The organism is Chryseobacterium sp. SIMBA_038 (assembly GCF_046535115.1).
Lineage (GTDB): Bacteria > Bacteroidota > Bacteroidia > Flavobacteriales > Weeksellaceae > Chryseobacterium.
The window spans coordinates 1-57671 of sequence record NZ_JAWRXH010000006.1 but is presented as its reverse complement, the minus strand read 5'-3'; the positions used below and the strand labels follow the sequence as shown (position 1 = coordinate 57671).

Below are 57671 nucleotides of genomic sequence, written 5' to 3'. Positions count from 1 at the left end.
AAGCCCTGAATCCTATTACCTAACAATAAAATTTATCAATCCTGTAGCGATACAGGATTTTCTTTTGAAAAACTAATAATAAATTGATATAATTTAACTGACAATCAAAAATATTATCTAATAAATAATTATATTTGGAAAACGAAAAATCAATTTTATAAAAATGAGAAGAAACATTACTATCTTTTTTGCTTTATTATCTATAACTTTTACCTTTGGTCAGGGTAAATTTGGTAAATATCTTAACTCAAAAAAACTTGCTTTAACATACAAAAGCGTAAAGGATAATGAAAAGGATGATTATTATCAACAATTCTATTGGCTTGCAAAAGCTGAACAGCTAAAAACGTATCCACACCTTAAGGATGTTAAGCCTAAAGTGTTGTATGAGTTTGTGAAAAAAGTAAATCCTCAAAATCCAACAAAAAAACTGGATGCAAGAGGTAAAGAACTAAGAGCAACAGCAGAATTATCTTTAAATCAATATTTTAAAAATAAAAATTTCGAGAACAACAATGTCTTAATGTTAAACTTAGAGACGTATGTTGATCCTTCTCAGGGAGAATACTTCACAAAAGTAGATCCTGAAAAAATCAAGGAATTGGTACCTAAAGAATTATTTGCATTCAACTCTTTGAACAAAAAAACTCAAGAAGAGAAAACCTATTATCTTTGGATCAATAAGAAAAAAGATGATTTCAATATTGTAGATATCATTCCTGAAGAGAAAGAAAACAAAGCTTTCTACGCAAGAGTGAAGCAATATCTTCCAAGCTACAAATTCTCTAAATATGTACCTTCAGTTAAAAAAGGAACTAAAACAGATAAAACAGATGTAGATTTTTACTACATCATGCCTTTTGAACAGAATACTGATAACATTGAATACAAAACAACGGATTTCAAAACTTACGAACTAAGCCAGTACAGAAAAGCTGGTGACGAGTGGAAAGGAGTAGAAAAGCCTAGAAAATAAATCAAAAAGTCTTGTGAAATATCGCAAGACTTTTTTGTTGAAATCAATTCTAAATTTGCCATTCCCAAGGAATCTAGACTTAGTTTATTATTTTACATAAAATCTTTGTTTAAAAACCTCATTAAGGAATAAATATTGCTTTAAAAAAGAACAATTCTTTGAACTAAAACAAATCTGGAAAGTTTTCATTTTCAGTAAAAATCATATGTCAGAAGTAAGTGAACAACCCAAAACATCCATAAAAAAAATCCTTCCACTGATTCTTGCCACTGCGATTTTCATGCAGATGCTGGATTCCACAATTTTGAATACTTCCCTGCCTTCCATCGCAAAAGACCTGCAGGAATCTCCTCTTAACATGCAGAACGCAATCATTAGTTACGTTCTTACGTTAGCGGTTTTTATGCCGGCAAGCGGTTTTTTGGCCGATCGTTTTGGGACGAGAAAAGTTTTTATTTTTTCATTAGTACTTTTTAGTTTGGGTTCGTTTTTTTGTGCTATTTCTCAAAATCTTACGCATTTGGTGATTGCCCGAGTAATTCAGGGTGTTGGAGGAAGTTTAATGACTCCCGTCGGAAAATTAGCTTTAATTAAAACTTTCGATAAAAATGAATTATTAAAAGCCATGAATTTCGCCATCATTCCTGCACTAATTGGCCCTGTTTTAGGTCCGTTGGTTGGAGGTTACATGGTAGATTATCTTTCATGGCACTGGATTTTCTTAATTAACATCCCGTTCGGTATCATCGGAATTATTTTAGGCGTCAAATACATGCCCAACTACAAATCTGAGTCTCCCGATTTCGATTTAAAGGGCTTTTTAATCTTTGCAGCAGCCTCTCTCCTACTTTCCATTTCATTAGAACTTTTTGGAGATCTCCAAAATACAACGCCCGTTTTAGTCGTGTTTATTTTAGGATTTTTATTCATGTATTATTACTACAGACATGCAAAAAGAGGTGGAAATCCTATTTTTCCGTTAAATCTTTTTCAGGTAAGAACATTTCGTGTAGGTGTTGTGGGGAACTTGGCGACGCGAGTAGGAATTAGTGCAATACCACTATTATTACCGCTAATGATTCAGATTGCGTACAAACAATCTGCGGTAACTTCCGGCTGGATTATCGCACCGATGGCTTTAACTGCCATGTTTGGAAAATCTTATGTCATTAAAATTTTAGATACTTTCGGTTATCGAAAAACATTGATGGTCAATACTTTCATCATCGGAACATTAATTTGCTTATTGGCCATTCCGAATATTCACACTTCTTTATATTGGTTTGTACCGATTATTGCGGTTTTGGGATTTTTCAATTCGATTCAATTTACCTCAATGAACACCATTTCCATTGCAGATTTGCGAAATTTCCAAACAAGCAGCGGAAACTCATTAATATCCGTCAATCAACAACTTGCGATTGGTTTTGGGATCGCATTTGGTTTAATTGTCTTAAAATTATTTGAAAATACAGATTTAATCGAAGGAGAAATTCACAACGCTTTTCGATATACATTTCTCACTGTCGGAATTTTAACCATCATTTCCGGACTTGTTTTCAGAAGACTTCATGTCTCTGACGGAAAAAACATGAAATCAAAAGAAGATTAAAATTATACATATTTTTTGAAGCTGTTTCCCGCTTTCCGCTACAATCTTTTTTTTCAAAAAAGGATTTTCGCTGCAATCGGGGCTAGGGTATTTGCCCAGTATTTGACATTTCGAGTAACCGCAAAGTTTGTCATCCCACAGGGACCTAGACTCGAATCTTTCCACACAATAAACCTCACAGGTTTTGAAAACCTGTGAGGTTTGTCATAATACAAAAAAATGATATTTCAACATCTCCCATTTTCGCATCTCTTAACTTCAGAACAAGCCAACTACTTATCACACATCAATGCATCTGATTTTCAACTTTAATAACTTTGCTAATATAAAATCAACAGTATTATGGCAACTAAAAAAGTAGAAATCGTAGTATCTCCAAAACCTGCACATTTTGTGGGTGACGGTTTTAGGGTGCATAATTTTATTCCGAGCGTACAAGGATTAGATATGAAAAGAATGGATCCTTTCATTATGCTCGATTATAACTCAAAATTTCATTTTAACGGAACAGAAACACCAAGAGGAGTCGGTGTACATCCTCACAGAGGTTTTGAAACCGTAACCATAGCCTATCAAGGCAGAGTTGAACATCACGACAGCGCAGGAGGCGGAGGAATTATCGGTGAAGGAGATGTACAATGGATGACCGCTGCAAAAGGTGTTCTCCACAAAGAATATCATGAAACAGAATGGGCAAAAACAGGCGGAATTTTCCAAATGGTTCAGCTTTGGGTAAATCTTCCTTCAGTATACAAAATGAGTTGTCCAAAATATCAGGCAATCAAAAATTCCGATATGGAAAAAGTTGATCTTGGCGACAACGGATTCATAGAAATTATTGCCGGAGAATATAACAATCATAAAGGACCTGCATTTACTTACAGTCCGGTTCACATGATGAATGCAAAATTAAGAACAGGAGGAAAAGCAGATTTCAATTTTCCTGCAAACTTTAATACCGCAGCTTTGGTTGTTAAAGGAAGCATTATTGTAAACGGAGAAGAAAAAGCGCCATCAGATCATTTGGTATTATTCCAAAATGAAGGCGAAAATTTCACCATTGGAGCATCTGAAGATTCAATTGTATTAATCATCAGCGGAATGCCTTTAGACGAACCTATTTATCCACATGGCCCGTTTGTAATGAATTCAAAAGAAGAAATTATGCAGGCTTTTGAGGATTACAATTTGGGGAGATTTGGGTACTTGGCGGATTAAGTAAGATTTAAACTTTACTTAAACTTCAGTAATTTTTTTTTTTTACTAACTTTATAAATTGTGTTATTAAAAACAACGCACTAATTTCGTCATTGCGAGAAACGAAGTGCCGAAGCAATCTCATTTTCACAAATATTTAGATTGCCACGTCGCAAAGCTCCTCGCAATGACACGAAAAACAAACCTTAAAAACAACTTTAGCCATGTCAAACATCGGACTTATTATAGAAGAAAAATCAGCAGATATAGGAAACTTTTTAGTGGGAAGATTATTGCCTTTCCGTGAAAAAAGAGCAGTTGGGCCTTTCGTTTTCATCGATCACATGGGACCTTCTGAATTGAAAGATTATCAAAATCTTGATGTTCCGCCACATCCACATATCGGACTTTCAACCTTAACTTATCTTTTGGAAGGATCAATTTTCCACAGAGACAGCATCGGAAGCGCTCTTGAAATTAAACCAGGCGCAGTAAACTGGATGACTGCAGGAAAAGGTGTTGTACACTCAGAAAGAACACCGGAATATTTAAGACATACCGATAAAAAACTTCACGGATTTCAAATCTGGGTAGGACTTCCGAAACATTTAGAACAAAGTGAACCGACTTTTCATCATATTGAAGCGAATGAAATTCCGGTTTGGGAAGAAGGTGACATTCAATATAAATTAATTGCAGGAGAAGCTTTTGGAAGAACATCTCCGGTTCCTGTTCACAGCAAATTATTTTTTATTGAAATTAAAACTAAAACGGCTCAAAAAATCAGCATAGGAAAAGATCTTTACGGAGAAGCTGCGATGTACGTTTTGGACGGAACAGTTACTACAGACGGAAATTCTTACGGTTCAAAGCAATTAATGATCGCAAAAGAAACCAAACTTTGTGAGTTCGAGATGAGCGAAAACGGAACTGTTTATCTTTTCGGCGGAGAACCTTTTGACGAAGAGCGTTTTATATTCTGGAATTTTGTAAATTCAGACAAAGAATTAATCGATCAAGCAAAAGTAAATTGGAACGACCAAAATCACGATGCTTTTCCTTTAGTTCCTGGTGACGAGCATGAATTTGTGCCGCTTCCTAAAGCTATTTTAAACAGAAAATAAACTTTAAAATCTCAGAATTTTCATCCGTAAATCCTAAATAAATGAATAGAATAATCCTTATATTCTTAATAATTACATCCTTTTTAAGTAATGCCCAGACCGTAAATGAGCCTAAAAACAATCCTGAAGAATGGTCAAAACCTTATGAACCGTTCAGAATTGCAGGCAATTTGTATTATGTAGGAACTTACGATTTGGCATCTTACCTGATTGTTACCGATAAAGGAAATATTCTTATCAACACAGGATTAGCGGGCTCACTTCCAATGATCAAGGATAACATTAAAAAACTTGGTTTTAATTATAAAGACATCAAAATTCTGACTTTGACACAGGCTCATTTTGACCACATGGGAGCAATGGCTGACATCAAAAAAGAAACAGGCGCTAAATTGTATGTGGATAAAAAAGATGCAGAAGAATTAAAAAGTGGCGGAAAATCAGATTATGAATTGGGAAAATATGGCGTGACATTTAAACCTGTAACCCCAGATTATCTTTTGAAAAATAATGCTAAAATAAAACTCGGGAATACGACCCTGACTTTACTTCATCATCCGGGACATACAAAAGGATCATGTAGTTTTTTATTCGAAACCAAAGATAAAAATCAAACGTATAAAGTTTTAATTGCCAATTTGCCTTCGATCATTATTGATGACAAAAAATTCTCTGACGTAAAAACGTATCAAACGATTCAGAAAGATTATGGTGATACATTTAAAGCGATGAAAAATGTGAATTTTGACATTTGGGTAGCTTCCCATGGAAGTCAGTTTGGTTTGCACACAAAACGAAAAGAAGGAGATACTTACAATCCTAAACTCTTTGCAGATAAAGAAGTCTATTTTCAAAAACTTGAAAAATTAGAAGCAGATTATCAGGAAAAAGTAAAACAAGATTCACCACAAAAATAACAGAAAGTATTAAATAATGAAAATATTAGCATTTGCAGGAAGCACCTCTTCCACTTCGATCAACAGAGAATTAGTAAAATTTGTTTTGAAAGATTTTCAGGATGAAGAAATTAATTTAATTGATCTTAATAATTTCACGATGCCTACTTTTTCTGTTGATCTGGAAAAGAAAGGTTTTCCGGATGAAGCGCACAACTTTTTAAAGCAAATAGAAGAATGCGACGTGATTATTTGTTCGCTTGCTGAACATAACAGGTCTTACAGTGCAGCTTTTAAAAATGTTTTCGACTGGGCTTCAAGGATTAACGTTAAAGTTTTTCAGAATAAACCAATGCTTTTGATGTCAACTTCTCCGGGAGGTTACGGTGGCGGAAATGTGATGAATACAGCAAAAACGTTCTTTCCAAACTTTGGAGCTGATATTAAAGATACTTTTTCTCTTTCTAAATTTTACGAAAACTTCGATTTGGAAAGCGGTGTCATCAATCCGGAAATGCTTAAAGAATTAAAGGAAAAAATTGAGAATTTTAAAATTCAGGTTAAAAACTAATGACAAAAGGAAGATTAGAGGCTTTCAGTGACGGCGTTTTAGCTGTTATTATTACAATTATGGTGCTTGAATTAAAAGTACCGGAAGGAAATAATTGGGAAAGTTTGAAACCTCTTATTCCAAAGTTTTTGGCTTATATTTTTAGTTTTATTTATATCGGAATCTATTGGAACAACCATCATCATTTGTTTCAGGCTGTAAAAAAAGTGAACGGAAGTATTCTTTGGGCCAATCTTCATTTGTTGTTCTGGCTTTCATTAATGCCCGTAGCAACAGAGTGGATCGGGGAAACCCATTTTGCAAAAAATCCAGTAACAGTTTATGGCATAGGATTGATAATGGCCGGGATTGCGTATACCATTCTGGAAAATTTAATTATAAAAAATGAAGGTGAAAACTCGAAGATAAAAGAAGCAATACATTCTAAATTTAAAGAGTACATGTCGATTATTTTTTACATTTCAGGGATCGTGACTTCGTTTTTTTATCCTTATATTGCAATAGGTTTTTATTACGCCTCTGCTTTGCTATGGCTCGTTCCCGACAAAAGAATTGAAAGATCATTAAAAGAAGATTAGTATGGAAACACACGAATACATCAATGGAGAAATCACTGTTATCTGGCAACCTCAAAAATGTATCCATTCAACAGTTTGCGTGAAAACTCTTCCAAAAGTTTATAATCCAAAAGAAAGACCCTGGATAAAAGTTGAAAATGCAACTCCTCAGGAACTTAAAAATCAAATAGACCTGTGCCCATCCGGAGCATTAAGTTATAAATTCAAGACACAACAATAATGGGAGTAACCGTAAAAGCAGTTTTAGGAAAAGAAAAATATTATACCGAAGTAACAGCTGGTGAAAACCAACTGATCACGGACGAACCTGTAGATAAAGGCGGACAGAATAAAGGTTTTAATCCTTTTGAAATCCTAGCAACATCATTAGCAAGCTGTACCGCAGCTACATTAAAAATGTACATCGACCGAAAAGAATGGGACGTTGAAAAAATAAATGTAGAAGTAGAACTTGAAAATTTTCCTTTGACAAAACTTTGTGTTTTCAAAAGAAATATCAGCTTTGAAGGCACAAATCTTGACGAAGAACAGATGAAAAGACTTCATTTGATAGCGGATGCGTGTCCTGTACACAAAATATTAACTCACGATATAGAAATTCAAACCAAATTTTCATAATATGATAGAAGTAAAACAAACCAACGACGAAAAACACGGAAGTTTTGAGGCTTTCATAGACGGAATCTCAGCAGGAAAAATGACTTACACTTGGGCGGGTGAAGAAAGATTCATCATCGATCACACCGAGGTAGGCGAAGAACACAACGGAAAAGGCGTTGGTAAAGAAATGCTTTTGGCTGCGGTAGAATTCGCAAGGCAAAATGGCAAGAAGATCATTCCGCTTTGTCCGTTTGCTAAGGCTAGTTTCCAGAAAAGTGAAGAACTTCAGGATGTTTTAGTTAATTAGTTTTAAATTAAACACAGAAAATAAATCAACCTTTCCGTTATCAATACTGAGAGGTTTTTTTTCTTTTTTAACACACCATAAAAAAACTATATTTGTAAAATTTTAATCGAATAAAATATGTCTCCACTTATATTATTGTCCATCATTATCATTTATTTCGCCCTACTCCTTTGGGTAGCTTATAAAACAGGAAAAGGCAGTGATAATGAGAGTTTCTTCATCGGAAACCGTAAAAGTAATTGGATGCTTGTTGCCTTTGGAATGATCGGAACTTCACTTTCAGGAGTGACTTTCGTGAGCGTTCCAGGCGCCGTTGGAAAAGACAGTTTTTCTTATTTACAGATCACTTTAGGTTATCTTATTGGATATATTGTGGTTGCTTATGTCTTACTTCCTTTATATTATCGGTTAAAATTAACTTCCATTTATGGTTATCTTCAGCAAAGAATGGGACAACTTTCCTATAAGTCGGGAGCGTGGATTTTCATTGTTTCGAGATTGGTTGGTGCAACAGCGAGATTGTATTTGGTTGTTAATATTCTTCAAATCACTATTTTAGATAGTTTAGGAGTTCCTTTTATTGTGACGACCTTAATTATTTTAATCATGATTATCCTTTATACGTATGAAGGAGGTGTGAAAACCATTGTCTGGACAGATACTTTACAAACTTCTTGCATGCTTTTAGGATTGATCATCTGTACTGTTTATATGTTGAATCATTTAGATCTAAGTGTTGGACAGAGTTTAACAGCAATGAGCGACAAAGGCTACACGAAGATATTTGAATTCGATATTAATTCTCCCGGATTTTTCATTAAACAAATTCTTGCCGGAGCATTTATTACCATCACTATGACCGGAATTGATCAGGAAATGATGCAGAAAAGCCTTTCTGTAACGAAGCTGAAAGATTCTCAGAAGAATATGGTAACGCTTGGTTTTATTTTGTTGGGAGTAATTTCACTATTTCTTTATATGGGCGGACTTTTATATCTTTTTGGACAAAGCGAAGGCGGCCACATCACTGAAATCATTAAAGATGGAATTCCTAAAAAAGAATTTTTATTGAATGGAAAAGATATTTTCGGAGATAAAATTTTCCCTGAAGTGGCTTTAAATCATATGCCAGGATTTATTTCAATTATATTTATTATCGCTTTAATTTCAGCTTTATTTCCAAGTGCAGATGGTGCTATGACGGCGCTTACCTCATCAATTTGTATTGATATTGTCGGAATGAAAGACAAGCCTTGGGATACTAAAAAGAAAGAAAAATTCAGGAAAAATGTACACTTGATCGTTGCTTCTTCTTTCTTAGTTATGGTTGTTATCTTTAAAATTATTAATGATAATTCCATGATTGGTTTAATTCTTAAATTGGCAGGATTCACTTACGGACCTCTTCTAGGACTTTTTGCTTTCGGAATTTTCACTAAATATAAAGTAGTTGATAAATTGGTTCCTTACGTTTGTATTGCAGCACCGATTATCTCTTATTTTATCGATAAATATCAGGCTACTCTTTTCGGAGATTTCAAAATAGGATTGGAGTTGTTGATTATTAATGGACTGTTGACTTTCTTTGGGCTTTGGTTGATTAGAAAGAAATAAATTTTAAGTTTTGGCTAAAGCCAATTGAATAGATTTTTGATTTGAACGGGCTAAAGCCCGCCCCTACTGATGAAAAAATTACGTTGTTGAGATTAGAAGATTTAAAAAAATCAATAGCAAAGATTCTGTTACAATATTAAGTTAAAAAAAGATTAATAATATTTTAATAAAACGGTCAACATCCATCATCAAAGGCTGTTAAAGCAATAAAATATTTAAATAATTCAAAATCCGAGTTTTAGGCTCGGATTTTTACATTTTTGTAAGCCATTAAAAAATTGTAAATTCGCGTGTAAATAAATCAGATATAATGAGTAAAAGTATCGAAGAGTTGAAATCTCTTACTACACAAATCAGGAGAGACATTTTAAGAATGGTTCATGCTGTAAATTCAGGTCATCCGGGCGGAAGTTTAGGTTGTACAGAATTTTTCACAGCGCTTTACGGAAAGGTAATGAACTATAGCCTTCCTTTCACAATGGAGGGGAAAAATCAAGATCATTTTTATCTTTCAAACGGACACATTTCACCGGTATTCTATTCTACTTTGGCAAGATTCGGATTTTTCCCAGTTGAAGAACTGAGTACTTTCAGAAAATTAGATTCTAGATTGCAAGGACACCCAACTACTCATGAGGGTCTTCCGGGAATCAGAGTCGCTTCCGGATCTCTTGGTCAGGGACTTTCTGTAGCTTTAGGTGTAGCTCAAGGTAAAAAATTAGACGGAGACAGCTCTTTAGTATATACTTTACATGGAGATGGAGAATTGCAGGAAGGTCAAAACTGGGAAGCTTTGATGTATGCTTCTGCTAAAAAAGTGGATAACATTATTTCTACCATTGATTATAACGGACAACAAATCGACGGAAGTACAGACAACGTACTTTCATTAGGAAATCTTCATGCAAAATTGGAGGCTTTCGGATGGATCGTTTTGGAAGAGAAAAACGGTAATGATCTTGAAGCAGTAATTGCCATCCTAGAGAGAGCAAAAACTGAGACAGGAAAAGAAAAACCAGTTGTAATCATTCTTCATACGGAGATGGGTAACGGTGTAGACTTCATGATGGGATCTCATGCTTGGCATGGAAAAGCTCCTAATGATGATCAATTGGCTACAGCAATGAAAGAATTATACTTAGAAGCTCCGGCAGATTATTAATTATAAGTAATTGATAATAAGTAATCTTTAATTAATAATTAGAACAAAATGAAACCGCAAGGTTACATGATTCTATAAAAAATAGAAATCCTCATGAAATATACATATACAGAAAAAAAAGATACACGTTCAGGATTTGGAGCTGGATTAGCTGAACTTGCTGACACACACCCTAATGTAGTAGCACTTTGTGCAGATCTTATCGGTTCTTTGAAAATGGAGAAATTCATTGAAAAAGCACCAGAAAGATTCTTTCAGATCGGTATTGCTGAAGCGAACATGATCGGTATTGCTGCAGGTCTTAGCATTACAGGAAAAATTCCTTTTACGGGAACTTTTGCTAACTTCTCTACTTCAAGAGTGTATGACCAAATCCGTCAGTCGGTAGCTTATTCTGATAAAAATGTAAAAATATGTGCTTCTCACGCAGGTCTTACTTTGGGTGAAGATGGTGCTACTCACCAAGTGTTGGAAGACATCGGGATGATGAAAATGCTTCCGGGAATGACAGTAATCAATACTTGTGATTACAATCAAACTAAGGCGGCAACTTTAGCTATTGCTGATTTTGAAGGTCCTGTTTATCTAAGATTCGGAAGACCGGTAGTTCCAGTTTTCATTCCGGAAGATATGCCTTTCGAGATCGGAAAAGGAATTATGCTTCAGGAAGGAACTGATGTAACGATTGTTGCAACAGGTCACTTGGTTTGGGAATCTCTTGTAGCTGCAGATGAGCTTGAAAAAGAAGGTATTTCTTGTGAGGTGATCAACATCCACACCATTAAACCTTTGGACGAAGAAATCATCTTAAAATCAGTTGAAAAAACAGGAAAGATTGTTACTGCTGAAGAGCATAACTATATTGGTGGTTTAGGAGAATCAATTGCCGGAATGTTGGCTAGAAAAAGACCAACCAGACAGGAATTTGTTGCTGTAAATGATACTTTCGGAGAATCTGCAACACCTGCTGAATTAATGAAAAAATATAAAATCGATGCTACAGCCGTGAAAGAAGCTGTGAAAAGAATTTTAGAGAAATAATTTTTCTTTTAAGAATAAATGAAAGCATCCAGTTTTGGGTGCTTTTTTTGTTTATTTGCATTTTAATTTTAGCATGAAAAAAGCAAGTTTTCGCGACAGGGAAATAGTAGTTGATATTTTATGTCAGGCTTTTGTTGATGTGTTGATTCCAAATTCGATTAATTATGTTGTGAAAAATTCAGGCAACAGGCAAAAAAGAATTAAGGCATTAATGGAATATCAGTTTGACATGTCAATTTTATATGGAACTATATTTTTAAGCGAAAACAATAAAGGCTGCATCTTATATCTTGACAATGCTAAATTCAGCCTTAAAAGAATTATTCTTGAGCTTAAATTAGTACTCACCTGCATTGGTATCGAAAACACATTTAAGGTCTTAAAAAGAGAAAAATTGCTGAAAAACTTTCATCCTAAAGAAAATTTTGTGCATTTATGGTTAATGGCAATTGTTCCGGAAAGTCAGGGAACAGGGATTGGAACTCAGCTTTTAAAAGAATCATTAGAGTATTACAAAAACAAACTGATTTATGTTGAAACAACAACACCTGAAAACAGAACTTTTTATACCCAAAATGATTTTGTGATTTTTCACGAAACGTTCAAGCTGGATTATCCGCTTTATTTTTTGACTAAAGTCTAGTTTTTTTTTCGGCAAACCTGCTTAAGCTTTTTATTTTCTCCTACATATTTTCAAAGTTTTTCATTCTGAAAGAATCTCGACATCGTATTAGAAAATAGAATGGAAAAATTCTTGCCCAGATTCTTTCAGAATGACAAACTTTATGGTTATTTCCAAATGTTTAAATAAACGACTGTAACTCTAGCCCCGATTGTAACGACATCCTTTTTTGTTGCGGCCGGAGCGAAGCGGAGGCCGTAATAAAAAAGATACAGTGGAAAGCGGGAAACAGCTTCAAATAATAAAATAAATTAGCTGTTCGACGTAGTCAAATAGCTTCAAATAAAATTATTTAAAAAACTTCCACTTCGGGATAATCGCCAGCATTCCAAATCCTGTGAAAAGGAAAAGATTGGTAACATCTGTGTATAAAAACGTTGATAAATAATAGTTGTGCATAAAGAAATGCAGAACCAGTAGCACGGGGAATACAAAGATTCCTATTTTTCTATAAAAGAACATCAGCACCAGACTTATCATCATTAATGCATCAATCGAAAAGATCACGTAAAAATACCATCTTGGGATATTAAGAAACTCATGCTGCAGGTATTCATCTACATCAATTCCCAATCCCATTACCGTAAATAACATCAAAGCGGCAAATGCCAAAATAAAGCCCCATCCTTTCTTCGGATCCTCGTCAAAGTAACTGTATTCTTCCATAGGTACAAAAATAAAGAACTTATGAGAGATTTCATAAGTTCTTTTATAGTAATTCGTTTAAAATTTGATTAAATAGAAATAGCGTTGATCAATCTATTTTTATCGCTTAAGAATTCTTCCATAGAGATCATACTCTCAGTTCTCATAACATCCTGGATGTCATCGATCTGATAAATGATTCTCTTAGCATCGTCCGTATTCTTAGCTCTTACTTTACAGAAAATATTATATTTTCCTGAAATTACGCTCGCTTCGATTACGTTTGGAATGCTTGTAAGCTCTTTCAATACCTCTTGTGTGCGGTTTGATTTCGTTAAAAGAATTCCGATAAAAGCTGTAAAATGATAGTCTAACTTACCATAATCGATATTAAGGGATGATCCCAAAATAATACCTGCATCCTCCATTTTTTTCACTCTTACGTGAATTGTACCCGCAGAAACATCCATTTGCTTAGCAATTTCAGTAAAGGGCATTCTTGTGTTTTCTACTAAGAAGTCAAGAATCTTCTTGTCTATTTCGTCCAGTTGATAGTTCATATTAGTTAAATTACAATTTCCTTAAAAATTCTATGTATTCTTTGCAAATTTAGGAAAAATAATTTAACCATGAAAATTATATCAAACATTAACAATAATTAACATGTATGATAAAAATCATTAAAATATTCTGATTATTTGCCCCCTGTTTTTACAGAATCTGTTTTTATTTCAGTTTTCGACTCGGTCTGTTTTTTATCTTTTTTCTTCTTTTTGAACAAAGAATTGAAGCTGCGACTCCATACAACACCCCCTCCATAGGCTTGATTAGCAGAACCGTTAGTTCCTGCTCCAACACCCATTCCAATATTACTTGGCTTGGAATATCCCCTTAAAATTAAGCTTCCGTCGTTCTTTTTAGACACATCATATTCAATAGATCCTTCACCGGAAAGGTAATTTGCTTCCGTACTTTCGGTTTTTGTTAAAGGAATTCCCAGCCCGGTTTTTACTTTGATTCTAGGCGAAAGCGCAAAGCTAACCCCTGCATTTGCCCGGTCTCCCGTATTGGAATTCTGGTCTCCTTTTACATAATTAAGGTCGATCTGGAATTCATTACTCATTGCATTAAGAACCGAACCTAATTGCTTTAAAAGCAAGTTATATCCGGACGATTCTGCAACTCCGGCAACATCCACATCTACTCCACCTGTATTTGAAACGTTAAAACTATTTAACAAAAGAACCGAACCAAACTGTAAAACCTTCTCTCCTTCCTGACTCATTTTGGCAGCCAGCGTTTCTTTCACCTGACTCGAAACGTCCAATGCCGAAACATTCAGATCAATTTTAGGATCAATAAGAGACTGCGTAATATTAGCCTGAAGTAAAATACTGATCGGCTGTATATTTCCCATATTTAAATATTCCCCTGCATTGGAAACCATTCTAACGTAATTGGCTTTAATATCTAGAGCAGGCTTCATCGCGTCACCATCCCAACGGATGCTACTTCCGTTTGCAATTTGGAAAGTCTTGTTAAGAATCGCTTTAGAAACAAAGGTTCCGTTATCTACTTTATAGGTTCCGTTCATTGCAATATTTCCCTGTCGGCTCATTTGGAACCTCAAATTATCAGCAATACCTTTTACGGTAATATTTCCCACATCATCGCCAATCAATACGTTTACCGTGGTACCTTTATCAACATCAAGATCGAAATCGATATTCATATTGGCTCCGGATTTTTTCTTTTCTTCAAGTGTGATTAATCCGTCTTTTCCCTCTTTCAGGAATCTTAGCATTTTAAATTCTTCAACATTTGAAGTAGAACTTGAATTGAATGTGAATGTACTTCCATTCAAAGCTTTCATATTTGGTGTTGAAATACTTAATCCCGAAACCGGTCCGTCAACATAGAGATCGCCCTGTCCGTAAATTCTTCCCCAGAACAGATCATAATCTTTTTGTGTGGTGTTCAGCATTAATAAATTATCGGCTCTCATTACAAGGTTGACCCCCATTGAAGAAAGCGTTTCAAACTGAATCGCTCCGGAAATCGTCCCTTGTGAATTTGATCTTCCGTCGTGAACACTTATATTGTTAAGTACCGCCAATCCTTTAGATAAAGGAATCACCGTATCATCAAATGAATAATCTACCCCCGTGAATAAAAGTTTTAAACCAAAACTTTTCATAGCAATATCTCCACTGTAATCGAGGTTGTTTAATTTTCCGCTGATTTTAAGATCTCCAGTTGCTTTACCTCTTAAATTTCCAAAAACTGACTGTACAAACTGCTGAGCAAAAGACACATCAAATTCGCGCATTTCTGCTGTTAAATCAATCGTTGGCGAAGAAGTATTATTGTTAACAGTTCCTGTAAGATTTAAATTATTTCCACCAAGCACTCCGGCCGACGTTACTTTTATATCTACATCATACACATTCAATGAAAAACCATTTGTCGCTGAAATGGTAAGATCTCCCATATCATTTCCATTCATCATGATATCGTCAACCGTAAGATCTACCAAAGGCTGAAGCGTACTTTTATCCATTTTGATTTTTACACTTCCGTTGGCAAGACCTTTAATATTCATTGAATTACCACCGGACTGCATTTCCAGAAGCTTTTCGATCGCAAAATCTTCAATATCTGCATCTACATAAAAATCTTTAGCAGATTTAAACTGAGCTTCTTTGATAAACAGTGAACTTTTATCCGAATAAATCTTTAAATTTCTAATATCAAAATCAGACGTTGCTTTACGATACGTAATCGAGTGATCGAGTTCCGGACTTGTATCTATCGCCCAAGTAACTTCATTAAATTTAACTTCTGTAGGTTCAAATTTAAATACAAAATCTCCACCAGCATTCGTAGACTGATTAACATTAATAGCATACTCTTTCAACTGATCACTAAGCTCATCTTCCGGACTTCCGTGCTTGAATTTTGTTGCTAAATGAAGAATACTGTTATTTTCATTTCTACCGCTTAACGTGACATCTTTTAATATGTTTTTGTTGTATTCTACCCTGTTTATTTTTGCGTAGATCTGCTCGTCAAGATTAGCTGTATTAATTCTCACCATGACGCTGTCGACCATTGCGCTATCTCTGGTAATATTATCTCTATCATTGATTTTATAGGCAGGATTTGCTTCCGCTAAAGCTTTATCGGCTTCTGTAATCTCAACCTTTTTGGTCATGATATATTTCAGGGAAGCAGCATCAAGATTTAAGATTAAATTATTTGAATTTCCATCATATTGCCCATCAACTACAGCTCCCTGAGGAAGCTTAAGATCTGGCATAAAATAGCTCACCAAACCTTGCTGAACATTAAAGTTCATGGCAAAATTCTGTCCTCTGTATAATTTTCTCGGTGGAGGACCTACTAATATTCTTCCGATACCATTTTCGACCATTCCTACGAGATCGGCTAAATTATATTTTCCAGAAATCTTCCCATTCACAGCTCCCGGAGCATCAACATCGATGACACGACCGCCCGCTTCCAAGAACGTTTTTATTTTAGCATTTGGAATGACATATTTTTGAGTCGCTGTCGCAAAATTGATGTTACTGGCTTCAACATCCAGATTCAGATCACTAATAGAAGTCATTGCCATTTTACCGACAACTTTTCCGCTTACGATCTGACTTCCCGGTTTATCCGTGAAATAATTCATATTTAAATGATCAACATCAGCATCTACATTCATAGAAATCTTTGGAGTACTGAAATCTATTAACCCTTTTATGGTTGCTTTTGCCTGTTCATCATTAATTGTGATAAGTCCGTTATATTTTTTGTGATCCAACAAACCGTCTAAATAAAGATTGTTAATTTCTTTATTCATGATTTCGATTTTCGTGATCTGCGATTTTGTAGTCAAACGCATCGTATTAACATCGAAACTCTGTCCGTTGATATCAAATTTTCCTGAAATTAATCCAACCAATTTGTTTTTAGTAATGACGGAAGTGTTCAAATCATTCACCTCAACATATCCCGAATATTTTGGAACAGGCGTGCTGTATCCTGTAAGAGAAAATTTGGTAATTTTCGCCTGTCCGATTCCTGTCATTAGATTTCCGGTCGGCACATAAACCTGTTCCGGAGTAACTCTTGCCGCTCCGTTATATTTCAATTTCCCAAAATCATCAGCGAAATTCTTCATTTTTTTAGAAATAAATGAAGGCATCATTGCTTTCAGGTCTTTGTATGTAAAATCTGTTGAAAGATTATTGGTTTCAATTAAAAAATTACCTTTCAGTAAATTATTAACCTTCATCGTCTGAGTGGCAATATTTACATCAGGATTTCTGATCAGGAAATTTTCAAGGTGAAATTTATTCAATGGTCCTGTCATTTTTCCGGAAACATTGAATGGTTTAAAATTATCCCAATTCGTTACAAAATAACTGATATCATAACCGCTCAACTGACTTCCCTGTTTAAGATTCATATCCCAACGTACTTTGTCGGCAAAATCAGCCCACGAACCTTTATGAAGATTAAACTTAATATCTCCCTGCAAAAGTGTGTGATCTGTATTTAATGTTAAATCTTTAAGCAAAAGAAAATCCTGTGACATCGAAAGTTCCGTAGAAAAAGTATCTACAAAATGAGATTTCCCCCATCTTGTTGTGACGAAGGACATGTTATTGATCAACGCAGAAATATTGGTTCCGTTTACTTTAACATTCGGAGCTTTTAGATTGAATTTTGTTGCTGTTAACCATTTCCCAGGCTCACCAGGCGAGTTTTGATTAATGATAGAAACTTTAGAATCAATAATTTGTAATCTGGAATTCAGCTGAAAAGGAGGTTTGCTTGGATCTCTTTTTTTACCGCTGTCGAACAATTGTGTAAAGCGGATAAAGTTTGAAATACTGTCGCCTTTATAAGTAATTACCTGAACATCTGCATTTTTCAGGGTTAAAGAATTAAAGCTTAAAGAATTGTGTTTACCAATATTTGTAGCCAAAGAAAACCAATCTGAGTTGGCGGTAAATTCCTTTGCTTTAATAAATTCAAAACCTTTGTAATCTTTAATTTTTAAACCTTTAATTTTTACATTTCCAAAAAAATTCACTTCCACACTTTCTGTGGACATATCTGCTTTAAAATCCTGATTTACGATCTGTAAAGCCTGATCTGCAGCCCATTGTTTGGTTGCAGGAAGATTAATAATGATAACAATTGCAGTTACGAGACCTAATACCAGCCAAAAAAGAATCAACAACAATTTTGCCCACCAAGTATAACTTGTGACATCTTTTACTGCCTGTTTCCCAAATTCTCCGGCAGTTTCAACAGGATGATGAATGGCATCCGAAGCCAGCTCAGATGCTTCTTTAACTGCTTCCTTCACAACTCCCTCAACATCCTCCACAGTCTTGTGTACCTGATCACCTAAGTTTCCAGCTACTGATTTTTTATTCTCATTCTCGTTATTATTCTCTAACTTTGCCATTATTATGAGCGACTCTATAATTTTAGGTATTGAATCGTCTTGCGACGACACATCAGCAGCTATCATCAAGGGAAATTCTATTCTGTCAAACATCGCCGCGAATCAGGAAATCCACAAAGAATATGGTGGTGTTGTCCCTGAATTAGCTTCACGCGCGCATCAGCAAAATATAATACCCGTAGTTGAAAAATCTCTAACTAAAGCAAATATACAACAAAATGCTATTTCTGCTATAGGATTTACTCGCGGACCCGGACTTTTGGGTTCTCTTCTCGTAGGAACTTCATTTGCTAAGTCATTAGCAATGAGCTTGGACGTTCCTTTGATTGAAGTAAACCATCTCCAGGCACACATTTTAGCACATTTCATCGAGGATGCAAATCCTATGCCGCCAAAGTTTCCGTTTTTATGCCTTACGGTAAGCGGCGGACATACAATGATCGTTTTGGTGAAGGATTATTTTGATATGGAAATTATCGGAAAAACGATTGATGATGCAGCAGGAGAAGCATTTGACAAGATCGGAAAGATCTTTGATTTAGATTATCCGGCAGGTCCAATTATCGATAGACTAGCGAAAGAAGGAAATCCTGATGCGTTTAAATTTAATAAACCAAAATTAGAGAATTACGATTATTCTTTCAGCGGAATTAAGACTTCTGTATTATATTTTATACAAAAAGAAGTTAAAAAGAACCCCGATTTCATTAAAGACAATTTAAATGATCTTTGTGCTTCTGTTCAGCGAACAATCATTGAAATTTTGATGGCAAAACTTGAAAAAGCAGCTAAAGAATTAGATATAAAAGAAGTTGCCATTGCTGGTGGAGTTTCTGCCAATTCTGCGTTGAGAAAAGCGATGCAGGACAATAACGAAAAATTAGGCTGGAATATTTACATTCCAAAATTTGAATATACGACCGATAATGCGGCAATGATCGCTATGGTTGCTCAATTAAAATTTGAGCGAGGTGAATTTACGGATCTAAGAACTTCCGCAACCGCAAAATACGATTTATGAAAATATTGTTAGAAGAAAAAATACTTGGAACACAATCTAAAAAGAACTCAAAATATTACTGGGTTTTAGAAACTATTGTAGGAAAAAATGAAGTAACAGAAAAATCTGAAGACGAAGATTATTTAATGATAAGCTCAGAAATTGGATATGTTCAAAATATAAAGGAAGAGATCGTAGAGAAAATTAATTCAGAAAATGTATTTAGTTTTGCTTACGAACCCAAAGAAGGAGATTTTTTATCCATCAAAAATAATTTAAGAAAAAACGAATATTTGAATTTAATTTTTATGAATAATAAGTGGATTGAAGAAATTTACTCATGTTCATACAGAGATTGTGAAGGTGATATTTATACCACGATAAAAACCGGTGTGGCATTTTTAAGCGATAATGAAATTACCTTTTAATAATCACTTGTAAATAAAATTCAGGCAGATTTTAAATATCAATATATGAAACTTTTTTTTGGCGAAATCAGTAACGGAAAAGCAATAATTAATGACGAAGAACAACAGCACATCGTAAAAGTTCTTCGTATGAAAGATGGTGAAGAAATTCACGTAACCGATGGAAAAGGAAATGTAGCATCTGGAATATTAATGATCGAAGGCAAAAAGGCCAATATCGAGGTTTCTGAAATTAAAAATGATACGCCAGATTTTAATCCGAAACTTCACATTGCGATTGCTCCAACGAAAAATATTGACCGTATTGAGTTTTTTGTAGAAAAAGCCGTAGAAATGGGGATTTCTGATATCACTATTTTACAGACTGAGAAAACGGAGCGTAAAAATATCAATATTGAAAAACTTAGAAAACAAGCTATTGCCGCATCAAAGCAGAGTTTGAGATTTCATTTTCCTGTAATTAATGATTTAATTAAACTTCCTGATTTTCTGAAAAATATTAATCCAGAAGAGACTTTCGTGGCACATTGTAATGAAAATTTAGAAAGGATTGAATTAAAGGAAATTCCACATTTAGATAATATTACTTTTCTAATTGGGCCCGAGGGAGATTTTTCTGATAAAGAGATTCAGCTTTTAGCCGAAAAAGGAATTAAAGCTGTTTCACTGGGAAATCAGAGATTGAGAACGGAAACTGCAGGAATATTTGTTGCAGCCTGGAATTATTTAACTTAAAATTAATCACTAATAATTGAATATTTTAGTATTATTTTAATATTTTTGCGATTAAACTAACATATCGTGAAGCGTATTTATTTATTTTTAGCATTTTTTATATTTAAATTATTTTTCTCACAACTCGATAACACCCATTATTTACAGCCCATTATTTTTGGAGCATATGATACAACTACCATAACTGAGGAGTATATCTATCTTTCTACTCCATCTTCAACAAATATTACGGTAAATATCAGAATGGCCGATGGAACTACCATTCCAAGACTGTCTGTTTATAATATTAATGCAGCAACAACCGCTAACGTTGCGACGGGTGTTGTAACATTTAGCAACACTACTCCTGTAAGAATTGCGGTCATCAACGCATCAAACGTAGTTTTACCGCCGGGATCATCTCCCATGACGGTAGCAACTACCAGAGCCGGAACGATAATCCCTGCCAATATTGGAGGATTGTTATTTACTTCTGCTGATGATTTTTTCGTCAATTATAGAGGATTATCCGGTTCTCAGGCAGGATCTGTTCTTACAAAAGGAAAAGTAGCTTTAGGGAAAAATTTCTTCTGGGGCGGAACACCCAACGAATTTACAACGAATGTTCCTGAAGTGGGAAACATGGTCTCCATGATGGCTACCGAAAATAATACGGTTATTACCATATCTAATATTGATTCCGGGACACAATTTATTAACGGAGCCAGTGCGACACCATTAACAGGAACTACTTTTACAAGAACCTTACAAAAAGGACAGTCTTTTGTACTGTACGCCAAAGTAAAACTTAATGCACTCAGTTTACAAGATAGAGGCTGGCTAGGTGCTAAAATATCATCAGATAAAAATATCGCTGTTACCGTAGGAGGGCTAATGCAACAAGGAAGTGTTGAAACCGGAACACTTTCAGACAGTCGTGACTTTGGTGTAGACCAATTGGTTCCTGTAGAGCAATTAGGAAACGAATATGTTGTCATGCAGGGAAATGGCGGAGCTTATGAAAGAGTAATTGTAGTCGCTACGGAAGCCAATACAAAAATAACCATGAACGCCAACACCACTCCAAGTTATACATTAGTAAATATTGGAGATTATCAAATCGTTCCGGCCAGTTTTTTCACCAACAAAAACATGTACCTGAAAACAAATAAAGCAGTCTATGTTTTTCATAAAATATTCGGAAGCTCTGCGCTTAATACCAACAGTTTTATGTTTATTCCACCGCTTTCGTGTTTCGGACAGACATCAGTAAATATGATTCCGGATGCTAAACAGATTGGAACAACTTCATATGACAATACAGAACTTGCGGTACTTGCCGCAAGCGGAACAGCAAATATCCCCGTTGTAACGGTAGGCGGAACCGCGCTTGCAGCAACTGTCGCAGCAGGTACAGCCGTACCGGGAAATGCTAACTGGAGAAGTTACAGATATAACATTGCCACCGCAGCGGGAGGAACAGCAACCATTAAAAACGTAAGAGTAAGTTCCGCAGGAACCATTCAGGCTGAATTAGTCGGAGCCAGTGGTGCTGCTGGATTTGGAGGATATTATTCAGGATTCGGAACCGCTCCTATTGTTACTATTGCAGTAGCTAACAGCCCCAGTTCAAGACCTTGTACAGGAACCACGGGAAGTTCATCACTATCTTTATCTGTAACACCCGGTTTAGGTACTTATCAATGGTATAAAAATGGCGCTCCTATTTCTGGAGGAACTAACAGTAATTATTCTATTCCCATAACAGATAATTCTGCTGCAGAATATAATGTTGTGGTAACTCCACCCGGAGGATGTCTTATTTATTCAAATGTTGTAAAATCATTCGCATGCCCTTGTTACAAACCGGGCGCAACAGGAACTCCCGAAATTACCAAAATAGGTGTTTCAACAAGAGCTTCAAAAAGTACAGCAAACTGGCCTGCAGATATGAACAATGCATTTTTAGCTCTTGAATCTAATGATAAAGGCCTTGTAATCACAAGAATTCCTGATCCGGAAGAATCAATTGCAACTCCTGTAAACGGAATGATCGTATTCGACACAGACGACTTATGTCTAAAAATATATGACGGAACTCAATGGAGCTGTATTAACCAAACATGTAATTAATTATGAATTTAAAAGTAAATCTATTTATTATATCTTTTTTTGTATCTGCTCTTGCGAACGCTCAAATAGGTATAGAGAAAGAATCTATAGACGGTAGCGGACTGGTAGATTTTCCTGAAGGAACTACAAAAGGAATTATACTTCCTCAGGTAGCCAATAATATCAACATGACAGACACTTCAGCAGGAACTTTTGTTTTTGACGGAGCTTCTTCAAAAGTAAAATATTACAACGGTGCCAATTGGATCGAGCTTACAGGTCAGACAGGTGCTTCAAAAACATTACTTGTCGGAACTGAACAAGACAGATCAGCAGGAGTCATCATTGGAGCACCAGATTCAACGGCTAAAGGAGTTTTAGTTTTAGAATCAAATGATAAAGCATTAATCTTACCTAAAATCATTGATCCTGCAACCAATGTAAAATCACCATCAGCAGGGATGATGTGCTACGATCCCGTAGCAAAACTGGTGTGTTTTTATAATGGAATGAGTTGGAGTTTTTGGGGAAATATTGAATAATTCATTTTTCAAATAAACATAAAGCACAGATCCGCTCTGTGCTTTTTTATTTACTTATATTTCAAGATTATAATCTCTCAAATATTTCTGAAAAATCTGCTGTCCGCTTTGCATTGAATTTACTGCCCAACGGATTTTCATTTTCAATAATTTCTCGTCGCTTAATTTGTAATCGAGGTTAGAATTAATCAATTTTTGTTTTAATTCATACATACAAATTCCTGCCGCCACCGATACATTAAAGCTTCTCGTAAAGCCAAACATCGGAATAGCCAGCGTTTCATCGGCAAAATCAATTACTTCTTCCGAAACTCCTGCCATTTCAGTTCCGAAAACTAAGGCAATGGGTTCTGTAATTTGATAATCAGGAAGCATCACGGCATTTTTCTCCAAGGATACAGCCAGAATTTTATATCCTCGATCCTTAATTTTTTGTAAAGAATCAATGTTTTTTGGCATTTTTTCAACTTCAACCCAAGTTTCTGCGCCTTTTGTTACGGTGAGATTCGGATCAAATACATTTTCCTCTTCCATCGCGACAACTTTGTGAAAACCACACGCTTCCACCGATCTTATAATAGCCGCCGCATTTCTGAACTGATATACATCATCCATCACAGGAAGCACAAAATCAGAACTTTCCGGAGAAAAATGCTCGATCTTTCTCAATCTTTCGTCCGTTAAAAATTGTTTTAAATACTCAAAAGTTTTCGCTAAATCTTCCATTCATTTTCAAATCTTTGCAAATTAACGTAATTTTGAGGAACGAACCTGAAACAGCGGTGAAATTCTAATAAAAGTACTACATGAAACGAAAAGTCCTGCTCATCTATACCGGAGGAACCATCGGTATGGAGAAAGATTACGAAACCGGAAGCCTTCGTGCTTTTGATTTTGGAAATATCTTCGAAAAAATGCCCGAAATGAAGTTGATGGAATGTGAAGTGTTCGTTCATCCTTTTGCCAAACCGCTAGATTCTTCGGATATGGGACCTCAGGAATGGAAAATCATCGCCAATTATATTCTTAAAAGCTACGATGATTATGACGGATTCTTGATTCTTCACGGAACAGATACCATGTCCTACTCCGCTTCTGCATTGAGTTTTATGTTAAAAGGTTTGAAAAAGCCCGTAATATTTACCGGTTCTCAACTTCCCATCGGAGATTTGAGAACTGATGCTAAAGAAAATCTTTTGACGAGCTTGTATTACGCAAGTTTGTATGAAAATGATGAAGCTGTCATTCAGGAAGTTGCCATTTATTTTGAATATAAATTATTAAGAGGAAACAGAACATTGAAATATTCTGCGGAGTATTTTGATGCCTATTCCAGTCCGAATTACCCTATTTTGGGACAATCCGGCGTTCACTTAAATATCGTTAAAGATAATCTATATCGTTGCGAACCTGATGTAAAATTTCATGTGGATGAACATATTTCAGAAGATATTTTATTCTGGAGAATTTTCCCGGGAATGCATTTAAGTCATTTCAAAGAAATACCGAAAATGAAGGTGTTAATTCTTCAGGTTTTTGGATCAGGAACTATTTTCAGCAGTGAAAAAACTCAGGAAACGCTTCAGGAAATCAGAAATAACGGAACTGAAATTGTAGTTGTAAGTCAGTGTATTTCAGGTGGAATCTCATTCGGAAAGTATGAAAACAGTAATATTTTCTCAAGAATCGGAGCCATCAGCGGAAATGATATTACCGCCGAAAGTGCGATCACAAAAGCAATGCATTTAATTGATAATCCGAGTTACACAGGAACTTTTGCCGATAATTTCGCGAAAAGTTTATGTGGAGAAATCACCGAGTAATTGAATTAATAATTTGTCAGTTCAATAAAATAGCCTATTTTTGCAATCTCAAATAGAGAGGTGTCCGAGTGGTTGAAGGAGCTACCCTGGAAAGGTAGTATACGGGTAACTGTATCGAGGGTTCGAATCCCTTCCTCTCTGCAAATCAAAGTCTTAAGTTTCATACTTAAGACTTTTTTTTATTTAAAAATACTTTAGCTCAATAGATAAATAAAAAAATCCCAATCAAATTGACTGGGATTTCTGTTTGAAAAATCTACTAACTTTTTTCAAACTACAATTTAGCTATATATGAATGTTTTGGTTTCAATTATTAATTACAGATTGTCAAAAACTGATGACTCATCTGCACTCTGAATTTCGCTTCTGATCTCGCTTTGCTGTAAATAGAATTTTCAAAAGCCTGTACTGATTTTAATTTTTGATCAATAAACTCTGCAATCTGAACAATAGAGAACATAAAATCTCTGTACACAGCGATGTTAACCGTTTGTCCGTAACAAGGTAAATACGCTTTCAAGAAAGGAATTGTTGATTGATGCTGATTATAATTTACGCAATATCCCGCTCCTTCTTTAGAAGTGACGATCTCGTGATCGTTCATATAATCCAGCACATTTTCTGTTTTTGGAGAAATGCTATTCGTTGAAAAATACCTGTTGATTTTATCTAAAATATGTTGTGCATATTCCATCATGGTGATCGTTTTCCACTCGAATACATGATTCATTCCGTTTTTTATCTGTTTCCCGTTTTCACAACTTGTACAAAACGAAAGTCCAATTTTTTCATAATATGGAAAGAAGCAATCTTTAATCTGAATAGATGCATCCGACTGTAATCTGTCGCTCGCAAAATTGTAGTACAGATAAGGACTGTACAACTCTGCAAGGCTTTTCAGATAGTCTATTTCGCTTGTATTATGATATTCTTCGAACCATTTTTCAAGATTATCGTAATAGCGATTTTGAAATTCATTGAAACTTAAATAAAACGACATTTCCATAACTCTGTATTTTGATATGACAAAGCTATAGCGGTAATGCGACAAAACTTGACGTGTTATTTTTTTAGTTGAAAGATTTTTGTGGGTATTCGTTTTAATCGTTTTTTTAACGCAAAGGGCGCTAAGTTTTTTTGACTACTATCTGCTTTTAAGGTTCGCAAAGGCGTTCTACTCAGCAAAGTTAACAAAGATTATTATCAAAGTTTGTCATTCCGGAGGAATCTAGACGTAGCTTTTAAATGTAATTATTGAGATTCCTATGGAATGACAAACTTCATGAAAAATTTAAACTTAAAGTATATTAAAGCTTACTGCTTAAAGCCTAAAGCATACGGCTATCACTTATCATAATTCTTCATTATAAATTCAAAATAATGAATCATTTTAAGATAGTTTTCGATGCTGATATATTCGTTTGTACTGTGGATAGATTGTTGTTCAGAATTATTTATTTTAATCGGCATAAATCTGTAAATATTTTTACTTACAATCTGATATTTATAGGCATCCGTACCACCAACTGTAAGATAAGGTGTAGCAATTGCAGTTGGGTAAATTTCTTTAATTCCGGCTTCTATCAATTTAAAAGCTTTGGTATTTGTTGGTGAAACAGCAGAAGCTTCACGGGTGTTATCAATCTCTTCTACTTCAACATCAAAGCCTTTTGTCGCTTTTGCAATATGTTCTTTTACATCTTTAACCGTATTTCCCGGGAGCAGTCTGAAATTAACCACAAATTCTACTTCTGGGGAAAGAACATTGGTTCCGTCGCTGCCTTTCATCATTGTTAAAGCCGTTGTTGTGCGAACTAAAGCATTGGTTGTATTATTTTTTGTCAATTGAGACAAAAGTAACGGCTGCAACAACCACTGATTTGAAATAGCCAATCTATTAGCAAAAGGCATCGAGCCTCCGATATTATCGAAAAACTCTTTAATTAAAGGCGTAATAATTGGTTTCATCTGATCGTCTTCTAACCTCTGCATAATGACAGCAGCTTTTCCGATGGCGCTTTCTGTGGGAGGCATGGAAGAATGACCGCCCAAACCTTTTACTTTGATTTTAGCGGATAAAAATCCTTTTTCTGCACATCCTATCACGGCAACATCTGAGTCGATACCTTTTACACTTCCTTTTTCTAACACCAATCCACCTTCATCATATACAGCATCGAATTTCAGTCCTTGTTTTTTGAAATGATTTGCAATCTGTGCCGCCCCTTTTTGTCCGCCCACTTCTTCATCAAAACCGAACGCCAAATAAATATCATGTTTCGGAATATGACCACTTTTAATTGTATTCGACATGGATTCCATTAAGGAGAAAAGCATTCCTTTCATATCAATTGTACCTCTTCCATAGATTCTTCCGTTGGCAACTGCTCCTGAAAATGGCGCATAATCCCAATCTTCTGCAACTTTTGTAACCCGTGGTAAAGCTTTATCATTAGGTTTGAAAACATTTTCTTCCTTATTTTTAATATCCGCGTCTCCGGGAGGAACAACATCCATGTGAGAAAGAAATAGAATAGGTTCGAGATTAGGCTGACTTCCTTTTAGTTTAAAAACTAATCCGTATTTATTAACTTCATAGTTTTCAGTATTTTGATAAATTTCGGGGTAGGATTTTTTTAAATATTCTTTAAATGTATCAAAGGTTGAATAATCAAAATCACCCAATTCTCCTGTAGAAATTGTTGCGATTTTTAGTCCATTTGAAAATCTCTGAACAGCGGAATCGTTTTTTACAACTTTCCATTCTTTTGTAGTTGTTGAACTATTTTTTTTGAAAGGATAAGTGAAAGTTTTAATGAATAGAATTATAATTAAAACAATAATAATTCCCAGAATGATTAAAAGGAGTTTTTTCATGGTGATTGGTTTTTGTGATAATTAGTTGGCAATAATAAATATAAGGAATAAAAAATTAAAACAAAAGACCTAATCCCTACACGTTATTTTTACTATCCAACTCTTCTTTTCTGTTTTTTATAAAATCCGTCGGGCGAATTCCATTCAGTTCAAAGAAAAGATCTGAGAAGTTTTGTCTTGATGCAATACCACATTCTTTGGCTAAAGTTTCAATGCTGTATTTAAGATATTCTTTGTTTTCGAATAGTAAATTGGTGATATAATTAATTCTTAATTCACTCAAATATTTATTGAAATTCATTCCTTTACAGTCGTTGATAACCTGAGAAAGATAATTAGAATTGGTATTCAATTGAGTTGCTAATTTGCTCAGAGTAAGCCCTTTTTGGGTAAATTCTTTTTTATCCTCAAATGATTTTAATTTTTGAAGCAATTCTTCAACTTTACTTTCATTAAGAGTTGATTTTCGTTCTTCTACAGCGAAAACCAGTTTTTTAGGAACATTTTCAGTTTGATGAACTGAGAATTTTTCTTCCAATAAAACATATTTTTTCTTTACTTCTTTCGCTTTTTTATGTCTTTTAGTGAATAAAGTAACCATTCCAATTGCCCAGATAATGAGAACAATAATTACAATCGTTCCTAAATAATTAATCTTCTGCAACTTTTCTTTTTCATCCAACAACGTTTTTGTGTCATAATCTTTATGGATTTTTGGAGATAAATAAGTAAAATCCTTAGACATAATGCTGTCTGCCTTCAAAAGTTGGGTGGTATAATATAATTGCTGCGTTTGGTTTTTCTCTTTTTTACTCTGATCAATTAAGATCTCATAATTCTCTCTTAATTCCGGAAGAATAAACTGATTTTCTTTAAAAATAGAATCAACTTTTTTAAAGTATATCATCGATTCTTTAGCATTTTTTAAACTATAATACGTTTTTCCAATATAAAAATAATCAAGCGAAAGTCGGGCAAAATCCCGGCTTTTTTTAATTGAAGAAAGTGACTGATTTAAGTTTAATAATGCAGACTGAAATTGATTATTCCTATATTCAGAAATACCTTTAGACAGAAGGAAATATCCTTTTTCCTGAGCATAATCAGGATTATTTCCGACTTCGGAAAGTCCGGTTTGTATGGCAGAATCTGCTTCTTTATATTGCTCTAAATGTCTGTAGCAAATAATTAACTGATGAAGACAGTTCAAATACCCTTTTTTATTATTATAAATTGCATTCGGGCCAAGATCGGATCTGGATTTTTCCCTGTCATAATATTCCAGACTATTTTTGAATAATTCTGAGGCATCCTGATAATATCCCAAATAGCTTTTTACAACACCAATATGATATAAATTCTGATATTTCAGATATTCATTTTTTGTATTTTTAGAATATTCATAAGCTTTGAGGTATTCATTAAGTGCCTGCTGAAATTTTTTATAATGGTAATAATATATAATTCCTTTTTCAAGATAAGCTATACTTTTCAGGTCACCGTCTTTGGACTGATTAGCCGCCCAAATCATACTGTCTGAATATATTAATTTAATCTTATTTTCAGTAGAATAAAATACACCGTCTTTATATCCCTGAACCAATTCTTTATAGTTCTTTTCTTTTTTTGCTTTAGAAATATAAGGTTGAAGAAACGGAAAAGCTCTTGCATCATTCTCTTCAAGATTCTCAAATTTTTGTCTCAATTTTTGAAAATCACTATAGCCTTCCTGGGACAGAAGAAGTTTAAAAAAAACGATAAAAAGTATGAAAAATATTTTTTTTGTCACCCCGATGAACATTCAGTGTCCTAATTTCGATCAAAAATACATAAAATTGAGTAGTTTTTCTCATTGATTATTGAATTAATACCAACATGAGCATTATTTTCATTTTACAAAACAACACATTATTAATCAACACATTAAATACAACTAATTCATAAATTAGGACGTATAAATTTATAAATTAAGACAACAAGTATTTTTTTTAATCGATTCAAGATGATAATTTCGGCCTCAGATTTTAAATGGGAACAACTGGAAAGTACAGTAAGATTGTAAAAACAAAAAAACATTAGAAGGGTAAAAACACACAAAAACACCAAATATAAGTTTTGAAGAAAACAAATATAATTTCATGATTGTACAGTAAAATACCGCCTTCCTTCTTGGGAATTTTCTTTTAAGGAAGGTTGGTTTTTAAAATTAATCTTTGTTAAAAAAACTAATAACCTTTTCATATAAAAACTAATATCCATTGAAATATTCAATTTAGTTGTGGTCATTTCCTGCAGGTAAATTTTGAAGGGTTCTTGTAAAAGAACCTTTCTTTATTAAAGTTTTCAGTTTAGAATCGAAAAGAGACTGTTCCGTATGGGCAGCCTCTTTTCTTTTTTAAAACATTAAGGATTTATAATTACTTCCAGCCTCCGCCTAAGCTCTTATAAATATCAACAACTGTACTCAGCTGTTTTTGTTTTGCTTCAACCAGTTCCATTTTGGCATCCAAAGCATCTCTTTGGTTCAGAAGAACTTCCAGATAATCTGCTCTTGAGTTTCGGAATAATTGATTCGCAATATCGATAGATTCATCCAAAGCCTTTGTTTCCTGAGACTTCAGCTGATAATACTGATCTATGTTTTTCACTTTTGACATTAAATTGGCCACATCCAGATATGCATTCAGAATTGTTTTATCATATTCATACAAAGCCTGGATCTGTCTTGCATCAGCCGTTTGGAAATTAGCTTTAATTGCACTTTTATTAATAAGCGGTCCCGCCAATTCTCCTGCCAGACTTGAAGCAATAGATTCCGGCAACTTCACTAAATAAGAAGGTTTAAAAGCTTCCAATCCTAATGTTGCAGAAATTTCCAATGAAGGATAAAACTCTTTTCTTGCTGCTTCTACATCTAATTTTGATGATTTTAATTCTAATTCAGCTTGTTTGATATCCGGACGGTTCGCCAATAATTGTGATGGAATTCCCGTATAAACAGTCGGAGCAATTGTTGACATAAAACTTTCCTTCGTTCTTACAATCGGCTGAGGATATCTTCCTAAAAGAGCATTGATCTGATTTTCTTTTTCAGTAATACTCTGACGGATTGTATATTCTGAAGCTTTTGATTTGGCTAATTCCGCTTCGAATTTCTTCACTGCCAATTCAGTTGCCGCCGCCGCTTCTTTCTGAATTTTAGAAATCTCCAACGCTTTTTGCTGAAGTTTGATATATTGTTGAATAATATCCAACTGATTATCAAGCGCCAATAAATCATAATAATTATCAGCTACTTCTTCAATTAAGTTTGAAAGAACAAAGTTTTTTCCTTCAACCGTAGACAGATAATGTGCTACGGCTGATTCTTTTTCTGTTTTAAGCTTTTTCCAGATGTCAACTTCCCAGTTGGCCATTAAGCCACCTTCAAAATTACCAAGCGGATCCGGCATTTCTTTTCCGGGCTCGATTTCTGTTGATGCATCACCGGCTCCTTCGCTTGTGTAACGTCCGGCTTTAGTAACTCCGGCTCCAATTCCTGCAGAAACAGTTGGAGTTAATCTTCCTTTTTTAGCTAAAACACCACTTTTTGCAATTTCAATTTCCTGCAAAGTGATCATCAGCTCCTGATTGTTCTTTAAAGCTGTTTCAATTAAAGAAACTAAATTCGGGTCAGTAAAAAACTGTCTCCAAGGTGTTGTTCCGCTATTATTATTGGCGTCTTGTTGCTCTTCCTGATTAAAGTTTTGAGGGATATTTTCTTTCACCTCATCTTTTATTACGGTCGCCATCGGTGCTTTACAACTTGCTAAAACAAGCGATAAAGCAATGGCTGCTATATATTTATTATAAGTCTTCATGTTTTCCATCGTGTTTGTAAGGTTCAGTTTGTTCGGTTAAAGGATTTTCTTCTTCATATTTTGCCAATTTAGATTTCTCGGCAATTGTTCCGAAAATGTAGTACAATCCAGGGATGATCATTAATCCGAAAATAGTTCCGATTAACATACCTCCTGCTGCGGCTGTCCCAATCGTTCGGTTTCCTGTTGCACCCGGCCCTGTTGCCATTACCAACGGAATCAAACCTGCAATAAATGCAAATGATGTCATCAAAATCGGACGGAAACGGATCGCAGCTCCTTCAATTGCAGCCTGCGCCACCGGAATTCCTTCTTCAGCCTTCTTCTGGACGGCGAATTCTACGATCAATACGGCATTTTTACCTAAAAGTCCGATCAACATGACCATTGCCACCTGAGCATAAATGTTGTTTTCTAATCCTAATAATTTCAAGCATAAAAATGCCCCGAAAATACCTGTCGGTAACGAAAGAATTACTGGTAATGGAAGAATAAAACTTTCATATTGAGCAGCAAGAATTAAATAAACAAATCCTAAACACACTAAAAATATATAAATAGCCTCATTTCCACGGCTAACCTCATCTTTTGAGATACCTGCCCAGTCGATACCGAAACCTCTTGGTAGCGTTTTATCGGCAACCTCCTGAATGGCTGCAATCGCCTGTCCGGAACTGTAACCCGGCGCAGGAGTACCACTTACCTCAGAAGAGTTGTACATATTATGTCTCGTGATCTCAGACAAACCATAAACTTTTTCCAAATGCATGAAATCTGAATACGGAACCATCTGGTCTTTATCATTTTTAACATACAATTTTAATAAATCACTCGGCAACGCTCGATATTGCGGACCTGCCTGAACAATTACTTTATAAGGTCTGTCGAAACGGATGAAGCTGGTTTCATAGTTGGAACCTATTAAATTAGAAAGGTTATCCATCGCATTTTCAATCGTAACACCCTTTTGTTCGGCCAAATCATTATCGATTTTCAACATATATTGAGGGAAACTCGCAGAATAGAATGTGAAAGCAGAACCCAATTCAGGACGTTTTTTCAGTTCCTTAACAAAGTCATTACTTACTTTTTCCATTTTCTGATAATCTCCACTTCCTGCTTTATCTAAAAGACGAAGTTCGAAACCACCTGCGGCACCATAACCCGGAATAGATGGCGGTTGGAAGAATTCTATATTGGCTCCTGGAATATTTTTAGCCTTTTGTTCAAGCTTTTCTATAATCTCGGCGGCGGATTCTTTACGGTCTTCCCAACTTTTAAGGTTGATCAAACAAGTCCCTGAGTTTGAACCTGTACCTTCCGTCAAGATTTCGTAACCTGCCAATGAAGAAACAGACTGTACGCCGTCAATATCTTCAGATTCTTTCAATAATTCTTTGGCAATCTGGTTTGTTCTTTCCAGTGTAGAACCCGGAGGAGTCTGAATAATCGCATAGATCATCCCCTGATCCTCACTCGGAATAAACCCTGATGGAAGAGAATTACTTAAGAAAAATGTACATAAACAGAACGCCAATAATAATGGAAGTGTTACCATTTTTTTCGTTACTGTTTTGTTCAGCATTTTCTCATATCTCCCTGCTCCTTTTGTAAATAAATTGTTGAATTTATCTAAGAAAATAGTGATCGGAGTTCTTTTTTTAGCTTTTCCGTGGTTATTTTTTAGAATTAAAGCACATAAAGCCGGTGTCAACGTTAATGCTACAACTCCGGAAAGGATAATTGCAGAAGCCATTGTAATTGAAAACTGACGGTAAAATACCCCAACCGGACCAGACATAAACGCAATCGGAATAAATACAGATGCCATTACCAAAGTGATCGCGATAATTGCCCCACTGATCTCATGCATCGCTTCTTCCGTTGCTTTTAATGGCGAGAGACCTTTCTCTTCCATCTTGGCGTGGACGGCTTCAATAACTACAATCGCATCATCGACGACGACCCCAATTGCCATTACAAGGGCAAAAAGCGAGATCATGTTCAGCGTAATTCCGAAGGCGGACATTACGGCAAACGTACCGATCAATGAAACGGGAACCGCAATCGCCGGAATCAGGGTAGAGCGCCAATCTCCTAAGAATAGGAATACTACGATCGCCACCAAGATAAACGCTTCAAACAACGTATGAATTACCTTTTCAATCGATGCATCCAAGAATCTGGAAACGTCATAACTGATGTCGTAATGCATTCCTTTCGGGAAGTTATTTTTCTGAAGATCTGCCATCAAAGATTTTACATTTTTGATAACGTCACTTGCATTGGAACCATACGATTGCTTAACAGTGATCGCTGCAGAAGGTTTTCCATTTAATGTAGAATAAATATCATACATGGAAGAACCGAATTCTATATCAGCAACGTCTTTTAATCTTACAAACTCACCTCCCGGTTTTGCTTTAAGGATAATATTTCCGTAGTCTTTTTCATTATTAAAACGACCCGGATATTTTAAAATATATTCAAATGATTGAGAACGTTTTCCTGAACTTTCTCCTGTTTTACCGGGAGACGCTTCCAAACTCTGCTGATTCAATGCTTCCATTACCTCATCGGATGAAACATTGTAAGCAGTCATTCTATCAGGTTTTAGCCAAACACGCATGGCATATTCCCTTGTTCCTAAGATGTCAGCGAAACCTACTCCACCAACCCTTCTCAATTCAGACATTACGTTGATATCTGCGTAGTTGAAAAGGAATTTCTGATCAGCTTTAGGATCATCACTATACAAGTTAATGTACATCAACATGTTAGGCTCTTCACGGGTAATTTTCACACCTTCACGCACTACCAATGGCGGAAGTTTATTCACCACCGAAGAAACACGGTTTTGAACGTTTACTGCCGCAACGTTTGGATCTGTACCCAAATCAAATACGATCTGAATAGAAGCTTCCCCGTCATTTCCGGCATCAGAAGTCATATACTTCATTCCGGGAACACCATTTAGACCTCTTTCCAAAGGAATAACTACGGATTTGATCAACAATTCGTTGTTGGCTCCGGGATATTCTGCAGTAATGTTTACTTTAGGCGGAGAAATTGAAGGGAACTGCGTCACCGGAAGTTTTACCAGCGACAGGACTCCCATAAATACGATAATCAATGAGATTACGATAGACAGAACAGGTCTGCGAATGAATTTCTTAAACATATAATTTCATTTATAGAGTCCTACTCTGCTTTTAATTTCAATGATTGAAGAACTTTTTTCGGATCCTGGAACTTCACCTGAACTTTTTGATCATCTTTTACTTTCTGAACTCCTTCAAGAAGAATTTTATCTCCTTCAGCAAGTCCTGAACCAACTACATAAACATCCGGAAGCTCATAAGCCACTTTGATATTTCTAGACTTTACTACCCCGTTCTTATCCACTACAAAAACATATTTTTGATCCTGAATTTCGTAGGTTGCTTTTTGTGGAATAATTAAAGCATTTTTAAGCGGTAAAGTCATTTGTACTTTTCCTGTTTCGCCGTTTCTTAATAATTTATTAGGATTCGGGAACTTAGCTCTGAATGCGATATTTCCTGTTTCGCGGTCAAATTCTCCTTCGATGGTCTGAACTTCTCCTTTTTGAGGAAAAACATCTCCGTTTGCCATCACCAAAGAAACCAGATTGCTTCCTCTTGATGCAACATTTGTCTGGTAAGACAGATATTCCGGTTCGGAAACGTTGAAATAGGTGTAGATATCGTTGTTATCTGATAGAGATGTTAATAAATCACCTTCATCAATTAAGCTTCCCAATTTCAAAGGAATTCTGTTGATAATTCCTGAGAATGGAGCTTTAATGTCCGTGAACGACAAGTGAATCTGAGCCAATTTAGCTTCTGCACTAGCTGCATCTAGCTTAGCTTTTGCCATTAACCTCTCGTTTTTAGAAACAATGTTGTTGTTGGCTAATGTACTTGCGTTTTTTAATTCAATAGTAGCTTGTGCTACCTCAGCTTGCGCCTTTAATAATTCTGCCTGATATAATTTTGGCATAATTCGGAACAATGTCTGACCCTGATGTACAAACTGACCTTCGTCTACAAAGATCTTCTCAAGAAAACCTTTCTCCTGTGCACGAACTTCAATGTTTTTTACAGACTGAATCTGCGCTACATATTCTTTACTGATTACAGTATCCATTTTCACGGGGTTTGTAACCGGATAGATTGTAACTTCTTCTTTTTCTTCTTTTTTGCTGTTACAACTTGCGAACAACAAAAGACTGCCAAGCGCGAAGCTTGAGACAACTCTTTTCATCATAATACTAGAGTTTATATAAATCGTTAATGTTTTAAATAGAAAAATTGTGGTAATGAGTATTTTGGCGATGTGAGCTCACCTACAGCACAACGCAGAACATCTTCTGCTTAAAATAAAAAGCAGAAAACTAATCGAAAAATGAAATTTTAGATTCTGATAGAACGAATCAGAATGAATGTTTTAACTGAAGAAAATTCAGATAAATAGCCGTGAATTGCGGGCTTTAATTTTTTGAAACTTTTTAACCCAAAAATATAAACCAGCGTAAAAACACTTGCAAAAAATACAATAGACTGCACCGTATCCGATAACTGGAAGTCGTCTTCCGCAAGTTCTAAGGAATAAGCATTACTTGCATCATCCGGAGCCTGCTGCATAGAAAGCTTTTCGTAGGTTTGGTTTAAGCGGTTTGCTCTTTTGGGTAAATTATGAGAAGTATGAGAGTTATAATCGTTTTTCAACGTTTTGACATTGATCTTACTTTCCACTACGAATAGCAGAAATAAGCTGGTCAAAAAGTATACGATGTAGTTTCTCATTTTCAAGGCACAAATGTAATTCTTAGTTTGAATACATTTCAAACAAATTTTATGATAATTACACATATTAACAATATTTAACTCTCCTTTAAATAAGCTGAAAACCGATGAATACTGTTTTTTCTGAAAATTTCAGACCTGAAATAACGCTGTAATTATTCAAAATTTGCGATTTCACAGAATACTAATATTAATAAACTTCACGCAATTAAATTAATTTTTTAACACATAATATTAATTATCATTAATATTTTTATTATAATTTAAGATTATATCAATATTTTATTTAATTTTAGTTCAGAAATAAATAACTAATAAGTGATTTGTTTTCTTGTATGATTTTATCGATTATGACAACATTAATTCCTTTTAACATTTGTTATAATTATTTGAATCAAACAAATTCAAACCAAAAAAAAACAATAACAACCACGAAATACTGTAACTATGAAAAACAATTTAACATTAGCAGGATTGCTGTTTACGTCAGTTCTCTCATTTGCACAAATAGGTATTAATACCTCGAATCCTCAAAATTCACTACACGTGGATGGAGCAAAAGACAATCCCGCAACAGGCGCTCCCTCAGCTGCTCAACAAGCCAACGATTTTATCGTCACCTCTACAGGAAGCACCGGAATAGGTACTACAACTCCTAACACTTCAGCTATTTTAGACATCAGTTCTGCAAATAAAGGAATATTGGGACCCCGAATCAGCTTAACATCTTCAACCATGCAACTTAGCGGTAACCCTAACGCAACAGGTCTGCTTATTTATAATACCGGGCCGGTTTTGAGCCAAGGATATTATTTCTGGAATGGTGCCGAATGGCGAGTTTTTAACACATCATCCGGAAACAATAGCGGAACCAACACGTTGGCAAATGTTGAAAACATAGCAGTGATCGGTCCCTTAGTAGCAACCAACGAAAACGGAAGAGTAGGATATGGTCTTTCTATCACAACCCCTGATGGTAAATTTTCGATAAGAACCTTTATTCCTACTGACACAGGCTTTTCTTTCGTTAATATACAAATCAGAAATAATAGTGCTGCCAGTGTAGATATTATAGCAAACGAACATTGGCTGTGGGGAGGATCTGGCGGAAACCAGCAAAATCAATTAAGACTTCCTCCCGGAGTTTGGGCAGGAGATGGTGGAATTGACGGAGCCGGACTTATCGTTGCCACAGCACAAACAGCTTCTACATTTCCATCTTGGGGAAATGCTGAAACTTATGCTGCAGGAATGCCTGAGCATCGTCTTTACGCATGGACAACGACTAACGGAAACGACAAAGTTTTTTATAAGCTGGATTATATGATGGGTTCATCAACTTACTCCAGCCAAGGAAATGCAACAACATGCCCCGCAGGAATATGTAATACAACTAAAGCATTTTTCACGATCGATCAAATCACTGCACCATAAAAAAACAAAAGGGAGTTCTTAAAAAACTCCCTTTTTTAGATATATACAGAAAATGAAATCGACAATTTACAAGCTTACAAAAGACTCTAAAATAAAAATTATTAATTAATTTATGTAAAATTAACATATTTATATTAAAAATAATTGTAAATTTATAACACTTTAACACTTAATTCATGGAAAACCAAATCACTTATCACTATGAAAAAATTATTACAAATCATTATTTTCGGCATCATTGCCTTTTCGGTAACAGCGTGTAGGCACTCTGCAAAAGAATCAGAAACCCTTACCAACACTATACAACCCGTAAATACGGATGACATCACCAAAGATGTTTTCACGGATACTTACGGAGATCAAATGGAAGTTGCGATCAACAATTCTAAAAACACAATGACTGTACATCTGGATGGCAAAACTTATGAATTGAAAAAAAGTGAAGACCTTCCCGAGTATACTGCTTCCAATGCAGAGTATCAATATTCAAACATCAGAGGGAATATTACTTTCCTGAAAAAGAATGTTGATATGGTTCTGTTCCATCATACTAAGGAAAAGCAACAACCAGCTTCCACTAAAATGGCATCGTATTAAAAATTATCACGCATTAAAATTAAAACTATGAAATTTTTATATAATCATTTAGCAAGTCTGTTTTTGGTGATGTTTTTGGCATCGTGTATGAGCAAACCTATGCCTCCTACTCCTCCAACAACATCAAATGATATTACAGGAAAAACCTGGAGACTCACAGAAATCAACGGTAAACCAATCGCTCTTAAAAATCCTAAAAGCAATCCTTATTTTTCATTAAATATGAAAGAAATGAGATACGAAGGAAATGGCGGATGCAACGGCGTTGGCGGAACTTTCGAAATCAAACCTGAAATGATGCGCATCAAATTCAATCAAGGAATGTCTACCATGATGGCCTGTGATGATCTGGAAACCGAACAATTATTCACAAAAGCTTTATTGGCAGCTGATAATTATTCTGTAAACGGTAATACATTAAGCCTTAATAAAGCAAGAATGGCTCCTTTGGCAAAATTTGTATTACAGGAATAACTTCATTTTTATAAAACACATCAATATAAATGAGTCACTCTACATAATGTAAAGTGACTCTAATTTTTCTGCATTCACCGTCTTCATCAATTTTTTTTTTTCATCTCACAAGAATCCTTGTGCCTTTTCTACATTTACCATCTTCATAATATTAGTGTTTTTTCACATTTACCTTCTTCATTAATTTTTTTTTTCATCTAAATTAAAATGTAACTGAGGGAGTTACTTTTTTGTGGATAAAAGATAACAGAAGAAATTTCATCAGTCTGTTATCTTTATACACAAACACAACTAAAATTATTTTTTCAACTAGTGTTTTTTTATCTATTTAATTAATTGCCGTAGCAACAATCGAGTTTTCTGACCAACTACCGCCAACACCTGCTAACTGAGCACCTGCTACCGTTCTACTAGCTTCCGTACCTCCAACAACATATCTATAAGTCTTATTTCCTCCAGAAGTATTATTGATCTGAATAGCACCAGTTGCAACGTTATATTTTTGCCCTCCAGTATAGGGTCCTGCAATTTGAAAACTAATTAAAGTAGGTCTGATAACGTCTGCAGATTGTATTCCTATCTGCCCTGCTGTCGTTAAGTTTTGATCTGAGAATGTACTTCTTACAAACATCCAGTCATCCGCAGCTAAAGTTCCGCCAGGGTTTATAAGAAGCGTAACGGTAACCATCCACTTCCCGGGTGGCAAAGTAACAGATGAACCTGTATATCTCATATCTGTACTTTTAGCGAAAGGAAGATTATAACCACCTCCTAAATTTCCTATTACAGTCTGACTTCTGGGAGCCTGCCATTCTGCGGTACCATTTGCATCCGTCGCGGTCAATACAGATCCAGTTGCTACCGTCCCGGCAGCAGTATTTTCAAATCTTCTTGTTCCAATCGTGTGGAAATTAGCTTGCGGGTCAACCGTTCCAACACCTACCCTTCCATTCTTATTCAATGTCATTAGCGCATTTCCTGTAGTTGGAACTCCTGCAAAAAGCTGTAATACATTTTGTGCTGCTCCGAATCCATAGAAGTCATCTCCTGCAGTACTGTTCCATATTGCTAATTTTTTTCCTGCAGATGTTCCTAAATCCAAAATATTGTTTGGTGTAGCTGTCCCAATACCTATTCTATTGTTTCGTGCATCAACATTAAAGGTTGTTCCGTCAACAGAGAAGTGACTCGTTCCCGTAGTTGCTGTACTTGTAAATGCTAATGTATTACCAACTTGATTTACAGTACGATTTCCTGTAAGACTTCCATTTTGATTGTAAATATTGGTATCCGGAGAAGTTCCTGTGTTTATTTTAACCCAAACCGTTCCATCAAAATAATAATAACCTACCGCATTGATGTTTGCTGCATTTCCGCCAGTGCTTCCGTTAGCAATACTGTTTACATAAATCATTGTGGAAGTTGTAACTCCCGTCATCGTTTGTGCTTTTAGTCGGTCTACTCGTGGAACTAATAACCCTTCCGGTGTAGTGCCTGCTGTAGATTTAGCCACAACATCCAGGGTTGCATTTGGTGTTTGGGTATTGAAACCAACCTGCGCTTGGGCAATACCACCGATAATAAGGGCAATTGTTAAGGTAATCTTGTTTTTCATTTGTCTTAGTGTTGATTATTTTTTCTTCCGGCATTAAAATCATGTTGAATATTTTCTTCACCAAAATGATTTATCGCTTTTAGAAAGTTTTAAAGAGCTGTTGTGTTAAGCAGATCTTTAAGGTTTATATTAAATTTGTATTTTATTTTGAATTGAATTCGAAAAAAAATTAATTAGAATTTCACATTTAATTAAAATTTTATTTTCTTACTAAACTACGTTGCAAATGTAGAACCAATAGGCGAAAAAATGAGTACTGCAATTTCACTTCAAAAACACAATACACTGATTTAAAGTAACTTAAAAACACTCATGAAGTAATCATGAAGTGAATAAAAATCAATAAAAAACTAAACAAATAGTGGAGTTATTATCGAAAATAAATTATTCTAAATAAGTTTGGCATAGTAAAATATGTGACATATCTGAAAAGAAGACTGGACTTTTGTAAGATCATACAACATTGGAGAATCCTTTGAAATTAAACATGAAATAATATTTATCACATTCAACCAAGATTAACCTGTGAAGATTTGAAAACCTAACAATTACAACTAATCATAATTATTCTATAAACGGAAATACATTAAGCCTTAATAAAGCAAGAATGGCTCCTTTGGCAAAATTTGTATTACAGGAATAAATTCATTTTTATAAAACACATCAATATAAATGAGTCACTCTACATCATGTAAAGTGACTCTAATTTTTCCGCATTTACCGTCTTCATTTATTTTTTTCATCTAAATAAAATGTAACTGAGGGAGTTACTTTTTTGTGGATAAAAGATAACAGAAGAAAATTTTATCAATCTGTTATCTTTATACACAAACACAACAAAATATTTTTCACCTAGTGTTTTTTATCATATTATTTAATTGCAGTAGCGTAAATTGCGGTTTCTGCCCAAGTCCCTGCAAAGTTTTTGATAACTGTAGCGGCATTAGGACTTCCTCCTGTAACTGTATTTCCTGCAATATATCTGTATGTTTTAGCCGCAGTCGTTGAATTATCAATAAAAATCGTACCCTGTGCAACATCAAATTGTTGAGCATGCCCAGCTACTGCAGGTCCCTGTACTTTAAAACTCATCAAACTCGGAGATTTTACATCACCAGAAATTCCAAGAGTTGCTCCTATTGCAGGATTTCCTTCTCCAAAACTACTTCTAACATACATCCAGTCATCACCATCAAGTACCCCACTTACTCTAATAAGCTGGGTAACTGTAACCGCCCATTTTCCCGGAGGTAAAGTAATCGATCTTCCTGCATATTTGTAATTTCCATCACCTGCAAAAGGAATATCTAAACCTGTTGCTACATTCAATACACCAATTACAACCTCAGTGGCCGGTGTTCTCCATTCTGCAGTACCATTTACATCTGTTGCAGTTAATACTGAACCTGCAGTAACTGAACCCGCAGCAGCATTCTCAAATCTTCTCGTTCCAATTGTATGGAAATTAGCTTGAGGATCAATTGTTCCAACGCCTACTCTCCCATTCTTATTCAATGTCATCAACGCATTTCCAGTAGCCGGGGCTCCTGCAAATAACTGTAGAACATTGGCAGCATTTCCAAATCCATAAAAATCATCACCGGCAGCACTGTTCCAAATTGCTAGCTTTTTTCCGTTACCCGCACCCAGATCTAAAAGATTATTTGGTTTCTGTGTATTAATACCAACCTTTCCGTCGGTAGCAATAGTCATACGATATCCACTGTTAGCTACAAAGGACAAAGGATGATTACTAACTGTACCAAAAGAAGCAAAATCAGTCCCCAGATAAGATCTTAGCTTTACCGTTCCGCTGGTATGCTGAAATCCGGCTCCGGCTGCATTGATGTCAACTGCTGTTTCAGGAGTTGCTGTACCAACACCGATTCTGTTATTTACAGCATCAACATTCAATGTTGTTCCGTCAACAGAGAAATGACTCGTTCCTGTAGTTGCTGTACTTGTAAATGCCAATGTATTACCAACTTGATTTACCGTACGATTTCCGCTAAGATTTCCGTTTGTATTATAAATATTTGTGTCTGCGGAAGTTCCTGTGTTTATTTTAACCCAAACCGTTCCGTCAAAATAGTAATAACCTACAGAATTGATATTAGCTGCAGTTCCTCCCGTACTTCCGTTAGCAATACTGTTTACATAAATCATTGTGGAAGTTGTAACTCCCGTCATTGATTGTGCTTTTAGTCGGTCTACTCTCGGAACCAATAACCCCTCTGGACTAGCACCTGTAGTAGATTTAGCTACAACATCCAGGGTTGCATTTGGTGTTTGGGTGTTGAAACCAACCTGCGCTTGGGCAATACCACCAATAATAAGGGCAATTGTTAAGGTAATCTTGTTTTTCATTTGTCTTAGTGTTAATTGTTTTTTCTATCGGCATTAAAATCTGATTTATTGCTTTTAGAAATTTTTAAAGAGCTGGTGTTAAGCAGATCTTTAAGGTTTATATTAAATTTGTATTTTATTTTGATCTGAATTCGAAAAAAAATTAATTAAAATCTCGCATTCAATTAAAATTTTATTTTCTCACCAAATTACGTTGCAAATGTAGAACCAATAGGCGAAAAAATGAGTACTGCAATTTTACTCAAACCCCATAACATGTTGATTTAATTCAATTTAATAACATACATGCAGTAATCATGAAGTGAATAAAAATCAATAAAAAACTAAACAAATAGTGGAGTTATTTCGTAATATGTGATAAAGAAATAAACTTTGGCATAGTAAAATATGTGACCATCAATTTAATTTTTTCTTCAATCCTATTTTATGTTCCTCCAAGAATCTCAAAGAAATAAGACATTACATCATATTGGTTTGCTATCGAAAATACTCCGGTTGTTTGATTAAGTCTTAAAGTGGTTGTTCCTTGTACATAATTGTCCCAGCCAATAGATGTTCCATTACTGGTTAATAATGGTTTGGAATTTCCATAAGCATCTTTAATATTAATGTCAACAAACTTAATCGGGTTTGATGGCCCCGTTCCAATTATCGTAAACTCACCATAGGTATAAGATTGGGCAATTTCATTATTTGAATTATTACTGGCATCCACATAACAGACAAAACGTACACGTGCTATCGTATTTGTATTGGGTAATACAGTAAGGTTGAAATTTCTTCCCGGTCTGTATCCGCCCACCACACTTGTAAAACCTCTTGGAGGTATCGTCATTTGTCCGTTATCTTTATCTACATGAAGCGGCCTTGCATAATAAGCCCATCCTGGTATGTTTCCTGCAACAGACTGGCTTAACCTCATCGTTCCTTCTATATCAAGACTATGAGAGGGTGTTGAAGTGCCTATTCCCACTCTATTATTAGCAGCATCTATAGATAAGTTTTTTTGATTTACAGAAAATGCATTAGTTCCTGTTGCATTAAATGCTAATCTATTCGCTCCTTCATCCACTATTCGATTTCCTAGCAATGCTCCGTCAATACTATACATATCATGATCAGTATCAAACTTAGTCCATAAATTTTCGTCGAATTTATAGTATCCGACAGCATCTATATTCACTGCAGTTCCCGATAGAGTTCCTGTGGTAACATCATTTACATAAATCATTGTAGACGTTTTTATTCCGGTCATTGACTGTGCTTTTTCTCTATCAACTCTTGGTATCAAGATACCTTCAGCTATTGTGGAGTTTCCTGTGGAGTTTTTAGCCTTAATATCAAATGTTGATTCAGGTTCAACAGTATTCACTCCTATTTGTGCAAAACCGACAGCATGAGCTAAGAATAAAAAAGAGATTAGCATTAAATTTTTCATTTTCTTTGTAATTAGCATTTATATTCCTCCTAGAGATTCAAAAAAGTATGTCATTTTATCAGTAGAGTTTTCTATTGTAAACTCCCCCGTTGTCTGATTCAGTCTTAAAGAGGTTACTCCCTGAGAGTTGTTATCCCAGCTTATTGTTGTAGGATCACTAGCGATCAGCGTTTTGGGATTTCCTTCACTGTCTTTTATATTAAGATCAATAAAGCTGATCCTGCTGGAAGTTCCTCTTCCCAGTATGGTAAAATCTCCATAGGTATACGCCTCAGATTCATTATTTTCGGTTGCGCTGCTGTCGTCTACATAGCATACGAAACGTACTCTTATTATTGTATTTGTGTTAGGAATATTGGCGAGGGTATAGTTTTGTCCCGCTTTATATCCACCTGATACTGTTGTAAAACCTCTCGGAGAAGTTATTACCTGACCTGTTGTTGTATTTACATACAATGGTCTTGCATTATTTAGCTGTGTAGAATTATTTTCAGCAACTGCCTGGCTTAGCCTTGCCGTTCCTTCTATGTCTAATGTTTGGGCAGGAGTAGCCGTACCGATTCCTACTCTGTTATTGGCTGCGTTTACAGAAAAAGTGGTTCCGTCAACAGAAAATGCATTGGCTGCAGTTCCCGTAAATGCTAATGTTTTATCACCCTGATCTACTGTTCGGTTTTCTGTGAGAGATCCGTTGGTATTATATAGATTGGTATTTTGATCAACTTTCGTCCAGAGAGTACCATTGAAATAATAATATCCTGTTGTATCGATATTTGCAGCTGTCCCTGCTAGTGTTCCTGTTGCAATATCATTTACATAGACCATAGTGGAAGTTGGCATTCCGGACATAGACTGTGCTCTTTCTCTGTCGACTCTTGGTATAAGCAATCCTTCAGGAGCTGTGGATATTCCCACTGAATCCTTAGCTTTAATATCAAGGGTAACCTTAGGATGAGGGGTATTTATACCTACTTGCCCGAAAGCAAGGCCTGAACATAGTATAGCAGATAAAATAATATACTTACTCATTTTTACTGTTTTTAAATTTGTTTTTGTGTGTTTTTAGAATCGTAATCAAAAAAAAGTGACCGGTATATTTTTGATTGTTTGCGATAAATTTTCTGTTGCAAATCTACCACCAACGGCAGTAAAAATTCCTACTACAATTTAACTACTCTATTGTAAATTACTTTAAATCAATATATTACAAGCTAACAGAAGTATAATTGAAGTATGTAAAAAACAGGCTTTTTTATTAGAATTATTTTATGAATTTTAAAAATTTGAAACTTTTCATTAATTTTATATGAAGTATTTTTTTAATCTTTACTTTTGTTTAATATAATTTTTCATGAACTTCTCTATTAATTTTATATTAAAAGCACTTTATCTTTTCACCATATTACTGGCAACACAGTATATGTCGCAAAATCATACTTTAGCCGAGCTTGATACTATTACCCGACAGTACAAGAATAAAGGTGATCTGGAAGGTGCAATGAAGTTTAATGTAGAAGCCCTTAAACACTATGAAAATGATAAAAATTCAGAAGGTATTGCAAGTACATATATCAACATAGGAAACCTTCTCTGTACACTCAACAGACATAAAGAAAGCCTGGAATACCTGGATAAAGCTGAAAAAGAAATCAAAAAAACAAAAGATCCTATCATAAAATCAAGATTATACAGTGAATATGGTAGAAATTATGCATTGTTGAAATTACTAAAACAATCTAATTTAATTTTTGACAAAGCCATTAATTACGCATGGAAAATCCCTTCCCAAAAACAAAGAAATTATTATTTATATTATAATTACGCCTGGAAATGGGATAATTTCGATAATCTGAATGAGCTGGATTCTATGCATATGATGCAGAGAAAGTGCTTGAAAATTTCATCTGAACCTTTAATATTTGTAAAAATTGCAGATCAGTATGTTTCAAGAAAAATACATCTGGATTCTGCTGAGTTTTATCTTAATAAAGCCCTTCCGCTGGCTTCAACAGGAAAATACCCGATCCGCCAGAAAGCAATGGCCTTAATAACATTCGGAAATCTGTATACTGAAAAGAAGGAATATGAAAAAGCGTTGGATTATTATCTTCAATCTCTTGCCGTTTCGCAAAAAATGAATAGCAGCACAGATATACGAGAGGCGTACAAAGCTATTTCAAGAACATATAATTTCCTTAATGACAAAGAAAAAGCGCTGGAATATTACTCTAAATATTCTCTTCTAAGCGATAAAATTGTAAGTGATGAAAAAAAAGCGCTTGGTATTGCAGTAGAAAAATCTATTCAGGAAAAAGAAGATGAGAAGAGTAAATTCTATTTGGTAATTTGTACTCTTGTTATTCTGTTTTTAATAATTGGCTACTTTATCCGAAGAAAATATATTCAGAAGCATAATAAAAGCAAAGAGATCATTGAAGAAAAATCTATTGAAACAGATGAACTTAAAAAGAAAATCAATGTATCTTTTGATGAGGTCACAAAGTTAGCCAAAACCAATGATCCTTTTTTTCTGACCCGTTTTAAAGAAGTGTATCCGGAATTCTATGAAAGCTTAATAACTCAGCATCCAAATATTACCAATCACGATGTAAAATTCTGTGCCTATCTTAAACTCGATCTTTCTAGTAAAGAAATTGCCCAATACGAAAACATCACCGTACGAGCAGTAGAGACAAAGAAATACAGGCTTAAAAAGAAATTGGAGCTTCCTGCCGAAACAGATCTTCAAAGATGGATACTTGATTTGTAAAATATTAAATCTTAAGATTTTCTGTAAATAAAGTAACAGACAAGAAGGCTTAGATTAACAAGAACAGAAAAAGCATTAGATAAAATAATGGGCAGTTCGTCCTTCATAATTCCGTACCATACCCACAAAGAAACACCGGTAATAAGCACCAACAGCATAACGAGTGAAAGATCTTCCACATTTTTTTCTTTCAGGACTTTTATCAATTGGGGAATCATTGAAGCTGAGGTAAGCACACCTGCAACAATACCTAAAACATTTTCATTCATGGCTTTATTTCTAGCTTGAAGATAATGATTTTCGTAGCATTTATGAACTTTAAATATATTATTTTCGAATATTCACGCCTAACATTTTTTTAACGCAAAGAATCGCAAACTTTTTTTGAAATGATTGAGAATATTTTTCGTTCGCAAAGGCGTTTCACTCAGCGAAGAACGCAAATTTTTTAATTATACCAGATATTATTTTATTGAATTCAGAAAAACATTTAAATCTGTTTCTTTAACCAGACCTATTTTATATTTAATCTTCGTTTTATACACTCTCACACTTCCCGGAGTAATATTTTCTAAAAGAGAAACTTCTTTGGAGGATAAATTTAACCTGAAATAGACGCAAAGCTTTAATTCGTGTTCCGTTAAAAAAGGAAATCTCTCCGAGATCTTTTGCATGAATTGTTTGGTTTCTTCAGAACTTTCGCCAATAAAATCATGGTTTTTCTGATCAATTTGAAGAAGATTATTAATCTTGAAAAGCAAATCCTTAACGGTTTCTTCCCCGTTAATATTTTTAGATTTTTTTATTTTCTTCAGATTTTCTAAAAATGCTTTTTCAGTTTCTATTTTTAAATTAAGATTAAGATGCAGGTTTTTAATTTTTCCTTTCTGAAGTTCAATATCTTTTTCAAGATCTTCCTTATCATTTTCCAATAGGGTATTCTGGCTTTCCAGCAGGCGCCTTTCTTCCTTATTTCTCTTTCTTATTCTAATAATGGCTCTTATAAAAAATATGATGACAACAACTGCCAAAATGATCATTAAAGCTGTTTTTTTCCGTTGATCTGCAATTTTGTAATCATATTCCTGATTAATATTTTTAATAATATAACCGTTAAGAATATCTGAGACAGCATCTAAATCCCGAACTGTTTCTTTGTAAAATAAATTATTATACATTTCCAATTTCTTGGAATATAACTTGAGATTTTCAAAATCATTATTCTCAGCGTAATAGTTCTGAAGTAGTGTACATGCCGTTATTCCATCCTTTGTACTTTCTAATTTAGGCAGAGTTGCTACAACCCTTTCAATAAGTTTTTTGCTGCTCAATGGCATATCCATATATTTATATACTTGAAGCAATTCTGCTGAATTTCTAATAATGATATATGGATTTCTATTAGCTTTTGCCATTTGAAATTCAATTTGCTCATTATAATATTTTATAGCATTCGTATAATCTTTTTTAATAAAATAAAATGAGCCTAAATTCCCTTTCATTAAATTAATGAAGTAGAGTTCACCTTCCGTTAATGATTTTTTGTTTTGAAGTATTTTAAGACCATATAAAGATAATTTAATGCTTGAGTCTATTCTCCCCATTCTTTGGTCGCACAAAGCAAAATTATTATACATAGAAGCGATATATAAAGTATCTTTTCTACAGAGACTGTTCAACCCTTTTCCGAAATAAAGTTTGGCCTGATAATAATTATTGTGGTTAAAATACCATCTTCCTTTCATGTGATACAAATGCGGTAAAAAGGTCTTTTTATCAGATTTTTCTTCGATTTTTATAGCGGCATTTAAAAACTGTAAGCATAATTTTGGAGATGCTTCTTCAAACTCAAGAGCAAGATTAAAGTTACAGGCTGTGGTTATATAATCGTACTCATCATTATTAATTCTTAATAATTCGTAGATCAAAGATATTTTTTTGGATCTGTTATCAGGATAAAGAAACATCTCGATATACTTACTACTGATGAGGTATTTTAAATCCTGCGTTTTTTTATATTTTTCGTTTTCTTTAATGTATAAACCATAAATTTTTTCGCGATCATTGTTAAGTGCTGTATATTCTTTATCAAGCTGATAGAAATACTCATTATCATTCTGAGAATGACATGAATACAGGAAAAAAAATGATATTAAATAGAAAATTACAGTCCGATACATACTCTAAATTAGAAAAAAAAAGCCAGTAAAAATCACTTAATTTATTCAAAATTCGGAAATGAGAAATTCAATCTTTAGATAGTAAAAATCAGATTATAAAATACAATTAAAGGTAATTTATATAGTAAAAAAAACTGTTTTTAATGATAATTCTCAACGCTAAATAATTAGATAAAATAATTATGGTACTCCCATAATTTACCAACATTTTCGTCTGTAAAACTAAAAAAATAAACAATTTGTAATAATTCTGTAGTACTTGGAAAACATTCTTATTCGAAGAGAAAATTAATACTCATAAAAATGTAATCTACTAAAAACAAAATTGTTACAAAAATAAAATTAACACTTTATGGTGAATAAAAGACCTCTTATTAACACCAATTAACACCTCATTTTTACCATTTTAAATCTTCACTCCATAGATTTGTTTAAAGTTTTACAGGAACAAAAACAGTTTTTTAACTCTAAATAAAATGTTATGAAGTCTTTTAAAAATATCGATGTAGGGAATCTAATTAGACAAAGAGTTACTGAATCCGAAATAGAAATTCCCAGAGTATGCAATTTTTTCAGCTGTACGGAAGAAGAAATTGAAGAAATGTATGAATCTAAAAGCCTCGAAGCAGATGTTATATTAAAATGGAGCAAATTATTAGAATACGATTTTTTCAGAATATACTCACAGCATCTTATTCTTTTTTCGCCACCAAGTAATGCTTACAGTGCAGATAGGGAAAAAACCAGTGCCCTGCCGCAATTTAGAAAAAATATTTATACAAAAGAAGTAATAGATTTTCTGGTAGAATTAATACAGTCCGGAGAAAAAAACATGAATGAAATAATAGATCAATACGGGATCCCAAAAACAACCCTTCACCGATGGACCGTAAAATACAGAAACCACGAATTTGAGAAAAAAAATAAAAATACATTCTAATTATTAAAAACAACACAAAATGGAAAGAGTAATCCCAAACTACAAAAGAATCTATAATGATATTATAGCAAGAGATCATCCTCACAAAGAGGATCAATGCAAAACCATTTTAAAAAAAGCAGATCTTTCAATGCTTGATGTAATTAAACTCAACAATATTATTTTCGGAATTAAAGATAAAGAAACCCTCGTTTTTAACCAGATGCACCGTTCTTACGACGAAAATACAATCTTGGAAATACTTGATTATCAACATAAAAACAACCTAAACAATACCCAATTGGCCAACCATTTCAAGCTCAGCCGAAATACGGTTACCAAGTGGAAAAAACATTTTTCAAACAGGCATTTGCATTCTTTTAAGGCGTAGCAGTAATGAAAGACAATCCTTAAAAAAACACAATTTAGTATATGCCATAAAGACTAGATATAGAATGTATTGATTTTTTATTTGTGTTTTATTATTAGTGTTTTCCCCCGATCGCAAGGTCTGTAGAAAAATCAAACATCTATTTTTTACCTTAATGATGCCTTACTGAATGTAAATGCCATTATTTAAAATTGTAACCAATCATACAACATATAATTATTAAGTGGAGATAGGAAGCGCAAATATTTATCAATGTTAAAAATTCATCCCCCTTTTACATTGTTTATTTGCGCCCTATTTTTAAAAAAAGTTAGAAAAAAAACATCTTCATAGTAATAGTAAAGTGGAAATAGAAGTTGCAGGGATCTGATTCATGATCTAGAATTAAGTCTTAGAACCTGCATTCTATTTTTTTTAAAAAGATGAATAATTGTATGTAAAATGAACAATATTGTCTCATAAGTTTTTTTAAAAATAAAGTTTGTACAGGAATGCGGACACTCAATCTTGATTTTCAATTTTAAGTGATTCGCATTCTTTTTTTTGTTTTAAATTTTAAAATATGTCTAAAAATCAGATAAAAACAATTCAATTTATATTAAGAACAAATAAATAATAATAAATTATATCTATAAATTACACAATAATATACTATAAAAACTACTTTTGTATTGCAAAACCACAAGTCATGTTTTTAAAATTTTACTTAAAAAAAACATTATATGTTCTCATTCTATTATGTATAAGTAACTATAATGCACAAATATATTCTATAAAAGAGCTCGACAGCCTTTCTGAGAAATACAGAACTGAAGGTAATATTAAGAAAAGTATAGAACTTAATATTGATGCCATAAAAAACTACGAAAAGCAAAACAATAAAGACGGCATAATAGCGGCTTATATTAATATCGGCGGCCTGTTCTGGAATCTTCACCGATATAAAGAAAGTCTGAAATACCTGGAGAGCGCAGAAACAGAATTAAGAAAAATAAAAAATCCTACCCTGTGCGCAAGAATGTATGGAGAATATGCCAGAAATTATGCTTCTCTAGGCCTTTTAGATCAATCTAATACAAGTCTGGATACTTCAATCTATTTTGCGAAACAAATCCCTGACAGAAAGGAAAAAGAAAAACTTTTATACTTTTATTATACCTGGAAAATAGCCAATTTTGAAGAACTTCGCGCTACAGATTCTATTAATTCTACACTGAAAAAACGTTTAAAGATTTCCATTCAGCCTCTTACGTATGTTTATATGGCTGAAAATTTTATTAAAAATAAAAAAACGGATTCTGCTGAATATTATCTAAACAAAGCCAGCCAAATGAGTGGTGATTTTAGTCATTATCAAAAATCTATGACTCTTCTTACTTTTGGCAAACTGCATACTGCGAAAAAAGATTATCAGAAAGCTTTGGATTATTATCTTAAATCCTTGGCCATTTCTAAACAGATTTCGAGAAAAAGTGATATTAAAAACGCTTATAAACTGATTTCTATTACCTATGATTCTCTTGATGATATTGAAAAAAAGAATGAATACCTTCAAATGTATTCCAACATCAACGACAGCATTGCTGAATCTGAAAGAGAAGCCTTGAAAATACCGGTAGACAAGATCATCCACCAGGAAAATGAGAAAGAAAAAAGCGAAAGATTAAAATATTTTATTTTAATATCCGGAGTTGTAGCTGCAGCAATTATTGTCGTTATCCTTCTTACAAGAAGATACATCAAAAAGCAGAAACAGGCCGAGGAAATAATCATCGAGACCATGCATGAAACGGATGAGCTAAAAAGCAAGCTTAACGAAGCTTTTGAGGAATTATCTAAACTCGCCATGACCAACGATCCTTTTTTCCTGACCCGCTTCAAGGAAGTATATCCCGAGTTTTATGAAACTTTGACGACAAAATATCCTAATCTTTCGGCAAATGATATAAAATTTTCTGCTTTTTTAAGACTAAATCTTTCTACTAAAACTATTGCGCAGTATAAAAACATTTCAATTCGTACCATTGAATCAAGAAAATATAGACTTAGGAAAAAACTAGACCTTCCGTCTGATGTTGATCTTAATAAATGGATGATGGAACTATAATTTCTTTGTTAAAAAATAATTTGTAAACCTTTGAATGAAATATTTTGAAGGTTTTTTTGTGACTTTTTATGTAATAACTCCTCAAAACCGTTATTTTAACTTACGTCAAAACTACTACTTAACAAAACACAATCATTTAATAATCAAATACTTAATTACATCAAGTAAATTTGCAGTACTACATTATTCAAAAATAGACTATACATTTGTACCACATTCAAGTTAGTATTTCAAAAAACACAAATTTTGTTTCCTTAGCTTAATAAGGATTTAAATAGTGAGTGTAACCCAAATAATACACTCACTATTTTATAAAGTTTAAAAAATTAATAGAAAGACATAATAAGGTTATTTAAATTTTACTTTATTAATAATTTACAACTTAATTAGAGTGAAGTGGAAGTAGGAATGCAAATATTTAATATAAAGACTCATCCCGTTTTCTATTAAATTTTGCTTCCTCTTTTTTAAAGAAAAAACTACAAGTTTATTTATAATAAGGGTTGGTAGTAAGTGAACTACAAGTAAGCTTACTACCTTTTTTAAAACCTATTGATTTTCAAGAAACACTCTTATTTTTTAAGATATTATATAATCCGATTTATTAAAATTTGCTTACAAATTTAGTCTTTGTGAAGTTTTTTTTCGAAGTAAGTAAATTAGAAAGGCTTGCAGGTATGTTTATTCATCCCGATTTTAAAATTAACATACCTGCTTCCTTTTATTAAAAACTTAAAACACATTTGAAATTAAACACATCTGCGAAAAAAAATTATCAAATCGTCCTATTTTCAGGGCGATTTTTTTGTTAATGGTCAACATATATTTATGTAAATTTTTTATCTTCGTTAAATAAATCACGAATATGTTTCAAAAAAAATTCAGAAAATTAGTATATATTTTATTTATACTCATCATTTCTCAATTTAAATCTCAAACTTATACTTTGGATGAGCTTGAAACTATTACGGAAAAATACCGTGCGGAAGGTAAGATTCAGGAACTTATTGCTTTTAATAAGAAAGCTCTTTCTCAATACCAAAAACAAAGCAATAAAGAGGGTGCTTTTGCAGCCCGTCTCAATATTTCTAATTACTTATCTTCTCAAAAGCAAAACAAGGAAAGTCTAACTTATTTAAACCAAGCTGAAAAAGATATAGATCATATCAAAAGCCCGGAACTCAGATCAAAATTTCATGGGACTTCTGCCCGAAATTATTTTGAATTAGCATTATACGAGCAATCTCTTGAAGGTTTTAATAAATCCGTAGAATATGCCTGGAAGGTATCTGATAAAGAAAAACAAAAAAAACGTTTATATCTTGGTTATTTCTGGAAAATGGCATGTTTTGAAGCATTAAAAATGCGGGACTCTATGATGAGCATGGAAAGAAAAATCTTAAAAGTTTCTCCTGAACCTCTTATTTATATCACAATTGCAAGCCGAAATCTGGATGAAAAAAAGCCTGATTCCACAAAATACTATTTGGATAAAGCAATGACCATCGTTGATAAATCTTCTGTCTATCAGAAAGGAAGGATATTATTCAACTACGGAAGATTATACACAGAAAAGAAAGAGTACGAGAAAGCTTTAGGCTATTATATGCAGGCACTTGAAATTTTTGAAAAAATGAAAAGCAAGGATGGCCAAAGAATGACCTATAAATTAATCTCCGAAACCTATAGCTCTTTAAATAACAACGATAAATCTTCAGAATTCCTACAAAAATATACAATAGTAAATGACAGTATCATCAGTGAAGAAAAAGAAGTCACTCATATTCACGTCGACAAAGCTTTACATCAAAAAGATCAGCATGAAAAAACAGAAAAATCTAAATTATACCTGCTGATATTTGGTATTGTTGCCGGTTTTCTGATCGCAGGATATTTCATTGCCAAAACATATATTAAAAAGCAAAAACGTAAAAATAAAGTCATCATCGAAAAGTCGCGGGAAGCCGATACATTAAAGAAAAAACTGAATCCTGCATTTGATGAAGTAGTACATCTCGCCCAAAGCAACGATCCTCTGTTTCTTACCAGATTTAAGGAAGTTTACGCCGATTTTTATGAAAAAATGTCTATCCGATACCCAAATCTTACTTCTAATGAATTAAAATTCTGTGCCTTGTTAAAATTAAATTTTTCCAGCAAGGAGATCATGGATTATGAATATATAAGCCTTCGAACGGTAGAAACCAGAAAGTACAGACTCAGAAAAAAATTAAATCTTCCTTCGGAGATAGACCTTAACAAATGGATGATGGAACAATAATCCTACATTCCTTTTTTTACAGATAAAACATTTTTATTCCTCCTTATAAAAGCTTGTAATTTTTACAGGCTTTTTTTTGTTTTTCGATCAAAATACAAAGAAATAAACAGAATTGCGGCTTACTGCAATTCTACTTAAAAATCCATATAAATAACTAATTATCAGACTAGTCGCATCTACGTAGTAGCTTAAATCGGCTATTCTGTCAGTACATTTGTACAAGAATTCTCACACAAACTATTTCGAAGAAAAAACCGGTTATTTTCTGAGATACGATTCTAAACACACATTAAGGAAAGAAAAAATAACACAAACAATTAAACCCAAAACAAACAAAATGAAATTTTCTATAGCATAATTGTCCCTCTTCATATTTGTTGCTTTTGAAGGCCGTAAAAACACAATAAAATTTATCACTAAAAACTAAAAAGGAATGATAAAAAAAATAAAAAAGATGATACATCAACTCAAAACCATGTATAGAAACAGAAAGATAAAAAATCATATTGACTGAATAATTCTCATTCAGTTTCTAAGAAAAGCCGGTCTTTTTTATAGATATGATTTTAAACTCACAAAGAAAAATATAAAAAATCTAAGAAATGAAAAAAATTATAATCACAGGATTTCTGTGCATCGGCTCAATTCTCTTTGGGCAGGTTGGTATGAATACTGCCAATCCTCGAGGTGCATTAGACATCAACAAAAATGATCATACTAATAATATGGGACTGATACTTCCAACCAATTCGGATGTGAGAAATATCATTACTCCACAGGGAGGAAACGTGGTTCCCGGAACGATTATCTACGACAGCGCTCAAGACTGTGTAAAATATTATAAAAAAACAGATCAGTGGAGCAATTGCATCAGATTTTCTACAACCGCTGCTATGAAAACAGCAAACAATACTTCTGCAAAGAATACAAAAAGAGAACTATTCAACTCAAAACAAAAATAAGATGAAAAAAACATTAGCACTGGCAATACTTTTTACATGGGTATTGTCTTTTGGGCAAATTGGTATAGGAACTCCCTCCCCCAGAGGAGCCTTAGATATCAATAAACCAACGACCAACAATATGGGATTGGTATTACCTACCAATTCTGATGTCAACAATATTCTGAACCCTTTAGGGGGAGACGTAATCCCGGGAACAATTATCTATGACAGCACCAATGATTGTGTAAGACTATATCAGGGAACTAACAGATGGAGTAACTGCCTAAGTGATACTACCTGCGAACCTGAAGAACCTACACTAAGTTTAGACTGTACGAAACCGACTGTTAAAGGTCAGTTGATCGCAGGTGTTCAGGCTGCCGGTCAAGGTTTTACCATTTCTTATACAGGAGGTGATGGCTCAGCTCATAACGGACAGGTCGTACAATCTACAGGCGTTACAGGATTAACAGCTACGCTAGCTCCCGGAAACTTCAGCAACGGAAACGGTAACCTTATCTATACCATCACAGGTACGCCTTCTTCCGAAGGAACTGCCAGCTTTGACATTAATATTGGCGGCCAGACATGTACTGTAAGAATAGTCGTAGACCCACAAGTTCCGGGCAGTATAGGCGATTTACAATGTGGTAATGCTATACATAATGGTACATTAGCTGTTGGAACGCCGGCAGCATCAAATGTAAATACTAAAATACCTTATACTTCCGGAAACGGTGGTCCTTATGCCGGAGAAGTAGTACCGTCTTTTGGAATAACAGGGCTTACCGCTACCTTATTACCCGGAAATTTTGAAAATGGAAACGGTACCATTACCTATACCATTACAGGAACGCCTTCTTCATACGGTACGGCAATTTTTCCTATCAATGTAAATGGTAATACATGTACATTTTATAGAACAATAGAATCTTCTGCTTTTACCTTAGACTGTAGCAGCGCTGAAGTAAACGGAGTAATTAACAGCGGAGCTAGTGCTACTAATGCATGGTTCAGAATATACTATAATGGCGGAGATGGCAGCAATTACCCCGGAGAAACAGTACAATCTACAGGAGTTACCGGGCTTACGGCTACCTTAGTACCAGGAACGTTCAACAATGGCTTCGGTGGAGTAATTTATCAAATTACAGGGACACCTAATCAATCCGGTACCGCTTATCTAAAAATAAATATTAATGGTAAAATCTGTAACGTTCCCGTAAACGTAAGAGAAGGAGTGACGATAGGTACTATTGCAAGCTTAGACTGTAACGGAGCCACCCATACAGGAACCCTGACAAACGGAGTTGCAGCTTCAAACGTACAATCTGTGATATCCTATACAGGAGGAAATGGCGGAGCACACAACGGGCAGACCGTAACTTCTACAGGAGTGACAGGTTTAACGGCAACGCTGGCAGCAGGTAACTTTAACAACGGAAACGGAGACCTTACCTACACCATCACAGGAACGCC

At 34.4% G+C, this 57671-nt stretch carries 46 protein-coding genes, 1 tRNA gene and 1 pseudogene; 31 read left to right on the top strand and 17 right to left on the bottom strand.

All coding sequences use genetic code 11. The annotated features are described in order from the left end of the window. Positions 1-163: 163 nt before the first annotated feature. The 14 genes from SB689_RS16550 (at position 164) to SB689_RS16485 (ending at position 12321) form a co-directional block, all read left to right on the top strand. Complete coding sequence (locus tag SB689_RS16550; RefSeq protein WP_410693217.1) at positions 164-976, top strand: hypothetical protein; 813 nt, start codon at positions 164-166, stop codon at positions 974-976. 205 nt (positions 977-1181) lie between these two features. Next, the gene (locus tag SB689_RS16545; protein ID WP_410693216.1) at positions 1182-2588 is read left to right on the top strand and encodes an MFS transporter; all 1407 of its coding nucleotides are present in this window, start codon (positions 1182-1184) and stop codon (positions 2586-2588) included. 342 nt (positions 2589-2930) lie between these two features. Beyond that, positions 2931-3806, top strand: a complete 876-nt coding sequence (locus SB689_RS16540) for a pirin family protein (RefSeq protein ID WP_410693215.1) — start codon at positions 2931-2933, stop codon at positions 3804-3806. A gap of 203 nt (positions 3807-4009) precedes the next feature. After that, the gene (locus SB689_RS16535; RefSeq protein ID WP_410693214.1) at positions 4010-4909 is read left to right on the top strand and encodes a pirin family protein; all 900 of its coding nucleotides are present in this window, start codon (positions 4010-4012) and stop codon (positions 4907-4909) included. Positions 4910-4950: 41 nt separating this feature from the next. Continuing rightward, on the top strand, positions 4951-5826 hold the full coding sequence (gene bla / locus SB689_RS16530) for a subclass B3 metallo-beta-lactamase (RefSeq protein ID WP_410693213.1): 876 nt from the start codon (positions 4951-4953) through the stop codon (positions 5824-5826). A gap of 16 nt (positions 5827-5842) precedes the next feature. Continuing rightward, on the top strand, positions 5843-6376 hold the full coding sequence (locus SB689_RS16525) for an NADPH-dependent FMN reductase (protein WP_410693212.1): 534 nt from the start codon (positions 5843-5845) through the stop codon (positions 6374-6376). After that, the gene (locus SB689_RS16520) at positions 6376-6954 is read left to right on the top strand and encodes a TMEM175 family protein (RefSeq protein ID WP_410693211.1); all 579 of its coding nucleotides are present in this window, start codon (positions 6376-6378) and stop codon (positions 6952-6954) included. Before SB689_RS16525 ends, SB689_RS16520 begins: the two co-directional genes overlap by 1 nt. Before the next feature lies 1 nt (position 6955). Further along, the gene (locus SB689_RS16515; RefSeq protein ID WP_066751522.1) at positions 6956-7174 is read left to right on the top strand and encodes a (4Fe-4S)-binding protein; all 219 of its coding nucleotides are present in this window, start codon (positions 6956-6958) and stop codon (positions 7172-7174) included. Beyond that, positions 7174-7572, top strand: coding sequence for an OsmC family protein (locus SB689_RS16510; RefSeq protein ID WP_066751525.1), 399 nt, complete (start codon positions 7174-7176; stop codon positions 7570-7572). The genes SB689_RS16515 and SB689_RS16510 overlap by 1 nt, the downstream gene beginning before the upstream one ends. A gap of 1 nt (position 7573) precedes the next feature. Continuing rightward, entirely contained in the window at positions 7574-7861 is a 288-nt protein-coding gene (locus SB689_RS16505; protein ID WP_410693210.1) for a GNAT family N-acetyltransferase, read from the top strand. 117 nt (positions 7862-7978) lie between these two features. After that, positions 7979-9475 (top strand): sodium:solute symporter, encoded by a 1497-nt coding sequence (locus tag SB689_RS16500; protein ID WP_410693209.1) that lies wholly within the window; start codon positions 7979-7981, stop codon positions 9473-9475. A 307-nt stretch (positions 9476-9782) separates the two neighbouring features. Beyond that, on the top strand, positions 9783-10637 hold the full coding sequence (locus SB689_RS16495; RefSeq protein ID WP_410693399.1) for a transketolase: 855 nt from the start codon (positions 9783-9785) through the stop codon (positions 10635-10637). 93 nt (positions 10638-10730) lie between these two features. Next, positions 10731-11678 (top strand): transketolase family protein, encoded by a 948-nt coding sequence (locus tag SB689_RS16490; protein WP_410693208.1) that lies wholly within the window; start codon positions 10731-10733, stop codon positions 11676-11678. Between the two features lie 73 nt (positions 11679-11751). Then, the gene (locus SB689_RS16485; RefSeq protein ID WP_410693207.1) at positions 11752-12321 is read left to right on the top strand and encodes a GNAT family N-acetyltransferase; all 570 of its coding nucleotides are present in this window, start codon (positions 11752-11754) and stop codon (positions 12319-12321) included. 327 nt (positions 12322-12648) lie between these two features. Here SB689_RS16485 and SB689_RS16480 read toward each other — a convergent pair whose 3' ends face one another. The 3 genes from SB689_RS16480 to SB689_RS16470 form a co-directional block, all read right to left on the bottom strand. Then, on the bottom strand, positions 12649-13026 hold the full coding sequence (locus SB689_RS16480; RefSeq protein ID WP_410693206.1) for a hypothetical protein: 378 nt from the start codon (positions 13024-13026) through the stop codon (positions 12649-12651). Positions 13027-13094: 68 nt separating this feature from the next. Beyond that, positions 13095-13565: an Lrp/AsnC family transcriptional regulator gene (locus tag SB689_RS16475; protein ID WP_066751538.1), complete on the bottom strand. Its 471-nt coding sequence runs from the start codon at positions 13563-13565 to the stop codon at positions 13095-13097. Between the two features lie 134 nt (positions 13566-13699). Beyond that, complete coding sequence (locus SB689_RS16470; RefSeq protein WP_410693205.1) at positions 13700-18493, bottom strand: translocation/assembly module TamB; 4794 nt, start codon at positions 18491-18493, stop codon at positions 13700-13702. A gap of 4 nt (positions 18494-18497) precedes the next feature. On the opposite strand from SB689_RS16470, the gene tsaD reads away from it, so the two are divergent. From tsaD to SB689_RS16445, 5 genes are all read left to right on the top strand, one after another. Next, positions 18498-19514, top strand: a complete 1017-nt coding sequence (gene tsaD / locus SB689_RS16465) for a tRNA (adenosine(37)-N6)-threonylcarbamoyltransferase complex transferase subunit TsaD (RefSeq protein WP_410693204.1) — start codon at positions 18498-18500, stop codon at positions 19512-19514. Further along, positions 19511-19921 (top strand): hypothetical protein, encoded by a 411-nt coding sequence (locus SB689_RS16460; protein ID WP_410693203.1) that lies wholly within the window; start codon positions 19511-19513, stop codon positions 19919-19921. The genes tsaD and SB689_RS16460 overlap by 4 nt, the downstream gene beginning before the upstream one ends. Before the next feature lie 45 nt (positions 19922-19966). Next, entirely contained in the window at positions 19967-20656 is a 690-nt protein-coding gene (locus SB689_RS16455; protein WP_410693202.1) for an RsmE family RNA methyltransferase, read from the top strand. Positions 20657-20722: 66 nt separating this feature from the next. Then, the gene (locus SB689_RS16450) at positions 20723-22768 is read left to right on the top strand and encodes an IgGFc-binding protein (protein ID WP_410693201.1); all 2046 of its coding nucleotides are present in this window, start codon (positions 20723-20725) and stop codon (positions 22766-22768) included. 2 nt (positions 22769-22770) lie between these two features. Next, positions 22771-23289, top strand: a complete 519-nt coding sequence (locus tag SB689_RS16445; RefSeq protein WP_410693200.1) for a hypothetical protein — start codon at positions 22771-22773, stop codon at positions 23287-23289. Between the two features lie 54 nt (positions 23290-23343). Here the strand turns inward: SB689_RS16445 and SB689_RS16440 are convergent, their stop codons facing one another. Beyond that, positions 23344-24015 (bottom strand): TrmH family RNA methyltransferase, encoded by a 672-nt coding sequence (locus tag SB689_RS16440; RefSeq protein WP_410693199.1) that lies wholly within the window; start codon positions 24013-24015, stop codon positions 23344-23346. Between the two features lie 80 nt (positions 24016-24095). Between SB689_RS16440 and SB689_RS16435 the strand changes: the two genes are divergently transcribed. Both SB689_RS16435 and SB689_RS16430 read left to right on the top strand, forming a co-directional pair. Then, a complete protein-coding gene (locus SB689_RS16435) occupies positions 24096-25112 on the top strand; it encodes an asparaginase (RefSeq protein WP_410693198.1) in 1017 nt (338 codons plus the stop codon). A 54-nt stretch (positions 25113-25166) separates the two neighbouring features. Further along, positions 25167-25253, top strand: a tRNA-Ser gene (locus SB689_RS16430). Positions 25254-25425: 172 nt separating this feature from the next. Here the strand turns inward: SB689_RS16430 and SB689_RS16425 are convergent. The 7 genes from SB689_RS16425 to SB689_RS16395 form a co-directional block, all read right to left on the bottom strand. Further along, the gene (locus SB689_RS16425) at positions 25426-26118 is read right to left on the bottom strand and encodes a hypothetical protein (RefSeq protein WP_410693197.1); all 693 of its coding nucleotides are present in this window, start codon (positions 26116-26118) and stop codon (positions 25426-25428) included. 338 nt (positions 26119-26456) lie between these two features. Further along, a complete protein-coding gene (locus SB689_RS16420) occupies positions 26457-27989 on the bottom strand; it encodes a M20/M25/M40 family metallo-hydrolase (RefSeq protein WP_410693195.1) in 1533 nt (510 codons plus the stop codon). A 76-nt stretch (positions 27990-28065) separates the two neighbouring features. Beyond that, positions 28066-29694, bottom strand: coding sequence for a helix-turn-helix domain-containing protein (locus SB689_RS16415; protein ID WP_410693194.1), 1629 nt, complete (start codon positions 29692-29694; stop codon positions 28066-28068). A 712-nt stretch (positions 29695-30406) separates the two neighbouring features. Continuing rightward, a complete protein-coding gene (locus SB689_RS16410; protein WP_410693192.1) occupies positions 30407-31849 on the bottom strand; it encodes a TolC family protein in 1443 nt (480 codons plus the stop codon). Next, positions 31836-35030, bottom strand: a complete 3195-nt coding sequence (locus SB689_RS16405) for an efflux RND transporter permease subunit (protein ID WP_410693190.1) — start codon at positions 35028-35030, stop codon at positions 31836-31838. The genes SB689_RS16410 and SB689_RS16405 overlap by 14 nt, the downstream gene beginning before the upstream one ends. Positions 35031-35050: 20 nt before the next feature. Beyond that, complete coding sequence (locus SB689_RS16400) at positions 35051-36133, bottom strand: efflux RND transporter periplasmic adaptor subunit (RefSeq protein WP_410693398.1); 1083 nt, start codon at positions 36131-36133, stop codon at positions 35051-35053. A 149-nt stretch (positions 36134-36282) separates the two neighbouring features. After that, positions 36283-36675, bottom strand: a complete 393-nt coding sequence (locus tag SB689_RS16395; protein ID WP_410693189.1) for a hypothetical protein — start codon at positions 36673-36675, stop codon at positions 36283-36285. Positions 36676-37122: 447 nt separating this feature from the next. Between SB689_RS16395 and SB689_RS16390 the strand changes: the two genes are divergently transcribed. The 3 genes from SB689_RS16390 (at position 37123) to SB689_RS16380 (ending at position 39180) form a co-directional block, all read left to right on the top strand. Next, positions 37123-38109, top strand: a complete 987-nt coding sequence (locus tag SB689_RS16390) for a hypothetical protein (RefSeq protein WP_410693187.1) — start codon at positions 37123-37125, stop codon at positions 38107-38109. 201 nt (positions 38110-38310) lie between these two features. After that, the gene (locus tag SB689_RS16385) at positions 38311-38706 is read left to right on the top strand and encodes a hypothetical protein (protein ID WP_410693186.1); all 396 of its coding nucleotides are present in this window, start codon (positions 38311-38313) and stop codon (positions 38704-38706) included. Between the two features lie 27 nt (positions 38707-38733). Continuing rightward, on the top strand, positions 38734-39180 hold the full coding sequence (locus SB689_RS16380) for an META domain-containing protein (RefSeq protein ID WP_410693185.1): 447 nt from the start codon (positions 38734-38736) through the stop codon (positions 39178-39180). Positions 39181-39508: 328 nt separating this feature from the next. Here the strand turns inward: SB689_RS16380 and SB689_RS16375 are convergent, their stop codons facing one another. From SB689_RS16375 to SB689_RS16360, 4 genes are all read right to left on the bottom strand, one after another. Beyond that, positions 39509-40795 carry a hypothetical protein gene (locus SB689_RS16375; RefSeq protein WP_410693184.1) on the bottom strand — a complete coding sequence of 429 codons (1287 nt, stop codon included), beginning with the start codon at positions 40793-40795 and terminating at the stop codon, positions 39509-39511. 870 nt (positions 40796-41665) lie between these two features. Next, the gene (locus SB689_RS16370; RefSeq protein ID WP_410693183.1) at positions 41666-43162 is read right to left on the bottom strand and encodes a hypothetical protein; all 1497 of its coding nucleotides are present in this window, start codon (positions 43160-43162) and stop codon (positions 41666-41668) included. A 424-nt stretch (positions 43163-43586) separates the two neighbouring features. Continuing rightward, a complete protein-coding gene (locus SB689_RS16365; RefSeq protein WP_410693181.1) occupies positions 43587-44600 on the bottom strand; it encodes a hypothetical protein in 1014 nt (337 codons plus the stop codon). Positions 44601-44618: 18 nt separating this feature from the next. Further along, entirely contained in the window at positions 44619-45629 is a 1011-nt protein-coding gene (locus tag SB689_RS16360) for a hypothetical protein (protein WP_410693180.1), read from the bottom strand. A 322-nt stretch (positions 45630-45951) separates the two neighbouring features. Here SB689_RS16360 and SB689_RS16355 point away from each other — a divergent pair, with 322 nt between their 5' ends. Beyond that, on the top strand, positions 45952-47370 hold the full coding sequence (locus tag SB689_RS16355; protein WP_410693179.1) for a transcriptional regulator: 1419 nt from the start codon (positions 45952-45954) through the stop codon (positions 47368-47370). 11 nt (positions 47371-47381) lie between these two features. On the opposite strand, the gene SB689_RS16350 is transcribed toward SB689_RS16355, so the two are convergent. Together SB689_RS16350 and SB689_RS16345 are read right to left on the bottom strand one after the other, a co-directional pair. Beyond that, complete coding sequence (locus SB689_RS16350; RefSeq protein ID WP_410693177.1) at positions 47382-47639, bottom strand: SemiSWEET transporter; 258 nt, start codon at positions 47637-47639, stop codon at positions 47382-47384. A gap of 195 nt (positions 47640-47834) precedes the next feature. After that, the gene (locus SB689_RS16345) at positions 47835-49550 is read right to left on the bottom strand and encodes a helix-turn-helix transcriptional regulator (RefSeq protein WP_410693176.1); all 1716 of its coding nucleotides are present in this window, start codon (positions 49548-49550) and stop codon (positions 47835-47837) included. A 481-nt stretch (positions 49551-50031) separates the two neighbouring features. Here SB689_RS16345 and SB689_RS16340 point away from each other — a divergent pair, with 481 nt between their 5' ends. The 6 genes and pseudogenes from SB689_RS16340 to SB689_RS16315 all read left to right on the top strand — a co-directional run. Beyond that, positions 50032-50490, top strand: a complete 459-nt coding sequence (locus SB689_RS16340; RefSeq protein WP_410693175.1) for a transposase — start codon at positions 50032-50034, stop codon at positions 50488-50490. A 19-nt stretch (positions 50491-50509) separates the two neighbouring features. Further along, positions 50510-50860: a helix-turn-helix domain-containing protein gene (locus SB689_RS16335; protein ID WP_410693174.1), complete on the top strand. Its 351-nt coding sequence runs from the start codon at positions 50510-50512 to the stop codon at positions 50858-50860. 688 nt (positions 50861-51548) lie between these two features. Beyond that, positions 51549-52967, top strand: a complete 1419-nt coding sequence (locus tag SB689_RS16330; protein WP_410693173.1) for a tetratricopeptide repeat protein — start codon at positions 51549-51551, stop codon at positions 52965-52967. An 865-nt stretch (positions 52968-53832) separates the two neighbouring features. Next, positions 53833-55248, top strand: a complete 1416-nt coding sequence (locus SB689_RS16325) for a tetratricopeptide repeat protein (protein ID WP_410693172.1) — start codon at positions 53833-53835, stop codon at positions 55246-55248. Between the two features lie 602 nt (positions 55249-55850). After that, positions 55851-56210 carry a hypothetical protein gene (locus tag SB689_RS16320; protein WP_410693171.1) on the top strand — a complete coding sequence of 120 codons (360 nt, stop codon included), beginning with the start codon at positions 55851-55853 and terminating at the stop codon, positions 56208-56210. 1 nt (position 56211) lies between these two features. Further along, positions 56212-57671: pseudogene (locus SB689_RS16315) on the top strand (hypothetical protein); the annotation flags it as partial.

What these genes read in the sequence shown, in the direction of transcription:
- SB689_RS16480 (WP_410693206.1), bottom strand. Translation starts at nt 13,026, where the DNA reads ATGGAAGAATACAGTTACTTTGACGAGGATCCGAAGAAAGGATGGGGC.
- SB689_RS16335 (WP_410693174.1), top strand. Translation starts at nt 50,510, where the DNA reads ATGGAAAGAGTAATCCCAAACTACAAAAGAATCTATAATGATATTATA.
- SB689_RS16475 (WP_066751538.1), bottom strand. Translation starts at nt 13,565, where the DNA reads ATGAACTATCAACTGGACGAAATAGACAAGAAGATTCTTGACTTCTTA.
- SB689_RS16390 (WP_410693187.1), top strand. Translation starts at nt 37,123, where the DNA reads ATGAAAAACAATTTAACATTAGCAGGATTGCTGTTTACGTCAGTTCTC.
- SB689_RS16455 (WP_410693202.1), top strand. Translation starts at nt 19,967, where the DNA reads ATGAAACTTTTTTTTGGCGAAATCAGTAACGGAAAAGCAATAATTAAT.
- SB689_RS16525 (WP_410693212.1), top strand. Translation starts at nt 5,843, where the DNA reads ATGAAAATATTAGCATTTGCAGGAAGCACCTCTTCCACTTCGATCAAC.
- SB689_RS16510 (WP_066751525.1), top strand. Translation starts at nt 7,174, where the DNA reads ATGGGAGTAACCGTAAAAGCAGTTTTAGGAAAAGAAAAATATTATACC.
- SB689_RS16505 (WP_410693210.1), top strand. Translation starts at nt 7,574, where the DNA reads ATGATAGAAGTAAAACAAACCAACGACGAAAAACACGGAAGTTTTGAG.
- SB689_RS16490 (WP_410693208.1), top strand. Translation starts at nt 10,731, where the DNA reads ATGAAATATACATATACAGAAAAAAAAGATACACGTTCAGGATTTGGA.
- SB689_RS16540 (WP_410693215.1), top strand. Translation starts at nt 2,931, where the DNA reads ATGGCAACTAAAAAAGTAGAAATCGTAGTATCTCCAAAACCTGCACAT.
- SB689_RS16380 (WP_410693185.1), top strand. Translation starts at nt 38,734, where the DNA reads ATGAAATTTTTATATAATCATTTAGCAAGTCTGTTTTTGGTGATGTTT.
- SB689_RS16440 (WP_410693199.1), bottom strand. Translation starts at nt 24,015, where the DNA reads ATGGAAGATTTAGCGAAAACTTTTGAGTATTTAAAACAATTTTTAACG.
- SB689_RS16325 (WP_410693172.1), top strand. Translation starts at nt 53,833, where the DNA reads ATGTTTCAAAAAAAATTCAGAAAATTAGTATATATTTTATTTATACTC.
- tsaD (WP_410693204.1), top strand. Translation starts at nt 18,498, where the DNA reads ATGAGCGACTCTATAATTTTAGGTATTGAATCGTCTTGCGACGACACA.
- SB689_RS16360 (WP_410693180.1), bottom strand. Translation starts at nt 45,629, where the DNA reads ATGAGTAAGTATATTATTTTATCTGCTATACTATGTTCAGGCCTTGCT.
- SB689_RS16365 (WP_410693181.1), bottom strand. Translation starts at nt 44,600, where the DNA reads ATGAAAAATTTAATGCTAATCTCTTTTTTATTCTTAGCTCATGCTGTC.
- SB689_RS16370 (WP_410693183.1), bottom strand. Translation starts at nt 43,162, where the DNA reads ATGAAAAACAAGATTACCTTAACAATTGCCCTTATTATTGGTGGTATT.
- SB689_RS16410 (WP_410693192.1), bottom strand. Translation starts at nt 31,849, where the DNA reads ATGAAGACTTATAATAAATATATAGCAGCCATTGCTTTATCGCTTGTT.
- SB689_RS16345 (WP_410693176.1), bottom strand. Translation starts at nt 49,550, where the DNA reads ATGTATCGGACTGTAATTTTCTATTTAATATCATTTTTTTTCCTGTAT.
- bla (WP_410693213.1), top strand. Translation starts at nt 4,951, where the DNA reads ATGAATAGAATAATCCTTATATTCTTAATAATTACATCCTTTTTAAGT.
- SB689_RS16485 (WP_410693207.1), top strand. Translation starts at nt 11,752, where the DNA reads ATGAAAAAAGCAAGTTTTCGCGACAGGGAAATAGTAGTTGATATTTTA.
- SB689_RS16375 (WP_410693184.1), bottom strand. Translation starts at nt 40,795, where the DNA reads ATGAAAAACAAGATTACCTTAACAATTGCCCTTATTATCGGTGGTATT.
- SB689_RS16425 (WP_410693197.1), bottom strand. Translation starts at nt 26,118, where the DNA reads ATGGAAATGTCGTTTTATTTAAGTTTCAATGAATTTCAAAATCGCTAT.
- SB689_RS16385 (WP_410693186.1), top strand. Translation starts at nt 38,311, where the DNA reads ATGAAAAAATTATTACAAATCATTATTTTCGGCATCATTGCCTTTTCG.
- SB689_RS16330 (WP_410693173.1), top strand. Translation starts at nt 51,549, where the DNA reads ATGTTTTTAAAATTTTACTTAAAAAAAACATTATATGTTCTCATTCTA.
- SB689_RS16420 (WP_410693195.1), bottom strand. Translation starts at nt 27,989, where the DNA reads ATGAAAAAACTCCTTTTAATCATTCTGGGAATTATTATTGTTTTAATT.
- SB689_RS16400 (WP_410693398.1), bottom strand. Translation starts at nt 36,133, where the DNA reads ATGAAAAGAGTTGTCTCAAGCTTCGCGCTTGGCAGTCTTTTGTTGTTC.
- SB689_RS16460 (WP_410693203.1), top strand. Translation starts at nt 19,511, where the DNA reads ATGAAAATATTGTTAGAAGAAAAAATACTTGGAACACAATCTAAAAAG.
- SB689_RS16350 (WP_410693177.1), bottom strand. Translation starts at nt 47,639, where the DNA reads ATGAATGAAAATGTTTTAGGTATTGTTGCAGGTGTGCTTACCTCAGCT.
- SB689_RS16550 (WP_410693217.1), top strand. Translation starts at nt 164, where the DNA reads ATGAGAAGAAACATTACTATCTTTTTTGCTTTATTATCTATAACTTTT.
- SB689_RS16545 (WP_410693216.1), top strand. Translation starts at nt 1,182, where the DNA reads ATGTCAGAAGTAAGTGAACAACCCAAAACATCCATAAAAAAAATCCTT.
- SB689_RS16405 (WP_410693190.1), bottom strand. Translation starts at nt 35,030, where the DNA reads ATGTTTAAGAAATTCATTCGCAGACCTGTTCTGTCTATCGTAATCTCA.
- SB689_RS16340 (WP_410693175.1), top strand. Translation starts at nt 50,032, where the DNA reads ATGAAGTCTTTTAAAAATATCGATGTAGGGAATCTAATTAGACAAAGA.
- SB689_RS16470 (WP_410693205.1), bottom strand. Translation starts at nt 18,493, where the DNA reads ATGGCAAAGTTAGAGAATAATAACGAGAATGAGAATAAAAAATCAGTA.
- SB689_RS16355 (WP_410693179.1), top strand. Translation starts at nt 45,952, where the DNA reads ATGAACTTCTCTATTAATTTTATATTAAAAGCACTTTATCTTTTCACC.
- SB689_RS16535 (WP_410693214.1), top strand. Translation starts at nt 4,010, where the DNA reads ATGTCAAACATCGGACTTATTATAGAAGAAAAATCAGCAGATATAGGA.
- SB689_RS16515 (WP_066751522.1), top strand. Translation starts at nt 6,956, where the DNA reads ATGGAAACACACGAATACATCAATGGAGAAATCACTGTTATCTGGCAA.
- SB689_RS16520 (WP_410693211.1), top strand. Translation starts at nt 6,376, where the DNA reads ATGACAAAAGGAAGATTAGAGGCTTTCAGTGACGGCGTTTTAGCTGTT.
- SB689_RS16500 (WP_410693209.1), top strand. Translation starts at nt 7,979, where the DNA reads ATGTCTCCACTTATATTATTGTCCATCATTATCATTTATTTCGCCCTA.
- SB689_RS16435 (WP_410693198.1), top strand. Translation starts at nt 24,096, where the DNA reads ATGAAACGAAAAGTCCTGCTCATCTATACCGGAGGAACCATCGGTATG.
- SB689_RS16395 (WP_410693189.1), bottom strand. Translation starts at nt 36,675, where the DNA reads ATGAGAAACTACATCGTATACTTTTTGACCAGCTTATTTCTGCTATTC.
- SB689_RS16445 (WP_410693200.1), top strand. Translation starts at nt 22,771, where the DNA reads ATGAATTTAAAAGTAAATCTATTTATTATATCTTTTTTTGTATCTGCT.
- SB689_RS16320 (WP_410693171.1), top strand. Translation starts at nt 55,851, where the DNA reads ATGAAAAAAATTATAATCACAGGATTTCTGTGCATCGGCTCAATTCTC.